Source organism: Micromonospora sp. NPDC050417, assembly GCF_044458865.1.
Classification (GTDB): domain Bacteria; phylum Actinomycetota; class Actinomycetes; order Mycobacteriales; family Micromonosporaceae; genus Micromonospora_G.
In genome coordinates this window covers 1-51,714 of record NZ_JBITIH010000035.1, presented here as the reverse complement: position 1 = coordinate 51,714, position 51,714 = coordinate 1, and the positions used below count along the sequence as shown (strand labels likewise).

General features: G+C 69.7%; 39 protein-coding genes and 11 tRNA genes. 27 read left to right on the top strand and 23 right to left on the bottom strand.

Features of this window, described 5'->3' with window-relative positions; genetic code table 11:
* The 16 genes from ACIBF5_RS30570 to ACIBF5_RS30495 all read left to right on the top strand — a co-directional run.
* Positions 1 to 3,165: S8 family serine peptidase (locus ACIBF5_RS30570; RefSeq protein WP_396816397.1), on the top strand; the 3,165-nt coding region annotated here is incomplete at its 5' end.
* Positions 3,166 to 3,347: 182 nt separating this feature from the next.
* Positions 3,348 to 3,653, top strand: a complete 306-nt coding sequence (locus tag ACIBF5_RS30565) for an aldo/keto reductase (protein ID WP_396816396.1) — start codon at positions 3,348 to 3,350, stop codon at positions 3,651 to 3,653.
* Between the two features lie 48 nt (positions 3,654 to 3,701).
* Positions 3,702 to 4,337, top strand: coding sequence for a hypothetical protein (locus ACIBF5_RS30560; RefSeq protein ID WP_396816395.1), 636 nt, complete (start codon positions 3,702 to 3,704; stop codon positions 4,335 to 4,337).
* A gap of 635 nt (positions 4,338 to 4,972) precedes the next feature.
* Positions 4,973 to 5,047 (top strand) — tRNA-Leu (locus ACIBF5_RS30555).
* 82 nt (positions 5,048 to 5,129) lie between these two features.
* A tRNA-Gly gene (locus tag ACIBF5_RS30550) sits at positions 5,130 to 5,202 on the top strand.
* 53 nt (positions 5,203 to 5,255) lie between these two features.
* Positions 5,256 to 5,329: transfer RNA gene (locus tag ACIBF5_RS30545), tRNA-Gln, on the top strand.
* 60 nt (positions 5,330 to 5,389) lie between these two features.
* A tRNA-Leu gene (locus tag ACIBF5_RS30540) sits at positions 5,390 to 5,463 on the top strand.
* A 104-nt stretch (positions 5,464 to 5,567) separates the two neighbouring features.
* Positions 5,568 to 5,640, top strand: a tRNA-Ala gene (locus ACIBF5_RS30535).
* Positions 5,641 to 5,690: 50 nt separating this feature from the next.
* A complete protein-coding gene (locus ACIBF5_RS30530) occupies positions 5,691 to 6,335 on the top strand; it encodes a class I SAM-dependent DNA methyltransferase (RefSeq protein ID WP_396816394.1) in 645 nt (214 codons plus the stop codon).
* 34 nt (positions 6,336 to 6,369) lie between these two features.
* A tRNA-Lys gene (locus tag ACIBF5_RS30525) sits at positions 6,370 to 6,441 on the top strand.
* A 2-nt stretch (positions 6,442 to 6,443) separates the two neighbouring features.
* A tRNA-Met gene (locus ACIBF5_RS30520) sits at positions 6,444 to 6,513 on the top strand.
* A gap of 5 nt (positions 6,514 to 6,518) precedes the next feature.
* Positions 6,519 to 6,590 (top strand) — tRNA-Val (locus ACIBF5_RS30515).
* Between the two features lie 2 nt (positions 6,591 to 6,592).
* Positions 6,593 to 6,666: transfer RNA gene (locus tag ACIBF5_RS30510), tRNA-His, on the top strand.
* 26 nt (positions 6,667 to 6,692) lie between these two features.
* Positions 6,693 to 6,776, top strand: a tRNA-Tyr gene (locus ACIBF5_RS30505).
* A gap of 9 nt (positions 6,777 to 6,785) precedes the next feature.
* A tRNA-Cys gene (locus tag ACIBF5_RS30500) sits at positions 6,786 to 6,856 on the top strand.
* 200 nt (positions 6,857 to 7,056) lie between these two features.
* On the top strand, positions 7,057 to 7,617 hold the full coding sequence (locus tag ACIBF5_RS30495; protein ID WP_396816393.1) for a DinB family protein: 561 nt from the start codon (positions 7,057 to 7,059) through the stop codon (positions 7,615 to 7,617).
* Positions 7,618 to 7,837: 220 nt separating this feature from the next.
* On the opposite strand, the gene ACIBF5_RS30490 is transcribed toward ACIBF5_RS30495, so the two are convergent.
* The 3 genes from ACIBF5_RS30490 to ACIBF5_RS30480 all read right to left on the bottom strand — a co-directional run bounded on the left by ACIBF5_RS30490 (position 7,838) and on the right by ACIBF5_RS30480 (position 10,470).
* On the bottom strand, positions 7,838 to 7,975 hold the full coding sequence (locus ACIBF5_RS30490) for a hypothetical protein (protein ID WP_396816392.1): 138 nt from the start codon (positions 7,973 to 7,975) through the stop codon (positions 7,838 to 7,840).
* 38 nt (positions 7,976 to 8,013) lie between these two features.
* The gene (locus ACIBF5_RS30485) at positions 8,014 to 9,141 is read right to left on the bottom strand and encodes a DUF1996 domain-containing protein (RefSeq protein ID WP_396816391.1); all 1,128 of its coding nucleotides are present in this window, start codon (positions 9,139 to 9,141) and stop codon (positions 8,014 to 8,016) included.
* A 678-nt stretch (positions 9,142 to 9,819) separates the two neighbouring features.
* Complete coding sequence (locus ACIBF5_RS30480) at positions 9,820 to 10,470, bottom strand: TetR/AcrR family transcriptional regulator (protein ID WP_396816390.1); 651 nt, start codon at positions 10,468 to 10,470, stop codon at positions 9,820 to 9,822.
* A 253-nt stretch (positions 10,471 to 10,723) separates the two neighbouring features.
* Between ACIBF5_RS30480 and ACIBF5_RS30475 the strand changes: the two genes are divergently transcribed.
* Positions 10,724 to 12,148 carry an MFS transporter gene (locus ACIBF5_RS30475; protein WP_396816389.1) on the top strand — a complete coding sequence of 475 codons (1,425 nt, stop codon included), beginning with the start codon at positions 10,724 to 10,726 and terminating at the stop codon, positions 12,146 to 12,148.
* Positions 12,149 to 12,386: 238 nt separating this feature from the next.
* On the top strand, positions 12,387 to 13,073 hold the full coding sequence (locus tag ACIBF5_RS30470) for a TetR/AcrR family transcriptional regulator (RefSeq protein WP_396816388.1): 687 nt from the start codon (positions 12,387 to 12,389) through the stop codon (positions 13,071 to 13,073).
* Positions 13,074 to 13,199: 126 nt separating this feature from the next.
* Here ACIBF5_RS30470 and asnB read toward each other — a convergent pair whose 3' ends face one another.
* The 11 genes from asnB to ACIBF5_RS30415 form a co-directional block, all read right to left on the bottom strand.
* Positions 13,200 to 15,041 (bottom strand): asparagine synthase (glutamine-hydrolyzing), encoded by a 1,842-nt coding sequence (gene asnB / locus ACIBF5_RS30465; protein ID WP_396816387.1) that lies wholly within the window; start codon positions 15,039 to 15,041, stop codon positions 13,200 to 13,202.
* Between the two features lie 45 nt (positions 15,042 to 15,086).
* The gene (locus tag ACIBF5_RS30460; protein ID WP_396816386.1) at positions 15,087 to 15,875 is read right to left on the bottom strand and encodes a thioesterase II family protein; all 789 of its coding nucleotides are present in this window, start codon (positions 15,873 to 15,875) and stop codon (positions 15,087 to 15,089) included.
* Between the two features lie 6 nt (positions 15,876 to 15,881).
* Positions 15,882 to 17,597 carry an ABC transporter ATP-binding protein gene (locus ACIBF5_RS30455; RefSeq protein ID WP_396816385.1) on the bottom strand — a complete coding sequence of 572 codons (1,716 nt, stop codon included), beginning with the start codon at positions 17,595 to 17,597 and terminating at the stop codon, positions 15,882 to 15,884.
* Positions 17,594 to 19,357: an ABC transporter ATP-binding protein gene (locus ACIBF5_RS30450; RefSeq protein WP_396816384.1), complete on the bottom strand. Its 1,764-nt coding sequence runs from the start codon at positions 19,355 to 19,357 to the stop codon at positions 17,594 to 17,596. Before ACIBF5_RS30450 ends, ACIBF5_RS30455 begins: the two co-directional genes overlap by 4 nt.
* A gap of 132 nt (positions 19,358 to 19,489) precedes the next feature.
* Positions 19,490 to 20,578 carry a Gfo/Idh/MocA family oxidoreductase gene (locus ACIBF5_RS30445; protein WP_396816383.1) on the bottom strand — a complete coding sequence of 363 codons (1,089 nt, stop codon included), beginning with the start codon at positions 20,576 to 20,578 and terminating at the stop codon, positions 19,490 to 19,492.
* Positions 20,575 to 24,570, bottom strand: coding sequence for an amino acid adenylation domain-containing protein (locus ACIBF5_RS30440; RefSeq protein WP_396816382.1), 3,996 nt, complete (start codon positions 24,568 to 24,570; stop codon positions 20,575 to 20,577). Before ACIBF5_RS30440 ends, ACIBF5_RS30445 begins: the two co-directional genes overlap by 4 nt.
* A complete protein-coding gene (locus ACIBF5_RS30435) occupies positions 24,567 to 29,099 on the bottom strand; it encodes an amino acid adenylation domain-containing protein (RefSeq protein ID WP_396816381.1) in 4,533 nt (1,510 codons plus the stop codon). The genes ACIBF5_RS30440 and ACIBF5_RS30435 overlap by 4 nt, the downstream gene beginning before the upstream one ends.
* Before the next feature lie 75 nt (positions 29,100 to 29,174).
* Positions 29,175 to 30,053, bottom strand: coding sequence for an alpha/beta hydrolase (locus tag ACIBF5_RS30430; protein WP_396816380.1), 879 nt, complete (start codon positions 30,051 to 30,053; stop codon positions 29,175 to 29,177).
* Between the two features lie 29 nt (positions 30,054 to 30,082).
* Positions 30,083 to 31,690: a tryptophan halogenase family protein gene (locus ACIBF5_RS30425; RefSeq protein WP_396816379.1), complete on the bottom strand. Its 1,608-nt coding sequence runs from the start codon at positions 31,688 to 31,690 to the stop codon at positions 30,083 to 30,085.
* A 47-nt stretch (positions 31,691 to 31,737) separates the two neighbouring features.
* On the bottom strand, positions 31,738 to 32,496 hold the full coding sequence (locus ACIBF5_RS30420; protein WP_396816378.1) for a tryptophan 2,3-dioxygenase family protein: 759 nt from the start codon (positions 32,494 to 32,496) through the stop codon (positions 31,738 to 31,740).
* Positions 32,497 to 32,539: 43 nt separating this feature from the next.
* Positions 32,540 to 34,165, bottom strand: a complete 1,626-nt coding sequence (locus ACIBF5_RS30415; protein WP_396816377.1) for a (2,3-dihydroxybenzoyl)adenylate synthase — start codon at positions 34,163 to 34,165, stop codon at positions 32,540 to 32,542.
* A gap of 156 nt (positions 34,166 to 34,321) precedes the next feature.
* Here ACIBF5_RS30415 and ACIBF5_RS30410 point away from each other — a divergent pair, with 156 nt between their 5' ends.
* The 5 genes from ACIBF5_RS30410 (at position 34,322) to ACIBF5_RS30390 (ending at position 38,402) form a co-directional block, all read left to right on the top strand.
* The gene (locus ACIBF5_RS30410; protein WP_396816376.1) at positions 34,322 to 35,056 is read left to right on the top strand and encodes a thioesterase II family protein; all 735 of its coding nucleotides are present in this window, start codon (positions 34,322 to 34,324) and stop codon (positions 35,054 to 35,056) included.
* Entirely contained in the window at positions 35,053 to 35,799 is a 747-nt protein-coding gene (locus ACIBF5_RS30405) for an SDR family NAD(P)-dependent oxidoreductase (protein ID WP_396816375.1), read from the top strand. The genes ACIBF5_RS30410 and ACIBF5_RS30405 overlap by 4 nt, the downstream gene beginning before the upstream one ends.
* Positions 35,800 to 35,846: 47 nt before the next feature.
* Positions 35,847 to 37,103, top strand: a complete 1,257-nt coding sequence (locus tag ACIBF5_RS30400; RefSeq protein ID WP_396816374.1) for a pyridoxal phosphate-dependent aminotransferase — start codon at positions 35,847 to 35,849, stop codon at positions 37,101 to 37,103.
* Between the two features lie 105 nt (positions 37,104 to 37,208).
* Entirely contained in the window at positions 37,209 to 37,766 is a 558-nt protein-coding gene (locus tag ACIBF5_RS30395; protein WP_396816373.1) for a flavin reductase family protein, read from the top strand.
* 93 nt (positions 37,767 to 37,859) lie between these two features.
* A complete protein-coding gene (locus tag ACIBF5_RS30390; protein WP_396816372.1) occupies positions 37,860 to 38,402 on the top strand; it encodes a winged helix-turn-helix transcriptional regulator in 543 nt (180 codons plus the stop codon).
* A gap of 8 nt (positions 38,403 to 38,410) precedes the next feature.
* Here the strand turns inward: ACIBF5_RS30390 and ACIBF5_RS30385 are convergent, their stop codons facing one another.
* Together ACIBF5_RS30385 and ACIBF5_RS30380 are read right to left on the bottom strand one after the other, a co-directional pair.
* Entirely contained in the window at positions 38,411 to 40,390 is a 1,980-nt protein-coding gene (locus ACIBF5_RS30385; protein ID WP_396816371.1) for a multicopper oxidase family protein, read from the bottom strand.
* The gene (locus ACIBF5_RS30380; protein ID WP_396816370.1) at positions 40,387 to 40,803 is read right to left on the bottom strand and encodes a DUF6220 domain-containing protein; all 417 of its coding nucleotides are present in this window, start codon (positions 40,801 to 40,803) and stop codon (positions 40,387 to 40,389) included. Before ACIBF5_RS30380 ends, ACIBF5_RS30385 begins: the two co-directional genes overlap by 4 nt.
* Before the next feature lie 162 nt (positions 40,804 to 40,965).
* Between ACIBF5_RS30380 and ACIBF5_RS30375 the strand changes: the two genes are divergently transcribed.
* The 4 genes from ACIBF5_RS30375 (at position 40,966) to ACIBF5_RS30360 (ending at position 45,868) form a co-directional block, all read left to right on the top strand.
* Complete coding sequence (locus tag ACIBF5_RS30375) at positions 40,966 to 42,201, top strand: sensor histidine kinase (protein WP_396816369.1); 1,236 nt, start codon at positions 40,966 to 40,968, stop codon at positions 42,199 to 42,201.
* Complete coding sequence (locus ACIBF5_RS30370) at positions 42,198 to 42,881, top strand: response regulator (RefSeq protein ID WP_396816368.1); 684 nt, start codon at positions 42,198 to 42,200, stop codon at positions 42,879 to 42,881. Before ACIBF5_RS30375 ends, ACIBF5_RS30370 begins: the two co-directional genes overlap by 4 nt.
* Before the next feature lie 76 nt (positions 42,882 to 42,957).
* The gene (locus ACIBF5_RS30365) at positions 42,958 to 44,169 is read left to right on the top strand and encodes a cytochrome P450 (RefSeq protein ID WP_396816367.1); all 1,212 of its coding nucleotides are present in this window, start codon (positions 42,958 to 42,960) and stop codon (positions 44,167 to 44,169) included.
* Positions 44,170 to 44,296: 127 nt separating this feature from the next.
* Positions 44,297 to 45,868: a flavin-containing monooxygenase gene (locus tag ACIBF5_RS30360; RefSeq protein ID WP_396816398.1), complete on the top strand. Its 1,572-nt coding sequence runs from the start codon at positions 44,297 to 44,299 to the stop codon at positions 45,866 to 45,868.
* Between the two features lie 145 nt (positions 45,869 to 46,013).
* On the opposite strand, the gene ACIBF5_RS30355 is transcribed toward ACIBF5_RS30360, so the two are convergent.
* The 7 genes from ACIBF5_RS30355 to ACIBF5_RS30325 form a co-directional block, all read right to left on the bottom strand.
* Complete coding sequence (locus ACIBF5_RS30355) at positions 46,014 to 47,855, bottom strand: amino acid adenylation domain-containing protein (RefSeq protein ID WP_396816366.1); 1,842 nt, start codon at positions 47,853 to 47,855, stop codon at positions 46,014 to 46,016.
* Positions 47,856 to 48,037: 182 nt separating this feature from the next.
* The gene (locus ACIBF5_RS30350) at positions 48,038 to 48,535 is read right to left on the bottom strand and encodes a helix-turn-helix domain-containing protein (protein WP_396816365.1); all 498 of its coding nucleotides are present in this window, start codon (positions 48,533 to 48,535) and stop codon (positions 48,038 to 48,040) included.
* Positions 48,536 to 48,589: 54 nt separating this feature from the next.
* Entirely contained in the window at positions 48,590 to 50,008 is a 1,419-nt protein-coding gene (locus ACIBF5_RS30345) for a cation:proton antiporter (RefSeq protein WP_396816364.1), read from the bottom strand.
* A complete protein-coding gene (locus tag ACIBF5_RS30340) occupies positions 50,005 to 50,166 on the bottom strand; it encodes a hypothetical protein (protein ID WP_396816363.1) in 162 nt (53 codons plus the stop codon). The genes ACIBF5_RS30345 and ACIBF5_RS30340 overlap by 4 nt, the downstream gene beginning before the upstream one ends.
* 323 nt (positions 50,167 to 50,489) lie before the next feature.
* A complete protein-coding gene (locus ACIBF5_RS30335) occupies positions 50,490 to 51,056 on the bottom strand; it encodes a 4'-phosphopantetheinyl transferase superfamily protein (RefSeq protein WP_396816362.1) in 567 nt (188 codons plus the stop codon).
* Between the two features lie 9 nt (positions 51,057 to 51,065).
* The gene (locus tag ACIBF5_RS30330; RefSeq protein ID WP_396816361.1) at positions 51,066 to 51,320 is read right to left on the bottom strand and encodes a phosphopantetheine-binding protein; all 255 of its coding nucleotides are present in this window, start codon (positions 51,318 to 51,320) and stop codon (positions 51,066 to 51,068) included.
* Positions 51,313 to 51,714 (bottom strand): alpha/beta fold hydrolase (locus tag ACIBF5_RS30325; protein ID WP_396816360.1); only part of this gene is annotated, 402 nt, incomplete at its 5' end. The genes ACIBF5_RS30330 and ACIBF5_RS30325, both read right to left, overlap by 8 nt.

Sequence of the window (51,714 nt, the reverse complement as noted above, 5' to 3'; positions counted from 1 at the left end):
CCGGGCCCGGCCGCGCCGACGACCCGTCGCGCCACGGGTGCCCCGTCGTTCACCAACGGCATCGCCAAGGTCTGGCTCGACGGCCGGGTCACGGCTGACCTGTCCGACTCGACCGCACAGATCGGCGCGCAGCGGGTCTGGGCCGAGGGGAACACCGCCACCGGCGTCCCGGTCGCGGTCCTCGACAGCGGCATCGACACCAGTCACCCGGACCTGGACGGGCAGGTCGCCAACAGCGCCAGCTTCGTGCCGTACGAGGACATCACCGACCGCAACGGACACGGTACGCACGTCGCCTCGACGATCGCCGGCACCGGCGCCGCCTCCGGTGGCCAGGAGAAGGGCGTCGCTCCCGGCGCCAGGCTGCACGTCGGCAAGGTCCTCGACCTTGAAGGCCGGGGTCAGCAGTCCTGGATCATCGAGGGCATGGAGTGGGCCGCCCGGCAGGAGAAGGCCCGCATCATCAGCATGAGCCTGGGCGCGGGCGGAACCGACAGCAGCGACCCGATGAGCCAGGCGCTCAACCAGCTCAGCGCCGAAACCGGTGCGCTGTTCGTCGTCGCCGCCGGCAACGGCGGCCCAGAGAGCATCGGCTCCCCCGGAACCGCGGACTCCGCGCTGACCGTCGGCGCCGTCGACTCCGCCGACCACCTCGCCGATTTCTCCAGCCAGGGTCCGGCCGCCGGTAACGGCGGGCTCAAGCCGGAGATCACCGCACCCGGCGTCGACATCCTGGCCGCCCGGTCGCACTTCGTACGGGGCGGGTCGGGTTACTACACCACGATGAGCGGGACCTCGATGGCGACTCCGCACGTCGCCGGTGCCGCCGCGCTGGTGCTCGCCGCCCACCCGGACTGGACCGGCCAGCAGGTCAAGCAGGCCCTGGTCAGCAGCGTCAAGGCCACCCCGGAGTACACGCCGTACCAGGCGGGCAGCGGGCGGGTCGACGTGGAGGCCGCGGTGCACGCCACCGTCTTCGCCACCGCCTCCGCCTCCTCCGGGTTCCACCCGTGGCCGCCGAAGCGAGGCGAGACCGACGTCAAGCAGGTGACGTACACCAACGTCGGTGACACCCCGGTCACCCTCGACCTGGCGGTCGACTCCGCCGCCCCGGCCGGGCTCTTCACCCTCTCGACCCGCCAGGTCACCGTGCCCGCGCACGGGACCGCCTCGGTCACCCTCACCGCGCACCTGGACCTGCTCCCGGCCGACAAGGCGATCAGCGGCATGATCAACGCCACCGACGGCACCGGAAAGGTCCGCGCGCACACGCTCATCGGCGGGGTGCGCGAAGGGCAGCGACAGAACCTGACCATCAAGGCCACGGACCGTTCCGGGAACCCGTTCCCTGGCAAGGTCATCATCACCGCGCAGAATCTCTTCACCGCGGTCGACCTCGACGCGTCCGGCACCGGCACCGCTCGGCTCCCGGTCGGCACCTACTCCGGCTGGCTCGGCGGTGACGTGCAGGGTGCCAACGGTCCGCACTCGCTCGGCACGGCTCTGCTCCCGTTCAACGACATCAAGCTGGACCGGGACCGGACTGTCACCCTGGACGGCACGAAGCTGCGCCGGGTGATGGCGTACGTGCCGAAGGAGTCGACCCCGGCCGCCGTCCGACTCGACATCCACCGCTCGTACGCCGACAGCCTGGTCGAGAGTTCAGGGCTGCCGGGCGCCGAGTACGACAGCGTCTGGGCGCTGCCGACCCCCAAGAAGGTGACCGACGGGGAGTTCGAGTTCGGCGCCCGGTTCCGGCTCGAACAGCCGGCGCTCACCCTCGGCACGAAGTCACGTACCTATGAGGATCTGCGGGTCAAGCGGGCGGCTACGCCGCTGCCGGCCGGCACCGAGCAACTGCCAGCCGTCTTCGCCAACGACGGCACCCCGGCCGACCTGGCCAAGCGGGACGTACGCGGGAAGGCCGTGGTGGTCCGCCGCAACGACACCATCTCCCTGGCCGAACAGGCCCAGAACGCGGCGACCGCCGGCGCGAAGCTGCTGGTGGTCGTCAACGACGGGGTGGGGCGACTCGATCCGTGGGACGAGAACCCGTGGACCCCGGAAAGCCCCGCGCCGATCACCGTGGCAACCCTCACCACCGACGAGGGCAACGAACTGATCGGCGAGTTGCGCCGAGGCAGCGTGCCACTCACGATCACCTCCAACCCCACCACCGACTACCTGTACGACGTCGTACACCACTGGAACGGATCAATCCCGACGAACCCGACCTGGCGCTCGGTCCCGAAGGACCTGGCCCGGGTCGACGTCTCGTTCCGCAACTTCCGCCAGGGCAAGGCAATGGAGTTCCGCTCCGACGTCTGGATGGGTTGGGTGGTCGGCAACCAGCTCACCGCACCCGCACAGGGTGACCGCACCGACTGGGTCACCGCCGACGTGAGCTGGCTGGAGGACGCCCAGATCCTCAGCGAGACCGGTCAGCACGCGATCAACGTCGCCCGCTACCCGGTCGGGCCGATCAGCAAGGTGAGCTGGTTCGGCCCGATCCAGCGCCCCCGGATGGGCCCGATCAACTACCAACCGGTCCGGTACCTCGACGCGGTCTACATCCCGGTGCCGGGCTGGGGTGCCTCGGGCTCCGGCTACGTCGGCGAGGCCCGTGGCAACTACGACGTACGGAACTGGGCCGCGCTCTACCAGGGCGACCAGCAACTCCAGTGGGGCAACGCCGAATACCTCCCGGTCAGCGGACTCGCCCCGGAGCGGCTGCCGTACCGGCTGGTGGTCGACAACGACCGGGCCGACTGGCCCGGCCCATACTCGACCCACACACTGACCGAATGGAACTTCACCTCGGCCGCCACCGGCGAGGAGTCAACCGAGACACTGCCACTGATCCAACTCGACTACGACGTGGCCACGGACACCGACGGCAAAGCCGGCCGGCACACCGAACTGTCGGTGGCCGCCTCGCACCTGCCCGGAGTGACCGCGACCATCCGGGAGGTCACCCTGGAACTCTCCTACGACGACGGGGCAACCTGGCAACGGGCCAAACTGACACAGAACGACTTCGGCTGGTCAACCAAGCTCAAGGCGACCAACACGGCGGCCCAGTTCGTGACCCTACGAACCAACGCCAAGGACAGCTCCGGCAACACCGTCTCGCAGACCCTCACCCGGGCCTTCGGCCTGCGCTGAGCCTCGCCTGACCCGTACCCCCACCGGGCGGGGCCGCATCCAGCGGTCCCGCCCGGTTCGCGTCACACCCCGGCCTCTCAGCCTGCACCCGTTCGAGGGCCGGAAAGTACCGGCCGGGGCAGCCGCCGCCGGCCGGTTCCCGTGCGGCCGGGACCGGGCGGGCGCCGACCTTCATCCGCCGGGTGCTCGGCGACGTCCTGCTCGAACGGGTGCAGCGGTTGCGGCCGATAGCCGACGAGGCCGGGGTGTCGATGGCGCAGCTCGCCGTCGCCTGGACCCTGCACCGACCCGGTGTCTCGGGCACGATCATCGGGGCGTCCCGCCCGGAACAGGTACGCGAGAACGCCGAAGCCGCCGAGGTACGGCTCGACGACGCGCTGATCGAGAGGATCGACGCGGTCCTGGGCGACCTGGTTGACCGCGATCCGACCAAGACCGCACGGATGATGGCGGTCGAACCTGCCTGGATGGGCTCGCCCGTCGACTGACGGCGGCACGGGTCAGCCCGCATCCACGTCGGTCGTTAGGCTGTCGACGTGGTGGAGGGTCGCCAAGAACAGCCGGAGCGGGTCCCGTGGTGGACCCCGACACGAACCGCAGGGGCGCTCTGCGCACTCTTCCTGCTGGTCAGCGTCGGTGCGTTGGTCGTACCGATGGTCCGGGCCGGTTGGGCACCGGAGCGTACGTTCCTGCGGGTGGACGCCTCCGCGATGGCCGTTCCGGCGGCACCGTCGTCGTCGGCGCCTGCGGCGATCGCGATCGCCTGCGTCCGGCTCCCCGACGACGACTACTGCAACCGGTACGTGGCCGACCTGGCCCGGCGACCGCCGCTCACCGGGGCACAGCGCGCCGAGGCGGAGGCCGCCCGCACGCGGCTGCTGGCCGCCCTGCCGCCCGGAGCGGCGGCACCGGCCTCCTGCATCACGCCGAACGGCCCCTGCGCGGTACGGGGAATCCCGCCAACCGTCGACGACGTACGGCGCGCCCTGGCCGCCGCCGGTCACCCGGACGCGGTGGTGCGCGCCGCCGGGGCGACGGACCCGGCACCGCTCGGCAGTGTGCTGCTGGCGGTTCCGGTCGGACCCGCCTGCGTCCTGGGGCACGTCGACGGCATCGGTGGGCAGAGCACGGCCGTCGGCCGGCTGCCGGACGGTCGATGCCTCGCCGACTGACGCCGGACGACGGCTTCGGTGACGGGGCTCCCGGGAATCGTGAATCCCCCACGGAAAAACGATTGCCGCCCGCACGCGCCGGCCCTACCTTGGAAAAGCAAGCCGAGCACGGAAACAAGCGAAACAACACCGGCGGGCGAACAGCAGACAGACAGACAGACGGCTAGAGCGTCGCGCACAAAGGGAAGGAGGAGCCGTGTCACCGAACAAGCACACCGGAGTCACGCGGACGACGCCGTGCGTCGGTGTCGTGCTGCTCCCCTATCGGCGAGCCCACGGCCACCTCGCGGGGTTGTGTCAGCAGGTTCTGGCCCAGCGGCGGATGTAGCGCTACGAACGCAGCGCACACACGCCGCCCTCCCCTGTCGGGACCGGGCGGTTTTTTGTCGTACGACCACGCGTTCCATTGACGCGCCGGCGTGAATCCGGTTCCCCGTACTTTCTCCCCCCACTCCGGTCGGCGGGATCGATAGTTGAGAACTCCACAGCGGATGGCATACACGTGTGCCCGGTCGGCGACGTACCCGCGACCGGCCGGGCGTTCCGGGGCGAGGGGGCCGGTCGACCCGCCTGCTCAACAGGAGAAGAACCGAGTTCGATTCTCGGGTTCCGGACGGATGGGCGGTCGACATCTCGCTCCGGTAGCCCAATTGGCAGGAGGCGGCGCCTTCAAAACGCGCGCAGTGTGCGTTCGAATCGCACCCGGAGCACCTGGCCCGGTGCCCGGACCGGCACCCCCTGCCGCCCTGGTACGATCATCGTGCGGGTTCGGGTCGTCTCGACGATCCCCCTGCGGACGTAGCGCAGTTGGTAGCGCATCACCTTGCCAAGGTGAGGGTCGCGGGTTCGAGTCCCGTCGTCCGCTCTCTCACTCGTCAGCGTTGCTGACATCTGCCGGTGGCATCACACCGGCCACCTTCCCGAATCGTCCAACTGGCAGGACGCGCCGCTCTGGACGGCGAAATCGTCAGGTTCGAATCCTCGTTCGGGAGCGCAATGCCCTCGCGGCCATAGTTGCGGTCTTCGAGACCCGTCTTCGGCACGCGGTACATGCCCGGGTGGCCCAATTGGGAGAGGCGCCTGCCTTAGGAGCAGGAAGTTGGGGGTTCGAATCCCTCCCCGGGTACGTCGTTCACGGGCTCGTAGCCCACCAGGTGAAACCCCGCTCGCGTACAGCGACGGTGACCGGTTCGACAATCTCGTCGTGGAAGGGTCCACGACGAGCGGCCAGGGGCTATAGCTCAGATGGTAGAGCGCCGCTCTTGCAAGGCGGATGTCCGGGGTTCGAGTCCCCGTGGCTCCACGCAGACAGATGTCACTGCCCTAACCGTCGGTGGACTACCGTGTCGGGCCGTGAACCCTCATGACTGGGTCGTCGATACCAGGACGTCCTACGACACGGTCGCGGTCAGCTACGCCGACCAGCTACGCGACGCCCTGACCGGCCTGCCGTACCTGCGAGCGGCTCTGGCATTGTTCGCCGACCTGGTTCGCGACGCCGGTGTCGGGCCGGTGGCGGACGTGGGTTGCGGACCAGGACATGTGACGGCACACCTGCACACGCTCGGCATCGACGCTTTCGGCATCGACCTCTCACCGGCGATGATCGAGGTGGCTCGACGTGAGCACGCCGGCCTGCGGTTCGAGGTCGGCTCGATGACGGACCTGGACCTCACTGACGCCTCGGTCGCCGGTCTGCTCGCTTTCTGGTCGTTGATTCACATCCCGGACGCGGCCGTTCCCCAGGTCCTCGGGCACTTTCGGCGGGTGTTGCGCGCCGGCGCACCGCTGCTGCTCGGCTTTCACGTCGGGGACGAGTCGCGGCTGAAGACGGAGGGATACGGCGGCCACCCGATGAATGTCCAGGTGCACCTTCGCCAGCCTGACAAGGTGGCAGCCTGGCTGCACGACGCCGGGTTCACGGTCAGGGCCAAGATGCTGCTCAAACTCGACGAGAGCCTGCCCGGGGCCATCATCTTCGCGACGTACGAGTCCTAGGTCGTTCGATTCCTGGGGCGAATCACCACATCAAGCGCCGCTAGCTCAACGGGAGAGCAGTGCACTTTTCATGCACGGGTTCAGGGTTCGAGCCCCTGGCGGCGTACTGCGGGCGTAGTGGAGTAGGAACCATGCCGGGCTCATAATCCGGAGACGCCGTTCGAGTCGGACGCCCGCCACCAAGCCCGTATAGCTCAGCGGAAGAGCATCGCTCTTACAAAGCGAGGGTCCCAGGTTCGAATCCTGGTGCGGGCACTGTGACAGTAGCTCAGTGGCGAGAGCACCGGACTGTGGCTCCGGAGGTCGCCGGGTTCGATTCCCGCCTGTCACCTCATGCGCGCGATACGGCGCGTACCGGCACGTCGTGGGCGACAGGACGCCCGCCGGTCTGTAAAACCGGTGCCGCTGGCATACCTGGTTCGAGTCCAGGGACGTGCACCACCACCGCATGACCGAGTGCCCGAGTGGTGAGGGAGCCGCCTGCAAAGCGGTCTACCCGGGTTCGATTCCCGGCTCGGTCTCGATGCCATCCGCTGTGGACCGACCGGCGCTGGAACAGGGCCGAGCAAACACTCGACAAGACGCTCCGGGCAACAGAAGCGCCGACCTTCGCCGAGCCCCGCCTGTCCGGCCTGCACGTCGGGCTCGCGCGCAAGCGGTAGTCACCGCCGCCGACCGAATCCGGATTGCCCCGTCCGGCGTCCTCGGCGAAGGTGTGACCATGACTAGTCAGCATGTGGTCGGCTACGACGGGATGTGGGCGCGACCCGAGGACGACACCCGGGTCGCGGCCAGCCCGGTCGGCGAATTGGCGACCGTACGCGAATACCTCACCAACTACCGGCTGACCCTCGCGATGAAGTGCGAGGACCTCTCCCCGGACCAGCTCGCCGCCCGGTCCGTGCCGCCATCCACGCTGAGCCTGCTCGGCCTGATCCGGCACATGGCCCGGGTGGAGCACAACTGGTTTCAGCGATCGCTGCGGGGCCATCCCGACACGCCGCCGCTGTTCTGGTCCCCGGAGGACCACGACCTGGACTTCAACGGTGTGGTCGCCGACCGGGCGTGCGTCGAGGAGGCGTTCACCGTTTGGAAGGCACAGGTCGCTGCCGCCGACGAGTGGTTGGACGGTCTGACCGATCTCGGTGCCATGGCTGTCCTGCCCCGGGGCGGGGAGGCGAGCGTCCGCGACATCCTTGTCCACATGGTCGAGGAGTACGCCCGGCACTGTGGGCACGCGGACCTGCTACGCGAATGCATCGACGGGCGTACGGGCCAGTAGGCGGGCCGGAAACCGCAGCATCAGGCAGGCGGAGCGGGTGACGCCCCGGCGTACCGCCTCCGCCGCCCCCGCCGGGCGGGCCGACCGCCACGTCCACCGACCAGGTCCCACCGTCGAGCATCGCGTTGTCCCGGTACTGCTGCCACACCCGGACGGGCCCCGGCGCCCAGTGGTCCGACATCGACCGGCAGTCCTACGCCAAGTGGCGGCAAAAGGTCGGTTACAGCGGCACCGACGCCGACGGCTGGCCGGGCGAGAGCACCTGGGACCAGCCATGGGTTCCGAAGAGCTGACCGTCGGACGGTCGGCGCACGACGTACGGCCCGAAGCGGAGCAGACCGCGGGTGGGGGCACCCACGGTCTGCTCCGTACGGTCGTCGTCGCCGGGTTCGTACCTCAGGCCAGGACGTAGTCCGAGTTCAGGACGTACGGCGCCGGCTGCTGGTCGTCCCGGCCGTCGTGGCCCTGAGCGTCGCACTGCCGTGCGGCGACGATGCACCCGGCGACCATCGCGGCGAGGGTCCGTTCCTCCCAACCGTTGAAGAAGTCGTAGTGGAACGTGGGCCCGGCCCCGCTGGCGAAGCGCACCTTGGACATGTCGCCATTCACCGGCCAGGCCATCTTGAACTCCAGCTTCGGCACCGCCACCGGGTGGCTGTCGGGGCAGACCCAGCCGGCGGCGCTGTGGGTGTCGATCGGGTAGCTCATGTGGCGCTGGTGGTCGGGCGAGTCCAGGTGCAGGCCGTCCCAGCAGCTCGGCGCCTGGTAGCGGATGTTGAGCTTGACGCTGCGTTCAGTGGGGCAGGTCAGCGGGATGTTCTTGTTCTTGTAGCTGTCCCCGCACTCGAAGCCCTCTTCGGTGGCGTCGAGGAATTTGTCCGCATCGGTGTTCTTGGCGTTCCCGACGACGAAACGTAGACCCTTCGGGAACGGACGGACGCTCTGGTAGTCGGTGACGCCGGCCTTGTAGTAAATGGTCTGCAGGCCCTCCGGGTTGACCGGGGTGTCGCCCTTGAGCAGCGTCGGCATCCAGTACGCGGAGAGGTCGCCCTTGGCCTTGCAGGTGGTCTGGCCCTTCTTCAGCGACTCGACGGTCGAGGCCGCGTTCGTGGTGGTGTTACCCATGAACGTGTGCAGGTGCGAGGCCCCGGGCAGATTCGGGAAGACGATCGGGTCGTCGCCGAGGTTGGTCCGACTGACCGAGCAATTCGCCTGGAACTCGTGGAAACCGCCCTTGTTCGGTGGAACCTTGTGGGACGGCTTGACGTTGGTCACCGGGTCGGCGGCCGCGATCCAGCCGGCCGGACCGGCCGAAGCCGAGGGCGCGGCGGTCGGCTGACCCGCCGGAGAGCTGGCCGGAGCGCCGGTCGGCGTAGTCGGTGGGACGGTCCCCTGCACCGGCGTCGAGGGCTGGCCCATCCCCGGGATGCCGGACTGCCCGGACGGGGTGGGCTGGGAGGTGACCGGCCCCTTCGGCCCGCAGCCGGCCACCAGTACGGCGACTGCTGTGACACCGACGGACACGGCAAGGCAACGCCATCGACGGGGTCGCGCGTGGAACATGGAGATGCCTCCTGGAAAGGGGTCGTACGACGACAGCCGTACTCTTCCGATTCCTCAAGCCTTGATCAATCGGCTGAGGCCAGCCCTAAGACGGACCTAAGGATCCTCAACCCGGTTGGCTGGTTCGCTCACCCCTTCGGGCGGGATCGGGAAGTTTCTGTTATCCGCCGGGCATCACATTCTCGTCCCAGGCGACCGTTCCCCACTCGTCCACGATCGTGGACGAGTGTCGCGACGGCAGCCTGGGACGAGCGGCCCGAGGACCCTGTGACGGCGCCCCTCCCGAACGTGATCATCGCAGTCGCACGGTGGCACCGGCCACCCCCGAATCGACACCGAGGCGCCTCCACCAGCGCATCCCAGTCGTCACAGCTCGCCGCGCGGACGTAGCCGACCGTTGATCTCGTGCAGCTTGTCGATCGTCCCGGCGCGGCGGGTCGGAACTGAACAACACGACATCCTCGCGGATCTGAAAGATCTCACCCAGCTGCGCCACGAACGTCGCCACACCCAATGGAACAGCGGCAACCGGTTCGGAACCGCCGATTATCCAATGACAGTAATGAATGGCTGGCACGAATGAAGAGTGGGGCAGGGCGCCGGCGGGCGCGCTATCTTGAAAGCCGGCTTCCCGCCCCCTCAGGGGACCTGTGGCGCTGCGCACCCACCTTGGGCGAGCAGCCCGTTGACGAGGGCGCGGAGCCCGTCGGAATAGGTGTCGCGTGCGGCGAGCGCCGCCCAGCGCTCGCCGAGGGAGGCCAGGTGTGGCAGCTTGGCCGGGTCGAGGCTGCCGAACAACGCGTCGCGGTAGACGGGCTGGTTCGACTCCCGCCTGCGGGCGGAGTGCGACCGGACGAGGATCTCACCGACGGTGTAGTACCAGATGCCACGGAAGACGTGGACGGCCTGGTCGGGGGTGCACCCTCGCTGGATGGCTGCGGCCACGATGACTTCGACCAGTCCCAGGGCCGAGTCGCCGAGCCGGGCGATGAACCCGTCGGTGGTGAGGACCTCGGCGGCCCACGGCCACGCCGCGAGAGCGTCGTGGATCGTCATGGCTGCCACGACGATGCGTTCGCCCGGCTCGTCGGGCAGGTCGGGGTGCGGGACCTGCTCGCCGGCCTCGTGGATCAGCAGGAACAGCAGGTCCTCTTTGTCCTGCACGTGGTGGTACAGGGTGGTCGCTCCGACACCGATCTCCGCGGCGAGCTTGCGGATGCTCAGCTGCTCCCAACCGTCGCGGTCGATGAGTCTGCGCGCGGCGGCCAGGATCTGGCCACGGGACGTCATCGGCGGCCTGCCTGCTTTTACGCGCGGTGTGTTGACTCCGGACACCGCCCCATCATGCTCCTCCGACAGCCACTTCAAAAGCTCGGATGCTCGACAACCAACCTGCATCGATGTTAATTTCAGAACGTGTTCGAAAATTCGACGGACACCCATCACAACGCCAGAGGAGTGGGGCGCGGTGACTAACAAAAGATCATCAAACGGACAATCGGTCGTCGACCGGGGCGCTCGGCCAGGGCTGACCCTGACCGCGGTGGCCGTCGTGCAGTTCATGGTGTCGCTGGACCTGTCGGTCGTGAACCTCGGTCTCCCGAAGATCGCCGAAAGCCTCGGCTTCAGCGAACTGGGCCTGACCTGGGTGATCCATGCCTACGCCCTCACCTTCGGCGGGCTGCTCCTGCTCGGCGGCAAGGTCGCCGACCGGTACGGCCACAAGCGGGTGCTACTCATCGGGCTCGGCGTGTTCGGCGTGGCCTCCCTCGCGGGCGGTTTCGCCCAGGAGCCCGGCCACTTGGTGGCCGCGCGGGCCGGCCAGGGCGTAGGGGCCGCCGTGCTGGCCCCGGCCGCGCTGGCACTGCTGACCGCGACCTTCCCCAGCGGCAGACCCCGGATCAAGGCGTTCGGCGTGTGGAGCGCGATGAACGCCGCGGGCGGCGCCCTCGGCGTCCTGATCGGCGGCGTGCTCACCCAGTACGCGGGCTGGGAGTGGGTGATGTTCGTCAGCGTCCCCATGGCCGCCGTCGCGCTGGCACTGGTCTGGCGCGGGGTCGCCGCGGACGCGCCCACCACGGCCCACGGCCGCCCGGACATACTGGGCGCCCTCCTGGCCACTGCGGGCATGACGCTGCTGGTGTTCGGCATCGTCCGCACGGACCGGTACTCGTGGGGCTCGGCCGTCACCCTGACCACCCTGGCGGTCGCGGTCGCGCTGCTGGGCGCGTTCGTCTACGTCGAGCGGACCACGGCCCGCGACCCGCTGGTCCGAGTCAGCCTGCTCACCAACCGCTCGGTCGTGGGCGCCAACCTCTACAACCTCATCTTCGGCGCGACCATGGCCTCGGCCTTCTACTTCGTCTCGCTCTACCTGCAGCGCGTGCTGGGGACCAGCCCGGCGGTGACCGGACTGGAGTTCCTGCCGCTGGCGATCGGCGTGGTGGTCGGCTCCGTCATCGCGATCAAGCTCGGCTACCGGGTTCCCGCCCGTACTCTCATGATCACGGGCGCACTGGTGACCGGGGTCGGATTCGCCTTCTTCGGCCTGATCGACGCCGAGGGTTCGTTCCTCGCCGACGTCCTCGGCCCGTCGATTGTGGCCAGTGTCGGGTTCGGGCTCTGCCTCGGGCCGGTCGTCTCCACCGCCACCCAGGGCGTCGCGCCGCACGAGACAGGCTCCGCGTCCAGCCTGCTCAACAGTTCCCGCCAGATCGGCGCCACACTCGGGCTCGCCGCACTGGGCACGGCCGCCCACGAGTACTCCGGTGAGGCGGGCACGCCTGACGCTCTCAGCGACGGGTACGCCTTCGGCATGACGCTGGGCGCCCTACTCTGGGTCGTCGCCGCCGTCATCGCCTTCACGGTCCTCCGCCGTGCCAGCACCCCGGCACAGGCCCAACAGGGCGACCCCGACCCGATCGGCGAACGGAAAGACCGACAAGACCACCAATCGGCTACCGCGTGATCGCAATCTGTGCGGGTAATTGCGGTGGCTGGTCGACGGCGGGTACCGCAATGAACGATTGACTCGCTGACGCCCACTCTCCGCACGCGGAGAGTGGGTTTGTCGTGTCGACCTTAATCGAATCATGCACAGTCGATGAAGTAGTGTACCCGCAGACCACAATCTTCTGATCTTGGAACACAACCCCGCGCGGCACCGCCCGACACCACCAACGAAACGCATTCTAGAGGATGGAGAGATGCGCGCAGAGGTACCTCGCACACGGGGCGTCGGCCGACCACCGCGCCTGTCCCTAGATGCGATCATCACCGCGGCAGCTCGGATTCTGCAGGACGAAGGTCTCGAGAAACTGTCGATGCGGCGCCTGGCGAACGAACTGGGCAGCACGCCAATGGCGATTTACCATCACGTGCGCGACAAAGACGAACTGCTCGTGCACGTATTGGAGTCGCAGGCCCGGACCATGCCCCGGCCGGAGTTCCCCGCCGATCCTCGTGAACGCCTCATCGCGGCCTCGGTCCTGCTCTACGAACTGCTCGCCGAGCGCCCGTGGATCATCGAGGTACTGACCGGCGACGACCTCATCGCCCCCTCCGCCCTGTGGATCGTGGAGGTGATGATAGAAGCCGCGGTCGACTACGGCCACACCGCCGACGAGGCGGTTTACATCTACCGCACGATCTGGTTCTACATCGTGGGGAACCTGATCATTCGCGTGACCAGCACCCGCCGTCGCGCCCGAATCGGCCCCATCCACCAGGACGAGGTCGTCGGCCGGCTGACGACCGCAACGCACCCGTGGCTGGCGGCCGTCGCCGGACGCTGGGCCGAGCTCAACGCCCGGGACACCCACCGGCAGGGCCTGGCCGCGATCGTCAACGGGCTGCTGCCCGAGCGCCGCCCGACAACACCCGAGGACCGGTAGGCAGCCCCCACCTCCGGGAACAACGGAAGACCCGAGTCGGCAGGGATGTGTTTTCCTGCCGACTCGGGTCTTCCATGTCGTTGGGCGGCCCGCCCTCAGAATGTCAGGCGGAATCCGGCCAGGAATTCAGAGCCGCAGCTCGGGCGAATGCAGTTCCAACCACGTGTGCAGGTCGAGCACCCGCTCCAAGCCTCCCCGCATCGCCACCGGCATCCGCGCCGGGTCCTGCTCCACGGCCTGCTGGGTCCAGTTCCTGTCGATCAACGCGAACACCTGCGCGTCCGGGTCGGCAATGAGTTCCTTCGCCTGCTGCTGCAACATTCCCGCGTACGCGGGGTTCTGCGTCGACGGGTACGGGCTCTTGACCCGCTCCACCACCGACCGTGGCAGCACGTGGGCGGCAGCTTGGCGCAGCAGGCTCTTCTCCCGGCCGTCCGACACCTTCATCGACCACGGCGTGTTGTACACGTACTCGACGAGACGGTGGTCGCAGAACGGCACCCGCACCTCGAGCCCGACCGCCATCGACAGCCGGTCCTTGCGGTCCAGGAGGGAGCGCACAAACCTCGTCAGGTGCAGGTGACAGGCGACCCGCATGCGCCGCTCGGATGCGGATTCCCCGTCCAGGTGTTCGACCTCGGCGAGCGCTGCGGCGTACTGGTCGGCGGTGTAGGCGCCGACGTCGAGCCGTTCTCGCAGGCCGGGTTCGATGTGGTCGGTACGTCCGGGCAGGGTCAGCGGCGGGATGACCGTCATCCACGGGAACGTGTCCGCGCGCAGTGCCGCCTCGTGGTGGAACCAGGGGTACCCGGCGAACACCTCGTCGGCCGACTCTCCGGACAGGGCGACCGTGGAGTGCTCCCGGATCGCCTTGAACAGCAGATACAGCGAGAGGTCGAGGTCGCCGAAGCCGTTGGGGATGTCACGGGCAGCGACCGCCGCGCGCCGGACCGCAGGGTCGGACAGGACGGCGGGATCGAGCACCACGTCCCGGTGCACGGACCCGACGTGGGCCACGACGTCCCGCACGAACGGCGAGTCGGGGGTGTCTCGCATCTCGTCCGGGACGAAGTTGTCCTCCTGGCCGACGAAGTCCACCGAAAAGCTTCGCACCTGCTCGCCGCGCATGCCGAGCCGCTGCGCGGCGATGCAGGTGATCGCGCTGGAGTCCAGACCGCCGGAGAGCAGGATGCCCTGTGGCACGTCAGAGATCAACTGGTGGTCGATCACGTCGGTGAGCAGGTCCCGCACCCGGGCTACGGTGTCGTCGAGGCTGTCGGTGTGCTCGACCGCGCGCAGGCGCCAGTAGACGCGGTGCTTGATCCCGCTGAGGTCCACCGTGACCAGTGTGCCGGGCAGCACCTCGTGCATGCCCCTCCACAGCGCCCAGCCGGGCGCCTTGGTTTGGGCGAACAGCTCCCGTAGCCCGTCGGTGTCGACCACCTTGGGGGCCAACGGGTTCGCCAGGATCGCCTTCGGCTCGGAACCGAACAGGACGCCGTCCCGCGTCGGGTAGTAGAAGAGCGGCTTGATCCCCATGCGATCGCGTACGAGGAGAAGCTTCTGGTCACGCTCGTCCCAGATCGCGAACGCGTACATGCCCTCCAGGTGGTCCACGACGCTCTCGGCCCACTGCAGGTATCCCCGGAGCACGACCTCGGTGTCGCTGTCGGTCCGGAAGTTGTGCCCGAGGGCCTTGAGCTGTTCGCGCAGCTCCTGGAAGTTGTATACCTCCCCGGAGTACACCAGGGCGACGTCGCCCGCGGGTGTGGTCACGCTCATCGGCTGCACGCCGCCCGGCAGGTCGATGACGGCGAGACGCCGGTGTCCCAGCGCGGCGTGCGTACGCACGAAAGTGCCGTGGCCGTCAGGCCCCCGGCAGGCCATCGTCTCGGTCATCGCGTGGAGCGCGTGACCCTGGCGCGTCAGATCGGCGTCGAACGACACCCACCCGGCGATACCGCACATCTCATCCCCATTTCTACTGGTTTCGAGTGTCGCTCGTCGATCTGGTCAGGGGGTCGACGGCCACGGAACCGCCGCCGTGGCGGACACCGCGCGGGCACGCGCCGTGAGCAGTTCCACCACCGCCTCACGGTGCTCGTCCAGGTAGAAGTGGCCGCCCGTGAAGACGCGGAGGTCGCACGCGCCGTCGGTCGCGTCGCACCAGCCCTCGGCTTCCCGTGCGGTGACTTCCGGGTCCCGGTCGCCGTACCACACGGTGACCGGGGTCCGCAGCCGCGCCCCGGGGAGCGGCCGGTAGGTCTCGCTCACGCGATAGTCGGATCGAATGACCGGCAGGAACGCCTGGATGAGCGCCGGGTCGTCGAGAATGTCCAGGTGCGTGGCCTCGGTGCGACGCAACTCCTCGACCAGCTCGTCGTCGCTGCCGAGGTGCACCCGGCCCGGTCGCGCCAGGTGCGGGGCGGGGTGCCCGGAAACGACCAGCGCCGCCGGCGGGTCGCCCGCCGCTGTGAGGCGGCGGGCGATCTCGTAGGCGACGACCGCGCCCATGCTGTGTCCGAACAGGATGCTGGGCAGCGGCGGCCCGCCCACTACCAGGCCCGCCGCCAGGACATCGACGAGACCCCGCATGTCCGGAGGCACCGGCTCGGCGAACCGATCCTCCCGGCCCGGATACTGAACGCTCAGGAACTCCACGTCCCAGGGCGCCGACGCGGCCCACGACCGGTAGTAGCTCGCACTACCCCCGCCGTGCGGGAACAGCACCACCCGGGCCCGGGCGTACGGCCGGGGTGCGGGCCTACGAAAGGCTCCCAGAGACAGGTCGTCGACCGACATCCCGACTCATTCGCTCGCGACGGGCGACATGGAGATGCTCCAGAAGTCGGCGTAGCGACCACCGCGGCGCAGCAGCTCATCGTGGCTGCCCTCCTCGACGACCCGCCCGCCGCTGACGAAGACGACGCGGTCGGCGCGTTGGACGGTCCGCATCCGGTGCGCGACCATCACCACCGTCCGGCCCGCCATCAGGCGTTCGATGCCGTCGTGGACGGCCGCCTCGTTCGACGGATCCAGCGCCGAGGTCACCTCGTCGAGGAGCACGACCTGCGCGTTCTTCAGCAGGGCCCGCGCGATCGACACCCGCTGGCGTTCGCCGCCGGAGAGCAGCGCACCGCCCTCGCCGACGTCAGCGGCCCACCCCCCGGGCAACCGCTCGACGACCTCGTCGAGCCGCGCGGCGGTCGCCGCCGCCCGGACCTCGGCCTCGCTGGCGTCGGGACGGCCGAGCCGCACGTTCTCCTCGATGGTGCCGTCGAAGAGGTAGACGTCCTGAAAGACGATGGCGGTCTGCGCCATCAGCACCTCGGGGTCGATGTCGCGCACGTCGACACCGCCCACCCGCACAGCGCCGGAGTCCACGTCGTAGAAGCGGGCAAGCAGTTGCAGCAAGGTGGTCTTGCCCGCCCCGGACGGCCCGACGACGGCCAGCCGCTGACCCTGCGGGACCGACAGCGACACGCCGTCGAGTACCACGCGGTCACCGTGACGGAAGGTGACCGAATCGAACTCCAGGTCGAACCGCTGCGGCTGGACCGGCGAGGTCGCCTCAGGAAGCGGCTCGGTGCGCAGCACCTTGTCGAGCCGGTCCAACTCGGCGCGTGCGCCCCGGAGCTTGCCGCCGATGTCCGACAGCGACAACAACGGGTCCGCGCTCCGTGCGGCCAGCACCAGGACCGTCAGGACCTCCGCCACGCCGATGTCGCCACCGAGCGCGAGGTAGGTCCCCAGGACCAGCAATGCGGTGAAGACCGCCTGCACGGTGAGCGTTATGCCCACCGCGCCGGGCAGCACCGACAGCGTCTGTCGGCGGGAAGCCCGCTCGACGCCCTGTAGTGCGTCGTCGAGCAGGGAGAACCGTTCGCTGCTGCGACCGCCCGCCCGCAGCACCGGCTGGGCCTGCAGGTACTCGATGACCCGGGCGCTGGCCTCGTTGCTGCGCTCGGCGTTCTCGGCGTCGTTGGCGGCCATCGACCGCGCGGTCCGGACCTGGACGGCCACCACGAGCGGCGCCGCGACCAGCGCGGCGAGCCCCAACTGCCAGTTGAACGCCGTCACCACCACGATGATCGTCAACGGGGTCACGCAGGCGGAGATGAACGGCCCCAGCAGGTGCGCCGACACGCCCATCGCCGCGAGCAGGCCACGGCTGGCCATGACGGACACCTCGCCGACCCGGGCGGCGTTGTACCAACCGATCGGCAGGCGGGCCAGGTGCTCGCCGAGGCGGTGGTACATGCCCCGCAGCATCGTCGTCCCGACGCGCATGCCAGACAGGTCGCTGGTGTAGCGCAGCACCGCGTAGACCGCGACGCACGCCGCAAAAGCGATCAACCATGGCCAGGCGTCCGACGGTGTGGCTCCGAACAGTGCCCGCAGCACGGGCACCAGCAGCGCGTAGAGCAGACCCTCCACCACGGCAGTCGTGGTCATCAGGGCGACGGTGCGGCGCATCGGCTTGGCGTACTCGTCGCCGAGCACGCGCAGCAGCATTCTGATCATCGGGGCTGGTCTCCTTGCAGTACGCCACCGCGGGCATCGCTGTCGTCGGCAACCGTCGACTGCTGGGTCCGCCAGAACGCGGCGAACTTTCCGTCCTGGGCGAGCAGGTCGGCCGGCCCGCCGCGTGCGACGACCACCCCGTCCTCCAGCATCACGACGGCGTCGGCGTCGGCGATGGTCTCCAGACGATGGGCGATGACTAGGACGGTCCGGTCGCGCAGCGTCGCCAGAGCCTGGCGCACCGCCCGGTCGGTCTGTGGGTCGGCGAAGGCGGTCGCCTCGTCGAGTACCAGGACGGGCGTGTCGGCCGCCAGGGCACGCGCGATCGCGATGCGCTGCGCCTCGCCGCCGGAGAGCTTGACCTCGTCGCCGATCACGGTCTCGTAGCCACGGGGCAGTTCGAGGATGCGGTCGTGAATGTGCGCCAGCCGGGCGGCACGCACCACGTCATCGAGGTCCGCGTGCGGTACCGCCAGGGCGATGTTGTCCGCGACGGACGCGCGCAGCAGGCGGACGTCCTGCAGGACGAAGGACACCCTGCGGTAGAGCTCCTTACTGCCGATGTCGCGCAGGTCGACGCCGCCGAGGTGAACCGAACCGCCGGTGGGGTCGAAGAATCGCGGCAACAACTGGACCAGCGTGGACTTTCCGCTGCCAGAGGGCCCGACGAGCGCGGTGACCGTACCCGGTTCGAGCGTCAGGTCGATTCCACGCAGCACCTCGTGGTCGTCGTCATAGCCGAAACGGACGTCACGCAGCTCGACCCGGTTGTCCTGCGGGGGGACAGGGCGTGCCGGCTCCGGTAGCGCTTCCGTGCCCAGAACCTCGCGGATCCGGCCGACCGCCCGCCCGGCGGCCTGCATGTCGTCGAAGCCGTGGCCGAGGGCGGCGACCGGGGCGGTGAGGCCCAGTCCGAGCAGCAGGAAGGGCAGCAGGTCGGCCGGGGCCATGTCACCGGACGTGATCCGCACGGTGCCGCCGACCAGCACGACCACCAACACGAAGGGGGGCGACAGCGCCAGCTGCATCCCGGCGGCGACCGCGGAGACACCGCGCACCCACCGGGTGAAGATGTCGACGAAGTCGTCGGCGGCGCTGAGGAACTTGCGGTGAGCCCGCGCCGAGCCGCCGAACGCCTTCACCACGGAGATGCCCTGCACGAACTCCACCACGGAGCTCGCGATCCGGCCCATCGCCGAGTCGAAGTCCTTCTGCTCGCGCGTGCGCGCCGGGGTCATCAGCAGTGGGACGTGCGCGATGGCCAGCACCACGGGAATCAGGGTGATCAGGGTGAGTCGCCAGTCGATGGTCAGCAGGTAGACCAGCGACACCAGCGGCACGACGAACGCGGAGACGAGTTCGCCGGGAGCGTGGGCGATGAACGGGTGCAGGGCGTTGACGTCCTCGCCGACCACCTTTGCCAGCTCGCCGCTGCGGCGGCGGGAGAACCAGCCGATGGGCGCGCGGCCAAGGCTGGCGGCCAGTTCCCGGCGCAGCGAGAGCTGCACCTTCCCGTCGAGGATGTGGCCGAGTCCCGACGACGCGCCGGTGAAGACCAGCCGGACGAACAGACCGACCGCGCCCAGGAGCACGACGGTCCAGACGTGGTCTCGGTCGACCGGGCCGGGCGCCAGAAGGGCGCGACCCAGCTCGACGACCGCGAGCAGTGGTGCCAGCCCTGCGACGGCGCCGACGACCTGCAGAGTCGCGACGACGGCGAAACTTCTGACGTGCGGACGCAGCACCTGTCCCGGGTTCACAGGCGGCGAGGCCGCAGAGGTGGCTTCCGATGACGGCGGGGAGTGCTCTCCTGCCACAGCGGAGTGGATCGCGCTCATCGCTCTCCCATCCCTTTTCGTACGCGTACGATATTACCTTACCCTAGACGACCTTCAGCGCACCAGATCGGCCACCGTCAGCGGGTCCCCCGGTTCCGGGTCGGCCACCTCGGGATAGCCGATGGCCTCGGTCAACTCCTTCCAGGCGTTGGCGACGGTCAGGTGGCGTTGGCTGCCCTGCAACGGGTCGACGCCCGCGTCGACGCGCTTGCGCAGGTCATCCAGGGCGGTCACCACCCCCTCCCCCCACAGGTCGTGCACGACGGTCGCCCAGGTGGGTGTCTCAGGAGCGCCCACATAGTCCGCGGTCGGGCCGAGGACGTCCGACCACCGCACGTCGGTGCCCGACGCCCCCGTCATGAACCGACCCACCGGGTCCGACGGCGCACGCAGCACCGGACTCCACAGCACCGGGCCGTGGGTGTTGGCCAGCATCAGATTGCCCGCGTCGGTGCCAACGGTGATCCGGTGCATCAACAGGCTCGTACTGTCGTCCCCCGCCTGCATCCGGTTCTCCACCCGCAGCGTCAGCGGTACGCCCGCAACCTGCCCGTCCACGCTGGTCAGCGGTCGACCCGGCCGGTCGCCTATGGCGTACAACGACCACGGCCGCAGTCCGTCGAAGATCTCGGCGAGGATGTCGAGCAGGTCGAAGCAGACCTGCACGGCGCACACCGCGTCGACGAACACCGGCTTGCGCGAGCGGACCAGCCTGCGGGCGGCCGAGGTGAACCGCCGAACCGGTTCCACATGCGGGTAGAACGTGTTCACGAGGTACTGGACCCCGGCGCGGCGCGCCTCCCGCAGACACTCGGCCAACTCCGCCGGGTGCACCGGATGTTCCTGGAGCACATGGATACCGCGGGCGAGCAGAGCCTTGGCCAGTTCCGCCCCCGACCCACCGCTGACCGCGGTCGACACCACGACGCAAGCGGCATCGATGTCGTCGGGCAACTGTGCGACCGAGGAGTACAGCGGGACGCCGTACTCCTGCGCGAGCGCCGCGGACCGGGCACTGCCCCGGGCGACGATGCCCGCGAGTTCGAACAACTCCGGAGCGCGGGCGATGGCCGCCAGGTAGACCTGGCCGAACCGCGTGCCGCAGACGACGACGCGCATCGGACTCGACAGCGCGCGAGTCATCGGCTCTCCACCGGCCCGGCCGTGATCGCGACCACCGGCCGCGCCGCGTCGGGCGGCTGCACGCAACTGACCTGGTCACCAGGGATGTCCACGACCGTCACCTCGCCCAGGCAGACCTCACGCCAGAAGCTGGCCACGTCCTCCTCCGGACCCGAGAGGAAGCGCCCGGACTCCACGGGCCGGAGAAGGGTGACGTCTCCGGCGTACGGTTGCGGCTCGTAGCGCGGGACGCGGTGTCCGGACACGACGGTCAGCCGCACCGTCGCGCCCGCCTCGCTCAGCGCCCTGGCCAGTTCCAGCGCGACCGGGGCTCCCAGGCAGTAACCGATCACCTCGACGTCGTCGAACCCAGCGGCTCGTACCTCGCCCGCGTAGTCGACAGCCAGGTCCTCGACCAGAGTCGCCGGGTCGAGCCCGAGGAGGCGGCCACTGTCGGGCACGGCGAGCCCGAACACCGGTCCGCCCGCAGCGAGCCCCTGGGTCAGCGCCCGCAGCGCCGCGAGCGTGCCCGTGCCGTCGTGCACGAGCAGCCGCACCGGTCCGGGGCCCGACCCGGCGAGCGGGACCAGCGGCGACCGCTGGGCCGTCCCGGAGGCGCCCGGCTCCTGCTCCGGCGCTGCGCCGGGCCCCAACCGCTGTGCCAGGCCGGCAACCGTCGGCGCGTCGAGCAGTGCCCGCAGCAACACGTCGAAGGGGACCCGTGCGGCCTCGGGCACGTGTTCGCGGACCTGTCCGACGAACCGCGCGGCCAGCAGCGAGTTGCCGCCCGCGTCGAAGAACCCCAACTCCCGGCTCGACGGCTGGCTGCCGAGCACCTCGCCCCACAGCTGGGCGATCCGCTGCTCGACGCCGGGCAGCGGCGGTTCGGCCGGCCCGCCGGGCGCCGTGGTCGCCACGGGTGCCGACTGCAGCAGCCGCTTGCGGTCGACCTTTCCGTTCGCGGTCAGGGGCAGCGTCTCGACGACGCGCACCCGCGCGGGGACCATGTGTGCGGGCAGCCGGTCGGCCACCCAGGTGACGAGTTCGGTGGGGTCTGCGGTCCCGGGCGAACCCTCGGGCACCACGAAGGCGACCAGTGCCCGTTGAAGCGCGTCACTGCCCGAGGCCAGCACCACGCAGGTGCCGACCCCGGGGTGCCCGCCGAGCACCGCCTCGATCTCACCGAGCTCGATCCGGTGGCCACGGATCTTGACCTGCTGGTCGGCGCGGCCGAGGAACTCGATCTCACCGTCGGGCAGGTAGCGGCCGAGGTCGCCGGTACGGTACAGCCGCTCCCCCGTCTCCGGGTGGTGGACGAACCGCTCAGCCGTACGCTCAGGGTCGTTGAGGTAGCCGTCGGCCAACCCGGTGCCCGCGATGAACAGCTCGCCCGCGACCAGGTCGGGCCGGTCGCGCAGCGCGGAGTCGAGCACGTGGAAACGCTGGTTCGCCAGCGGCAGTCCGTACGGGATGCTGCGCCAGTGCGGCTCGACGGCGCGGATGCGGTGGTAGTTCGACCAGATCGCCGCCTCCGTCGCCCCACCCAGGCTGACCAGTTCGGCGCCGGGCACGTGCCGTCCGGCATGGCCGGGCAACGACAGCGGGATCCAGTCCCCCGACAGCAGCGCCAGCCGCAGACTGGACAGGTCGGCGTGTTCGATGTCCAGGTAGTGCATCAGCATCTGCAACTGCGCGGGAACGGAGTTCCAGAGCGTGACGCCGTACGCGGCCACCATCGCCGCCCAGTGCGACGGGTCGCCACGGCGCGCAGGGTCGGGCAACACCAGGGCGGCACCGAGGGCCGGCGGGCCGAACAGGTCGTAGACGGACAGGTCAAAGCTCAACGCGGCGAGGCCGAGCACCCGGTCAGCACCGGTGACACCGAAACGCGTGTTGATGTCGTGCACGGTGTTGGCGGCGGCGCGGTGGCTGATCATCACGCCCTTGGGAACCCCGGTCGATCCCGAGGTGTGCATGACGTAGGCGAGCCCGGTCTGCGCCACCTGGATGTCGTCGGGGATCTCCGCCACGGGCACCGGCCGCGTGTCCGCCACGTCGACGGCGCGGACCTCCTCGGGCAGCGGACCGGCCGTGGCACCCGCGACGACGGCGAACCGGGCACCGCTGTCGGTGAGGATCCGGTCCCGACGAACCGTGGGTTGGCCCAGGTCGACGGGGACGTACACACCGCCCGCCAGGAGCACGCCGAGCACGCCCACGGCCTGGTCCAGAGATTTGTCGATCAGGACGCCGACGAAGTCCCCCGGGCGGCACCCCATGGCGCGCAACCGCTCGGCGACCCCGGCGGCGCGGCCCAGCCAGTCCCCGTAGGTCAACGAACCTGCGGTGTCGACCACGGCCACCCGGTCGGGGTTCTGACGGGCGTAGGCCACCAACGGCCCATGCAGCAGACCGTCCGGCACGGGCGTGTTCGTCGCGTTCGCCGCGGTCCGGCGGGCACGCTGCCCGCGCGGCAACGGCTGTGGTTCGACCTCGGCCCACGGCGCGTCACGCTCGGCCAACCGGTGCAGCAGTCCCAGGAACGCGGCGAACATCTCGTCCACCAGGCCGTCGGGGAAGACCTCCTCCCGCACGTCCCAGTTCATGTCCAGGCCGCCGAACTGGTCACCCACCTGGCAGTCGATCCACACCTGCGGCGTCTGGCTGATCCCGTACGCCGGTCTCGGCTTGCGGCCCGCAACCGACGGCAGGCCGCCCCCGACTCCGATACTGCCGGTGAACACCACCGGCAGCACAGCGGCGGCCTCCCGGCCACGGCGCCGGGCCAGCTCGCGCAGCACCTCCACGCCGCTGAACAGCCGGTGATCGAGGTCGTCGAACACCCGCTCACCGAGAGCGCGGGCCCGGTCGACGAAACTCGTCCGGCCCACAGGCTCCACGGCGAGCACGCTCAGCGAGGTGAAATCGCCGAGCAGCCGGTCGACGTGAGGGTGCAACGGCATTCGGTTGAGCACCGGCAGCCCGATACAGAACCGGTCGGCACCGCTCCAGCGGCCGACAGTCTCCGCGTACGCGGCCAGCACGGCGTTGGCCGGGGTGATGCCATGCTCGGTCGCGCGCGTCTTCAGCGACTGCCACACGCGGTCGTCCACCGTGGCGGTCAGGCGGCGGAACCGCGGGGCCGCCGTGGCCGGGTCGTGGTCGTCGCGCAGCGGGAGCGCCGGGGCACCGGGCAGCTCGTCGAGGCGCTCCAGCCAGTAGGCGCGGTCGCGCGCGTACTCGTCGGAGTCGCGCAGTCGGTGCTCGGCCAGGACGTAGTCGCGGAAGGTGGCGTCCACCGGGGGCAAGACGTCGTCCGGCTGTTGGTAGCGGCGGTCCAGTTCGGAGAGGACGATCTGCAGGCTGAGCCAGTCAAGGGCCATGAAGTCCACGGACACGTGCAGCACGCTGCGGTCACCGGACAAGGTGAGGCGCAGTTCGTACATCGGACGCTCGCCCGTGGGGTGCACCTTGTGCGACAGCTCGCCACGCACCGCAGCGATCGCTTTCTCCACGGTGTCGGCGGACGCCCCGCGCAGGTCGACGACCGCGATGCCGGTGCCCGGCGGCGCGGGCAGCACGCACTGGGAGCCGTCCTGCCGGATGACGGTCCGCAGGGTGTCGTGGCAGCGCACCAGGGCGTCCCACGCCTGTCGCATCCGATCCGGGTCGATGCCCGCGGGGTACTCGAACTCCTGGTAGAGGTGGCAGGAGACGCCGCCGTAGTCGAAGGCCGGGTTACGGCCGAACAGGTAGGCCGACTGGATGTCGGTCAGTGGGAAGGGCTCGTCCCGCGCCTCGGGCTGGTCCCGCCACACCGAACCGGTCGTCGACGCGGGGTTCGCGGCGGTGTCGGCCATGCTGGCCAGCAACTCGCTCTTGGTACGGCGCAGCAGGGCGAGGCGTTCGTCGGTCATGACGCCCTGGGGGGCGCGGAACCGTAGCTGCTGGCCCTCGCGCCATACCCGGATACCCGCGTTGGCGAACTCGTCGAGCAGGTCGCTGGCGTTCACACCGCACCTTCTTCGAAATCCTCGGCACTGTCCCAGCCCGCAGGCTGGGGCTGGCCCGCCGCGTCACGCAGCTCGTCGATGAGCGCGCCCAACCCGGCAACGCTCGGCGTACGCATCACATCGCGCATGGGCAGGTCGACGCCCCACATCCCGCGCACCTCGGCGACGAAACGAGTGGCGAGCAGGCTGTCGCCGCCGAGCCGGAAGAAGTTCTCGTCCCGGCCCACCGCGTCCAGGCCGAGCAGCTTCACCCACCGTTCGGCGACGAAAGCCTCGGTGCCGCCCCTCGGCGTGTCGCCCACGTCGCGGGGCCGGTCGACGGCCTGCTCCAGGACCACCTGGATCCGCCGCCGATCGACCTTGCCGTTGGCGCTGAGCGGCAGCGCCGGCAACACGGCGACGTGGGCGGGCACCATGTGCTCGGGCAGCCGGTCCTCGACCCACCGACGCAACCGGTCCACGTCGACGCCACCCGCTGTCGCGGGCCGATCAGCGGTCAGCAGGATCTCGCCGGTGGCCTCGGTACGCAGCACCCGTACGTCGCCCAGTCCGGCTGCCGTACACGCCCGCGTCCATCGCTCGGGGCCGTGGAGCCACCCGGCTGACCTGTCCTCGTCGAACCGGCCCGCCCGCGCCTCCAACGGCAGCGCCGTCGCCAGCGCGAGTGGTGTCGGGTGAGCGCGTTCGAGCAGGTACAGTCGCCCGCCCGGGGCGAGCAGCAGCGCCATGACGGCCACGGCCGTCTCCGGATCGGACATCCGGTGCAGGACGCTGTTCGCCACGATCGCGTCGAAGGCGTGGACGTGCCGCGCGACGATCGCGTCGGCACCCTGCACCGCGACGCGTACGCGGCGACCGCGCTCGCGCAGCAGCGTCTCGGCCTTGGCCAGCGCGGGCTTCGAGGCCCCGAGCAGGGTGTAGTCGACTGCGTCGTCGGGCAGTGCCGCCAGCAGCCGGGCGGCGCCGCGACCGCTGTCGGCCTGCCACTCCCCGACGGCCTGCGGCGACGTGCCCCCGCGCTCCCGCAGGTCCTGCGCGACCGCGGCGAGACACTCGGCTGTGGCGGGCATCAGGTCGTTGAGTGCCTCCGGGGCCAGCACCGGGTCGTCCAGCAACGCGGTGGCGTCGGCGTCGCCGGAGACGATGGCCGTGTAGAGCGGCGCGGCCCACTCCAGGGTCGTCGCGACCTGTTCCAGGCGGGTGCCCCGGGCGCATTCGCGGACTCGCTTGGCCCATGTCGGGTCGGTGACCTCGGCCCACCGCGGCCCGTGCGCGTACCCCCGGTGCGGGTGGGACAGGACGTCGCGGTTCGCCAGATATTCGAGCCAGATGTCGACGACCGGGCGTTGTCCGGCGCAGACGGACAGGGACGTGGTGCCGGGTGCGATCAGCGGCGCGACGACCTCTGTCAGCAGCACCTCCACCAGTTGGTGTTCGAGCAGGAGCGGGTCGGCGTCCGCCGCCGCCGCGCTGGTCGCGGGCGGCAGGAAATCGTTGGCCGTACGCACGGCGGCGCGCTCGACGTCCGAAAGTCCGGATTCGGACGTGGAGGACCGCTCGACCACGGCGGCGACCACTTCGCGCCGTCCTTCGGTGACGACGACGGCGACGGCCTGGGTGACCTCGGGGTGGGTTTGGAGGCAGGACTCGATCTCCCCCAGCTCGACCCGGAAACCGTTGATCTTCACCTGATGGTCGAGGCGGCCCAGGAACTCCAGGTTGCCGTCGGGCCAGTAACGGCCGAGGTCGCCGGTGCGGTACCAGCGCTCTCCGTCCACCACCGGGAAACGAGCCGCGCTCAACTCGTGGTCGCCCCGGTAGCCCAACGCCACACCGGCGCCGCCGATCCACAGCTCGCCGGGCACCCAGTCGGGGCAGTCCCGGCCACGGCTGTCGACCACACGGAACTTCTGGTTCCGCAGCGGGGTGCCGTACGGGATCGACCGCCAGCCTTCGGGTACCTCGGCGACCTCGTAGGAGTTCGACCAGATCGCCGCCTCGGTGGCGCCGCCGAGTGAAACGAACCGGCACCGCCCGTCCGTCGCGCCGGCCAGCCTGCCGGGCAGGTCGAGCCCGATCCAGTCACCAGAGAGCAGGGCCAGTCGCATCGTGCCGGGCAGCGGGGCCTCGCCTGCGGCGGTGAGCAGCATGTCGAGCAGGGCGGGAACGGTGTTCCAGACCGTCACCCCGTGCCGATGGCACAGCGTCAGCCACTCGGTGGCGTCACGCCTGCCCGTCTCGGGCACCAGGACCGCGGCGCCGCCCACGGCGAGGAACCCGAAGATGTCCCACACCGACAGGTCGAAGTCCAGCGCGGACACCGCCAGGACGCGGTCGTCGGCCCCGATGGCGAACCGTTCGTTGATGTCCTCGACGGTGTTGACCGCAGCGCGGTGGGTGAGCTCGACGCCCTTGGGTAGGCCGGTCGAACCCGACGTGAAGATCACGTACGCGGTGTCATCGGCGTCGGCCGGCACCGGACCGGCCAACGGCTCGGCCTGTTCGGCCGCGTCGATCGTCAGGGTGTCGACACCGGCCTCGGTCGGACCGAGCAGCCCGCTGCCGTCGAGGACCACCCGGGCGCCGCTCAGTTCGAGGATGCGAGCGCGCCGCTCGGCGGGCTGGTCCACGCCGACCGGGACGTACGCCGCACCCGCGGCGAGGACACCGAGCACGGCCACGATCTGCTGCGCACCCTTCGGGGCGACCACGGCCACGTACGAGCCGCGACCGGCACCACGCCGGGCCAGCGCGCCCGCGACCCGCAGGGCGCGTTCGGCAAGCTCGGCGTGGGCCAGCTCTTCCCGCTCGCCCCAGAGCAGCGCGGGCCGCCCACCCCGCTCGCCCGCCCGCTCGAAGAACCGCGTGTGCAGGAGGTTGACGGTGATCGCGCGGGTCGACGAGTTGACCGCCGCCCGTGTCTGTCGCGCCACGGCGGGCAGCGGAATCTCCGGCACCGCACCGCGCCACGTGCCCGTCAGCAGGTCGCGGACCAGCGCCTCGTAGGCGGACATCATCGCGTCCAGCATCCCGTCGGGGAAGAGCGCCTCGACGGCGTCCCACACCATGCGCACAGTGCCGTCGCTGGTGCGGTAGATCTGGTGGTCGAGCCAGACCTGCGGGGTCTGGGAGATCATCCACGTCGGCTCACCGAAGCGGCCGGCGAACTCCTCGGGTATCAACGGGGCGGACAGGTCGAGAGAGAAGACGACGGGCGCCGCGCGCGGCGAGTCCAGGTCGGCGCGGGTGAAGTCGCGCAGCACGTCGACGCCGGTGTAGGCGGCGTGCCCGATGTCCTCGTGCATCTGCTTCTGCAGGGTGCGTGCGCGGTCGACGAAGCTGTCGCCGGACAGGTCGACCTCGAGCAACACGAGCCCGGAGAAGTCGCCGACGAGTCGGGTCATGTCGGGGTGTGCGTCGAGGTCACGATCGAACAGCGGCAGGCTGAGCAGGAAGTGCTCGTCTCCGCTCCAGCGGCTCAGGACCGTGGCGTACGCGGTGGCCAGCACGGCCGCGGACGTCAGCCCCGCCGCACCCGCCCGCCGCTCCAGGTCCTGGCACTGATCCGCGGTGAGGTCGAAGGACCGGCGGACGAACCTCTGGACGGTGACCGCCTCGGGGTCGGCCGCCAGCGGCAGCTTCGGGCCGCCCGGTAACGACGGCAACCGCCGCCGCCAGTACGGTTCGGCCCGTTCGCGCTCGGCCGCGCGGGTGTCGGCCTGGTCCGCGAGGTACCCGCCGAAGGTGTAACCGATTTCGCCGAGAGCCTCCGGGGCGTCGTACAGAGCAACCAGGTCGGAGAGGACCACCCGGAAGCTTGCCAGGTCCACGGCCAGCAGGTCGATGTTGACGTGCAGCCGGTCCACTCCGCCGGGCAGCCGGGTGAGCAGCACATCGACGACCTCCCCGCGACCGACTTCCAGGATGCGGTGGGAGAGCCGGTCGCGGAGCGCCAGCGCTGCTGCGGTCGCGTCGGCTGCGGAGCGGTCGCGGAAATCGTGCACGGTCAGCCCCGGCCACGGGGTCTCCGGCAGGACCTGCTGGGTTGCGTCGTCGTCGAACCGCGCCCGGAGCATCGGGTGGCGCGCGATCAGCGCCCGGACGGCCTGTTCGAGCCGTCGGGGGTCCAGTTCGGATGCGTCGAACTCTAGGTAGTTGTGGCAGCCGACATCGCCGAGCGCGTGGTCGCCCGATCGACCGAACAGGTATGCCTGTTGGACGGGGGTGAGCGGGAAGGCTTGGTCCGGGTCGTGGTGGCGGGTCTCGGGCGTGCGCGGCGCGGGCGCCGCCGGGGCGGCGGGACCGAGCAGCCCGGCCCACGCCGACAGTCGCGGGTCGGAGGAGAGCTGCGCGAACGTGACCTCGGCGCCCGCGCCGTTGAATGCGGTGGTGAGCCGCATCAGGTGCAGTGACTGCAGGCCGAGTTCGAACAGGTTGCCGTCGTCGTCCGCCGCGGTCAACTCCATGCCCAGCATGTCGGACACCGCGGTGCGCAGGGCGTCCCGGTCCATCCCGGCGTCCCGTGTCATCGCGCCGCGGTCAGCATTCTCCGATAACATTTCCCAGCTCCCTTGCACGCTATCGACTCCGCGGCGACATCACACCTACCGGACCGGAAAACACCGGGTGCCGTCGATCAATTCGGTCAGGGAATCACCCAGCGCCGTCCCGGGAACGCCGAGATCGAAAGCCAGATCGAAATGATTCCGCGACGGTACGACGAGATCCGCCACCTGGCCGCCGCCGGCCCGGACGGCGGCCACGAACTCCGCCTGCTGTCTGCCGAACTCGTCCGTCTCGTTCCCGCCCCGCGCGACGACCAGTGGCGGCAGCGCCGACGGCAACCTGTGCAACGGGCTACAGGCGCGGGCCGTCTGGGCGTCCAGCCCCAGCGGCTTGTTCACGTAGGTCAGACGGACAGGCTCAAGGTCGTAGACGCCACTGAGCAGGACCGCGCCCGCCACCTCGTGGTCCGGCCGTTTTCCGTCTCGCCGCCAACCGGATTCGTCGAGCAGCGACATGACGGCCAGGTGCGCTCCCGCGGAGCACCCGCTCAGGTAGACCGCCCCAGGGCTCGCGGGCAGTTGGCTGACGTTCCCACAGATCCAGCGGACTCCCTCGGCGACCATGTCGACGATCTCCGGCAGCCGGTACGCGGGTGCGAGACCGTAGCCCAACGCCGCGACGGATATTCCGCGCGGCACCAGGTCCAACGCCATGAAGGCCGATTCGATCCTGCTCAGCTCTTGCCAGTAGCCGCCGTGGATGAACACCAGCAACGGGCCACCATCGCTGTCGGCGGGAAAGTAGTCAAACAACTGTTCGGGCCGTGGTCCGCAACGTACACCGGAACGCACATCCAGCTTCTCCCGTGCCACCGCACTACGATCGGCATATTCGCGCAGGAAGATATTGATGTCCGGAACGCACGAACTCGGCGAGTACTGGATGTCCAAGGACCGTTGGTCGTACGTGAGGTACACCGTCACTCCCCTCCGGTGCCGGGACCGCGCTACTGGTTGGCGCGCATGGCGGCGAAGTACTCGTTCTGTGTGGGGAGTTCCTGCACCAGCTTTCTCGCCTTCACGCGGATGCGCTCGAACTCGGCCATGGCCGCCTGCGGGTCGAGCAGGTCGATGGCAGGCGAGTGACGGACGTCGATCCCGCCCGCCCCCAGCAGGATGCAGTTGTACGAGTAGGGCGGCAGGCCGTGGTAGTACGGGTAGACCGACTCCGAGTCCGGGACCTTGTGCTGCCAGATCTCGATACGCTCGGCCAGACCGTCGGGGATCACCCGGGTCTTGGTGTCCTTCCAGTACTGGTTGTCAGCCCGCTGCGCGCCCCGGTAGTGCAGACAGAGGAACTCGCGCACACCGTCCATGACGTGCGCGATGGACCGGTTGTACTGCTCGCGCAACGTGTCGTTCTCGCGCCCGGACGGGAAGTACTTGACCATCTGCTCGATGGCGTGGTGGATGAAGAAGATGCCGGTCGACTCCAGCGGCTCGACGAACCCACTCGACAGGCCGACCGCGACGCAGTTCTTCACCCACGACCGGCGGCTGCGCCCGATACGCATCCGGATGTGGTTCGCGGGCACCTCGGCCGCCTCGGGGCCGACGAACTCGCGCAACACGCGCTCGGCCTCCTCCGGCGTGGTGTACTCGCTGGCGTAGACGTAGCCGGTGCCGATGCGGCTGATCAGCGGGATCGTCCAGATCCAGCCCGCCTCCTGGGCAGTCGCCGTCGTACACGGTCGCAGCGGCTTCCTGTCCATGTCCAAGGGCACCTGGAGGGCGACCGCGCTGTCGTTGGGGAGCGTGTCCTGGTAGGACAGGAACGGCTCACCAAGCGCCTTGTTCATCAGCAGGGCGCGGAAGCCGGTGCAGTCGACGAACAGGTCGGCGGCGAGGTCGCCGTGCTCGGCGGTGCGTACGTGCGAGACGAACCCTTGCTCGTCGAGCGCCACGTCCACGACGTTGTCGACGACGTGCTTGACGCCGCGCTGGGTGGAGTAGTCGGTCAGGAACTTCGCCAGCAGGTGCGCCTCGAAGTGGTAGGCGTAGGGGAACTGCGCGCCCTGGTACTCCGCGATGCTCGACCGGGCCGAGGTCTCGTCCTGGGCCTGCTCGACGAACCCCTGGTCGACCAGGCCCCCGTCGAGGTAGCGGGGTGAGCGCTCGGCGTCACACAGCGACGCCATGACGAAGCAGTCCTTGTCGAAGCGTGTCGTCGTCGGGTAGCGCAGCCACCAGTCGCTGAGCGGGAACCCGTCAACCGATCCCATCTGCTCGAACGGGTGGTAGAAGTGATGGCCCGGCTTGCGCCAGTTCTCGAACCGAACGGCCAGCTTGTAGGTGGCGTTGCAGGCGGGCATCCAGTCGGACTCGGCCAGCCGCAGGAACTCGAAGAAGTGACGGATGTCGCTGAAGGTGGCCTCGCCGACTCCGATGGTGCCGATGGCGGCCGACTCGACGACCGTCAGGTCGACCCGGTCACCGAACGCGGCGGCCAGGTACGACGCCGTCATCCAGCCCGCCGTGCCGCCACCGACGATCACCACTCGCTGTGTCTTGCCGGGGTCGCCCGGGTTCTTCGGGGTGGCACCACTGACAGTCATTGCGGCTTTCTCCTTTGCACCGGTGAGTCAGGGCTTGACGAGGTAACTCAGGGCTGGACGGAACTGGCGTACTCCAGGTCGGTCCCGTCGGCTACGCCGCACACCCGGGGCGGGAAGACCTCGGGGAACAACGTCCGCTCGGTCGACCGCCACAGGTAGGCGGCCCCGGACGATCCGGCCGTGCCGCGCGCCGCGCCGAGGAACTGTTCGGCGAGCGCGGCGTGCCGAGCCCGCCAGGACCGCACCGCCTCGTCGAAGGCCGCCAGTCCGGCGTGCACCCGCTCGGCTGCCGTGGGGTCACCGTCGGCTCGGGTGCGGTCGCGGTACTCGACGAAGGCGCGCGACAGCGACTTCTCCTCGAACCGGGCGACCAGCCTGGCCCGCTCACGCGCGGTGAACCCGACGGTGTTGAGGAACCGCTGGTCCCGCGTACCGCAGAGAAACTCGATCTCGCGGTACTGCGCGGACTGGAACCCGCTCGACGACCCGAGGGTCGCCCGGATCCTGTCGAACGACTCCGGCGTCAACAGGCCGAGGACGTCGAAGTGCTGGCTGAGCACTCGCATGGCGTGCGGCAGACGCTCGATGTGGTCGATGGCCACGTCCGCCTGCCCCCGCGTCAGGGCGTCGCGCGCGGACTCCAACTGGCACAGGATGACCGCGAACCAGATCTCGCACGACTGGTGGGCGGCGAAGAAGAGGGTACGGTCCGGCTCGTCGCGCACGCAGGCGATGTCGAGCAGTTCGTCCAGTCTGAGAATCTCCCCGTACGCGCGGTCCCGCCCGATGTCCGTCGGATTGGTCATCTTGTGAAGGCCCTCCTCGCCATGGGTGCCGGATCCGATGGACTCAGCGGTGCTGGAGTGCGCGCCTGCCCGTACGCAGAGCGTTTTTGTCGATCTTGCCCACGGGTGTACGGGGCAGGTCCGGCACGACAACCAGCTCGTCGGGCAGCTTGTAGGCCGCGACCCCGCAGTCGCGGATGTGCTCCCGGATCGTGCGCAGCGAGAATGTCGCCGCCGCCGCGTCCGCCTCGGCGGTGAGCACCACGAAAACGCAGATGCGCTCGTCGACAGCGTCGTCGGGGATGCCGACGACCGCAGCATCCCGGACCAGCGGGTGGGTGAGCACATGGCCTTCCACCTCCTCGGCGGAGACCTTTTCGCCGAAGTGGTGGATGATGTCCTTGAGCCTGCCCTCGATGACGACGCGCCCGTCCACGGTGAGCTTGGCCAGGTCGCCGGTGCGATAGAACCCGTCGGCGGTGAACGCCCGGCGGTTGTGCTCCGGCGCGGCGAAGTAGCCCCGGATCGTGTACGGGCCCCGGGTGAGCAACTCGCCGGTCACCCCGGGCGCGAGGTCGCGGTCCTCGGCGTCGACGATCCTGACCTCGTCGTCCGGACAGATGGGCGTGCCCTCGGTGGTGTAGACGACCTCCAGCGGATCGTCGAGCCGCGTATGGGTGATCAGCCCCTCGCCGATGCCGTAGACGTTCATGATGCGGCACTTCAATCCCGAGCTGACCCGCTGCGCAGCGGCGGGGCCGAACTTCGAGCTGCCCACCTGGACGGTCATGCCGCTCATGTCGACCGGCATGGTCTGCGCCGCCTCCGTCCAGAGCAGCGCGAGCGCGGGTACCAACGCGGTGTGGGTGACGCCTTCCCGACCGATCAGCGGAAACACGTGGTCGGGGCTGGGATTGGCGGCGAGCACGGCCTTCCCGCCGACGAGCAGCGCGCCCAGCGCGCCCGGACAGCCGAGCGCGGCGTTGTGCGGCACCGGGTTCGCGGCGAGGTAGACGCTGTCCTCGCCGAATCCGGTGACCTCGGCGCACGCGAAGATGTTGTAGGCGTAGTCGTCGTGGGTGCGGGGAATCAGCTTCGGCACACCGGTGGTCCCGCCGGAGAGCAGCAGCAGCGCGATCTCGGAGGCGTCGACCGGCGGAAGCTCGCGCACCTCGGATTCGGCCAGCTCGCGCAGCGGAGTGAACTCCCCGGCGTCGCCGGCGATCACGACGTGCCGCATGTTCGGCACGTCGGCGCGGACGTCGCGGGCCAGAGCGCGGTAGTCGAAACCCTGGAAGCGGTCCGGGCCGATGTAGGCCACCGCGTCCGATGCGCGGGCGAGGTGGGCGATCTCGTCGCGGCGGTGGCCGGGCAGGGCCAGCACCGGGATCGCGCCGATGCTGAACACCGCCAGCAGGACGGACAGGAACTCGGTCACGTTGGGCAGGTGCAGCACCAGGCGGTCGCGGCTGCCGACGCCGAGGTCGAGCAGGCCCGCGGCGATGCGGTCGGCCTCCTCCGCCAGCTCCGCGTAGGTGACGTGGCGGGACACGTCCACCGCGGCCACCTTGTCCGGGTGGCGTCTGACCCTGTCGTCGAAAAGCCGCCGGAGGGAGATACCCTGCCAATAGCCCGCACGGCGGTAACGGTTGGCAACGTCGGGCGGCCAGGGTACGAACCCGTCCAGCATGTGTCTGTCCTTTCGGTTGCGACACCTTCAGACTCGTTCAGGAGTCCCTGATCCCGTGTCGCACCCGACAGAGCTTTGACAGATTGTCCACCCAAGCCCGCGAACTCGATGACGCTCGATGCCGTGAACCGAGTTCGGACACGAGACCGAGGATGGGTGCGGGCCCTCACCAGCGTTGAGCGTCCCGCGCAGCGACTGGTCTGCTTTCCGCATTCCGGGGGCACGGCGGCGGTCTACCGCGCCTGGTCGTCCGCGATGCCCGCGGAGGTCGAGTTGCTCGCCGTGCAGTACCCGGGCCACGCCGACCGGATCGCCGAGGCACCCGCGACCAGCGCCGCCGAGATGGGGACACGCGTCGCGGCGGAACTGCTGCGGATGGCTCCCGCCCGCTGCGCGTTGTTCGGACACAGCCTCGGCGCACTGGTCGCCTACGAAACCGCGCGGGCGTTGCGGGACAGCGGCAGCCCCGCGCACCGCCTGTTCGTCTCGGGCGCCGCCGCGCCGTGGTTGGCGGGCGGCGGGACCACCCACCGACTCGGTGACGAAGAACTGTGGTCGACCGTCGCGGACCTCGGCGGAATCGGGCCGGAAATCGCAGACGAGCCCGAACTGCGGGACCTGTTACTGCCCGTTCTCCGGTCGGACATCGCCCTGCACGAGACGTACCGGCCCATGCCGGACGCGCAGCCGCTGCACTGCCCGGTCCGGGGCTACTACAACACCGAGGATCCCCTGGTGGACGCCGACCGGGTCGCCGCCTGGGCCACGGTCAGCGACGGGGAGTTCAGCACCCGGCCCTGGCCGGGCGGCCACTTCCGGCTGCTGTCGGAGCCGACCGAGCTGGTCACCGACATCGTGGCGGCCCTGGCCGGAAGCGACGTGCGACGGTGACGCTCGACGGCATGTCGGTGGTGGTCACCGGCGCTGCCACCGGCATCGGCCTCGGGATCACCGAGTGCCTGCTGAAGTCGGGCGCCAACGTGACGGTCGTCGGCCGCCGCGAGCAACCACTGCGGGAACTGGCGGACCGGCACGGGTCGGCGGTCGCGGTCGTGGTGGCGGACGTCTGCGCGCCCGGCGCCGCCGACCAGGCCGTCGTGGCGGCTGTGGACAGCTTCGGCGGGGTCGACGCGCTGGTCAACAACGCGGGACTGGCCCGGTTCGGCACGATCGACACGCTCGATCCCGCGCACTTCGACGCGATGTTCGCGGTGAACGTCCGCGCGCCCGCCGACCTGATCCGGTGCGCGCTGCCGCTGTTGCGGACGAGCAGGGGCAGCGTGGTCAACGTCTCCTCGGTCGGCGGGGTGCTGTCCATGCCCGGTCGGGCGTACTACGGCGCGACCAAGGCCGCCATCAACAGCCTCACCCGGTCCCTGGCACGGGAGCTCGCACCGGACGTACGAGTCAACGCCATTCTTCCCGGACCGGTGGACACGCCGATGTGGACCGGGACCGGACTGGATGCGGCGGGCATGGAGCAGCTGCGGACGGACCTGGTGGCGTCGACCCCGTTGGGGCGTTTCGGCGACGCCGCGGAGATCGGCCGATGGGTTTGCATGCTGCTCGACCCGGAACTGTCCGGCTGGATCACCGGCGCACTCATCCCCGTTGACGGTGGCCGTACGGCGTGAGGTTTCCCAGTCCGAACCAACGAACCACGGAACAGAGGTGTGAGAACATGAGCCCCGACATCCTGTCCGCCGCGAGCTCCATTCCCTCGTCGTGCCTGCACACCATCTTTCGAGCGGCCCAGGAAGCAGAGCAGCGGACCGACACCGAGGTGGTGAAGCTGCACGTCGGCGACCCGTACTTCCACCCGGCCGACAACGTCGCCGACGCGTTCGTCGACGCCGTACGTCGCGGCGACACCAAGTACACCGGCCCGGACGGTCTACCCGAGCTGCGCGAGGCGGCGGTGGAGAAGCTGCGTACGGACAACGGGGTGGAGAGCACGGTCGACCGGCTGCTTGTCTCGCCGGGCTCGTGTGAGGGCCTGGCCGCCCTGCTACAGACGCTCGCCGAGCCCGGGGCCGAGATCCTCCTGCCGGAACTGCACTGGCCGGTCCACCTGCAGCAGAGCCTGCTTGCCGGGTTCCGTCCAGTGCTGTACCCGCTCGGGACCGGGTTCCGGCCCGAGATCGAGCGGATCGCGGCTGCGGCCAGCCCGCGTACCAAGGTGCTGCTGATCAACTCGCCCGCCAACCCGACCGGCGTCGTCCTGGACCCCGACGAGATCGCCTCCCTTCTCGACTTGGCTCGTGCCCGGGGCTGGCACGTCATCAGCGACGAGGCTTACGAGCACTTCTGCTACGAACGCGCCCACATGTCGGTCGCCTCCCTGGAGCGCGACGTCCCGGTCGACGAGCGCATCGTGCACAGCGTCTTCAGTTTCTCCAAGAGCTTCGCGATGACCGGCTACCGACTGGGCTATATCGCGCTGGCCAACGACCGCGCCGCCGACGTCATGCGGGTCGTCCAGGAGGCGAACATCATCGGTACCTCGACCCCGGTGCAGTACGCCGGGATCGCCGCGCTGGCGAGCCGGTACGAGGCAGCCGCCACCAACCACAAGCTCGTACAGCGCAACCGGGACGTGGCACTGCCACCGCTGATCAAGGCCGGACTGCTGAGTGAACTGCCCGCCGGCGGGTGGTACGCGATGCTGGACGTGACCAGGACCGGGCTGGATGCCGAAACGTTCGCGCTGCGGCTACTCGACCGCAAGGGCATCGCGGTGGTCGCCGGCAACGGGTTCGCCATGCGTCCCCAGCTCGACGATCAGGGCCACATCCGCGCGCACGACTACGCGCCCTGGGCGCGGCACCTGATCCGGATCGCGTTCTGCGTCGACCCCATTGCGCTGGAGACCGGCGTACGCAAGATCCTGGAGTTCGTCGACGAGTGCGGCGACGAAGGTCTCGCATCCGCCGGATGAGCCGAACACGTCCCGTTGGGCACGGCGCGCGTGACAGGGACGTCCGAAGTCCCGGAACACCCCCTGTGCAAAGAGCGAGGAGGTGGATACACCATGCCGGAGCCCGTGACGGACACAGCCTCGCGGCCGCTGGTCGACCCGACGCAGTTCCGTTCCCTCATGGCCACGCACCCCTCCGGGGTCGCCATCGTGACGACCTCGGCGGCCGACGGCAAGCCGTGGGGGATGACCTGCTCGTCGGTCTGCAGCGTCGCGCTGCGGCCGCCGACCCTGCTGGTATGCCTGCGTGCGCAGAGTCCGACGCTGGCGGCGCTGCTTGAGGTGTCGGCGTTCGCGGTCAACCTGCTGTGCGATCACGCTGAACCGGTGGCCCAACTGTTCGCATCGGGCGCGCCCGACCGGTTCGAGAAGGTCGGGTGGGTCAGGGACCCCGAGTCGGGGATGCCGCACCTGGTCGAGGACGCCCACACGGTCGCGGACTGCCGGGTCAGCAGGACGCTGCCGGTCGGGGACCACGTCGTGGTCTTCGGCGAGGTGGTGCGGGTCGGCACCCACGCGGTCGAGCCGGTGAGGCCCCTGCTGTACGGGACACGGCGGTACTGGTCCCTGGCGGTCACCCCGGTCCCCCCGGACGGTGAAGGCGGAGCGGCCAGCCGACAGTGAGTTAGAGCCACCCCGGCCGGGACCATGGGCAGCCGCTTCGCCCTGTGCTCGTGTCCGGGGCTCCCCCCTTTCCTCCGCCCATTGGAGTTGACCATGAGCAGCGTCCTCGCCGGCGCCGAGGACGGCGCACGCCGCCTGCCCGGCCCGAACGCCCGGATCCCCGATTGCCCGCTGGCCCGCACCATCGAGGTCGTCGGCCACTGGTGGACGTTGGAGATCCTGCACGAGGTCTTCAACGGCCACACCCGGTTCGAGTCCATCCGCCGCAACCTTGAGACGCCCGCCGACGTGCTGGTGGACCGCATCGACGACCTGCTGGCCAAGGGTCTGCTCGAACACGCGGTCGGTGCCGTCGACTCCGAGGACCGGGGGTACCGGGAGTACCGGCTGACGGCCCTCGGCCGTTCGCTGCGCCCGCTCCTGCTGGTGATCGCGGCATGGGGAAACCACCGCCTGGCTCCGGAGGAGCGGAGCATCATCCTGGTCGACATCGAGACGGGCATGGAGGTGGACCCGGTCGTGGTGGACCGGCGGACCGGCGTGCGGATCGACACGGGGGACGTCGTCTTCGCCCGTGGCCCGAAGGCGAGTGCGATGGTCATCGCGCGGTATCCGGAGGTCGCCATGACCGAGTGAGGAGGTCGTCAATGGGAATGTCCCTTCGCCGCGGCATGCCCGCCATCGAACGGCGTGGTGACGCCGTCGTACCGCAGGCGCAGCATCATGCCCTGGTCGGCGTGGGGCAGGTTGTGGCAGTGGTTCATCCAGATGCCCGGGTTGGTCGCCCGGAACACGACCTCCCATACCTCGCCGGGGCGGACATCGAAGGTGTCCATCAGCAAGGGACTGCCTGACGACGGTTGCCCGTCCCGGGACAGGATCAGCACCGGATGGCCGTGCAGGTGCCAGGGGTGGGTTTCCAGGCTGCGGTTGACCACGGTGAACCGGACGACGTCACCCTCGGCGACGAGTTGGTCCGGGATCGATGGGTGACCACGCCCGTTGACGGTTTGCGCGAACGTGGGCGACCCGTCGACCATGGCCAACCCTCGGTCGAGGACGAGCGTGAAGTGCCGGTCGGCGCGCTCGGTGCGCAGCGGCACGGAGACCGAGGTCCCGTAGGTGAGCAGATCGAGTTCCGGCCACCCGGCGGTGTCCTGCGCGGCGGCCCTGCCGTCGGGCGCCCCCGCCCGGGGCCGCAGCCACACCGCGACGGCACCGTCGACGAAGAGCGCCACGGACGTGTCCGGCATGGCGAACACGAGATCACGGCGCCCGCCCGCAGGCACACGCAGCGCGGTTCCGCTGGTCTCGCCGGGTCCGTGGAGGTCCCGGCCGTCGACGGCGACGATCCGGAACGCGGCACCCGCCAGCGCGAACCGGCGCGGTTCGGAGTCGGTGTTGACCAGCCGCAGCCGGACCGTCGCGCCCACCGGTGCGATGTGCTCGACGCCCGCGACCGCCTCGGCGCCGTTGAAGGTGTGCACGGGCACGGCCAGGTCGAGATCCTCGGCGCCGTGTTCGTCCCGGCGGTGCACGACGAGAACGCCGTAGAGGCCGCGGCGCACGCCGACATGGGACGCGTAGTGGGTGTGGTACCAGTAGGTTCCCGTCTGGTTGGCGCGGAACCGATAGACGAATTCGGCCCCGGGCACGACGACGTCCTGGGTGAGGCCCGCCACGCCGTCTTCCCCGCACGGCACGTCGTAGCCATGCCAGTGCAGGGTCACGCCGTCGTCGATGTCGTGGTTGACCAGCTTCACCTCTACCAGGTCGCCCTCACGTGCGGTGATCTGCGGACCGGGCACCGTGCCGTCGAAGGTCCAGGCCTCGACGTCCTTTCCGGACCGTAGACGCGCGTCTGCTTTGCGTGCGGTCAGCACGTGCGTACGCCGGACGCCACCCGGTACGGGGGTGTCCGGGCCGCGTAGGTCGGCCACCGACCCGGTCGACCCCTGGATCGGGCCGGGACCGCCGCCCTCGATGTGGCCTCCTACGGCGGGCAGGACCGACAGACCCACGCCCGCGCCGGTCGCGCCGACCACGGCCACGCCGCCCGTGACGCCGAGGAAGCGGCGCCGCGACAGCTCCGGTCCGGCGTCCGGCGCAACTCCCACTGCGGTGTCCGCGTCACCCACGGTGTCTGTGTCCGGTGTGGCGAGCGACCGCGCGGTCAGCAGCACGCCCGTGACCACCAGCCCGACCGCGATCAGCGCCGTGCCGAGGGTCAGGGGGTACCCCACGAGATAGGTCACCACGAACCCGGCCAACGCGGCGTACCCGGCGGTGAGCAGCACGACGACCTCGGCGTTGCCGTCCGTTCGCCGGGGCGCTCCCCTGGCCTGCGCGAGCAGCCTCGGCCCGGCGACCACCGTGGCGACCAGCGCGGCCACGACGAGCATCGGCACCCCGAGCAGCACCTTCTCCTGGACGAACCACCAGCCCCGCCCGGCCAGCGCTGCCACCGACACCGCCCTGGCCGTCGTCAGTACCAGCGCTGCGGCGAGCAGCACGAGTGCGGTCCTGGCGCGCCGTAGCGCCGCGGTCACGCCTGCGGCCAACCACGCGACGGCGCCCAGAAGCGTGCAGGCGTGGTCCAGGACGGTCAACCCGGCTGTGGTCATGACGCCGTTCGGCTGAGTTCGGCGCTCCGCCACGCGATCTGGCGCGACTGCCGCGCAACCCAGATGGTCGCGCTGAGGATGGCCAGCGCGTTGATCGCGTGCACGCCGAAGACGAAGTGCCCCGCCTCGGAGCCCTCGCCGAAGGACTTGGCGACTTCCCGGATCAGCGACTGGACGAGCACCAGGCCGGCGATCAGGGCCGTCATACCGACGAGCCGTCCGGGCACCCGGGCGAGCGCGGCGACGACCACGGACACGATGGAGAACAGGAGAATCGTGTACCCGAGCACACGATGGGGCGCGAAGGCCTCCTCGACGGGCGCGTTGTCGAACGCGCCGCTGGCGGCTAGGTAGAACTGTGCGACCTCGGCGAGTAGCAGCAGCGACGCCAGGCCCGCGAAGAGTTTTCTCACGTCGCTGATCGTGCCGGGGGCGGTGCCCGGTCCGCGTCGGGTGAGAGTGGCGTCTGGTTACGCATATACGCGTACGAAAAACGACCCAGATACGTCACATGACGTAGTCGAACGCGCACTCAGGAGGCCATGGCGGGCTCGCGAGTGCCGTACGATCGCGGCATGAACCTGCGGGTAGTGCCGGGACGGCTGCACGCCTGGCTCGCCAAGCGACCCGCTTGGTTCACCGACGTCCTGCTGGCGTTCTTCGTCACCGTGATTCAGGTCCAGAGCGTCGCGGAGTATGCGGCCGTCCTTCCCGAGCCGGCCGCCCGACCCGCCTCCGACTTCGGGCACGCGGGCTACGCGCTGCTGGTACTCAGTGGCGTGGCCGTCGTCGCCCGCCGCCGGTGGCCGGTCGCGGTGTTCGCCGTCACGGCGGCGGCCAGCCTGGTCTACTTTGGTCTCGGCTTCCCCGACCGAATGGCCTGTCTCAGCCTGTTCGTCGCCTTGTACACCCTCGCCGCCTACGGCGAAAGGCGCCGCTCGCTGCTGGTCGCGGGAGCGGGCATCGCGGTCCTGACCGCCGGCTGGCTGGTCGCCGCGGCGGACGTCACACCGGACGTGGCCGTGGGATGGGTGTTCTTCCGCATCGGGGCATCGATCATCAGCACGACGCTGGGCGAGTCCGTCCGGTCCCGCCGGGTCATCGCCGCCGACGCGCAGCAGCGGGCCGAACTGGCCGAACGCGCTCGGGAGGAGGAGACCCGGGCGCGGGTCGACGCCGAACGGCTGCGCATCGCCCGCGAGGTCCACGACACCGTGGCCCACGCCATCGCCATCATCAACGTGCAGGCGGGCGTCACCGCGCACGTGCTCGACAAGCGACCGGAACAGGCCCGCGACGCACTACGCACCATCGAGCAGACCAGTTCGAGGGCGCTGCAGGAGATGCGCGCCGTCCTCGGCGTCCTGCGCAAGGACGACGAACGCGAACCCCACGCCGGCCTCGACCAGGTCGACGAGCTCGCCCGCAAGGCCGGCGAGGCCGGGCTCGACGTCACCGTCGAACAGACCCCGGCCACGGCGCCGATGCCGAGCGCGGTGAGCGGTGCGGCGTACCGCATCATCCAGGAATCGATCACCAACGTGATCCGTCATGTCGGCCCGACCCGGGTGACGGTGGCGATCGAAACCGGACCGGACGCCCTACGAATCCGGGTGACCGACGAGGGCAGTCGCCACCGCGTGCCCGTCCCGACGCGTGCGGCTGGCCCGCCGTCGACCGGCCGCGGCATCATCGGCATGCGCGAACGCTGCCAACTGCTTGGCGGCGATCTGCGCGCGAGGGCGCGTCCCGGTGGCGGGTTCGAGGTCGTCGCCCGTCTACCGCTCGCCCCGGCCGGCTCGCGCCTGTGAACCCCACGCCGCCGATCAAGGTGCTGCTCGCCGACGACGAGCGGCTGGTCCGCTCCGGTTTCCGGGTGCTGCTCGACCTGGAAGACGACATCGCCGTGGTCGGCGAGGCCACCAACGGCGCCGAGGCCGTCGAACTGGCCCGCGCCACCCGCCCCGATGTCGTCCTCATGGACATCCGCATGCCGCGACTGGACGGGATCCGCGCCACGGGCCACATCACCGAGGCCTCCGGAATGGAGCACGTCAAGATCCTCATTCTCACCACGTACGACACCGATGAGAACGTCTTCGAAGCCCTCCAGGCGGGTGCGAGCGGGTTCCTACTCAAGGACGCGGGCCCCGCGGAGCTCCTGCACGCCATCCGGGTCGTCGCCGCCGGGGACGCGCTGCTCGCCCCGCGGGTCACCCGCAGGCTCATCAGTCAGTTCACCGCGCATCGCAAGGCCGCGAAGGCGGGCGAGGACCGGCTCGCGGTACTGACCTACCGCGAGCGCGAAGTGCTCGCGCTGGTGGCGCAGGGCATGAGCAACGACGAGATCGGCGCCGCCCTGTTCCTCAGCCCGGCCACCGTGCGTACGCACGCCAGCCGGATCATGGGCAAACTCGGTGCGCGTGACCGCGCGCAGCTGGTGGCGATCGCCTACCAGACCGGGCTGAGCCAGTTCACCGAGCAGCGCTGACCCCGGCCGCGCCAGCAGTGGAAAGGAACTGGCAAGAGTCCGTGCGACGAGCAGGGGGGCCTGTCACCATCGGGCGATGAGCCAGCCCGTCCTCGGTGTTCAGTCCCTGGATCTCACCGACCCGGCCACCTTCGTCGTCAACGACGTCCATGCGTTCTGGCGGAAGGTGCGTACGGAGAGCCCGGTCTACTGGCATACGGCGACGGACCGCAACCCCGGGTTCTGGGTGGTGTCCCGGTACGCCGACGTCCAGGCGCTCTATCACGACGCGGCCTTGTCTTCCGAGCGGGGCAACGTCCTCGACGTCGTGCTGCGCGGTGATGACTCCGCGGGTGGGACCATGCTGGCAGTCACCGACGGCCCACGGCATCGACGGCTGCGCAACCTGCTGTTCAGCGCGTTCACGCCGCGGGTGCTCGGCGAGGTCGTGTCGAACGTGCAACGCCGCTCGATGGAGCTGGTGTCGGCGGTCGTCGGCCGGGGCCCGTTCGACTTCGCCACCGAAGTCGCCGAGCAGATCCCGATGACCACGATCTGCGACCTGCTGTCGGTGCCGGCCGCGGACCGCAAAGAGCTGCTGCGGTGGAACAAGATGGCGTTGTCGTCGGACCACGCCGACAGCAGCGAGCTCGACGCGCTGAGCGCCCGCAACGAGATCCTGCTCTACTTCGTCGACTTGGCCGAGGAAAGACGGACCGACCCGGGCGACGACGTCATCAGCATGCTCGCGAAAGCCGAGTTGGACGGCCGCCTGCTCACCGTCGAGGAGATCGCGGTCAACTGCTACAGCCTCGTCCTGGGTGGTGACGAGACCTCGCGGATCTCCGCGATCTGCGCGGTGCTGGCCCTCATCGAAAATCCCGACCAGTGGGGCGCCCTGCGGACCGGTGCGGTCGCCGTCGACTCTGCGGTGGAGGAGGTCATCCGCTGGGCGACACCGGGAATGCACATCGCGCGTACCGCACGAAACGACCTCGACGTCCACGGGCACAAGGTCGGCGCGGGCGACATCGTCACGCTGTGGAACGTGTCGGCGAACAACGACGAGTCGGTGTTCGACCAGCCGCGCCGGTTCAATCTGTCCCGGTCGCCCAACAAGCACCTGTCGTTCGGCCACGGCCCGCACTACTGCCTGGGCGCGTTCCTCGGCCGGGCGGAACTGCACGGGCTGCTCACCGCCTTGGTGGCCCGTGTGGGACGAATGGAGCTGTGCGGGAAACCGCGCCCCATCTACTCGAACTTTGTCTCCGGCTACGACAGCCTGCCAGTCCGTTTCGAAGGCCGCTGACGCGGCGGTACAAGACGGTTCGCCCCGTCCACTCCCCCGGGCGTGTTCGCACGCGGTCGGGCGACCTCCGCTACGCCGACAACCCCACCGCATCCGAGGCAGCACCAACCAGAATTCGGAGGTGACCATGAAAAAAGCCGTCTGTGTCATCGGCGCAGGCCCATCGGGTCTGATCGCGATGAAAGAACTGCTGGACGAAGGCCACACCGTGACCTGCTACGACCACAACGCCGAACTCGGCGGGGTGTTCCGCAAGGGCGCGGGCACAGACGAACCAGGTGCCTACGACTCGACGCTGTTGACCATTTCCAACTACATGATGGCGTTCTCGTGCTTCCCGCCGCCGGAGAAGCAGGAGCGGCGGTTCTGGACGGCGGTGGAGTATCGGCAGTACCTCAACGACTTCGCCGACGCCTTCGGTCTGCGTTCCCTCATCCAGCCGCGCACGGATGTGCTGAGCGTGGCGAAGAGCGACAGCGGCGACGGCTACGTCGTCGAGGTCGCGCCGGTTGACGACCCCACCGCGCGGGTCAGTCACCAGTTCGACGCGGTGGTCGTGTCCACCGGCACCCACCGGGTCCCGAAGGAGGTCGCCCTGCCGGGGCAGGAGGACTTCGCCGGCGTGGTCACACACTCGGCTTTCTACCGCAACGCCGAGCCGTTCCGCGGCAAACGGGTTCTCTGCCTGGGCATCGGCGAGACGGCGGCCGACGTCGTCAACGAGATCGCCCAGGTGGCGGCGAGTTGCACGCTGTCGGTACGCCGGTGGCAGTCGATCGTCGCCCGGTTCCCGGGCGGTCGGCCGCACCCGAACGACGCCTACACCACGCAGATGCTGAACGCGCTGCCGTTGCAGGCCGCCACCGTTGTCCAGCGCGTGGGTACGCGGCTGGCCAAGCGGTTCGGCAAGACCGCCGTCAGCCGGGCGGTCGCCGAGTGGAACTCGCACAACAAGAGGTTCTTCGACCATTTCCTGACCAAGAACGAGGCGTTCATCCATCAGATCGTCAACGGCAGGCTGACGGTCAACGCGTCCGGCATCGAGCGCATCGGCGCGGACTACGTCCTGTTCAAGGACGGTAGGCGGGAAGAGATCGACACGATCGTCCTGAACACCGGGTACACCGAGGAGTTCACCCTCATCAAGGACGTGCACGTCACCGACGTACGCCAGATGCTCAAGCACATGATCCACCCCGAACTCGGCACGGGCGTCGTCTTCATCGGTTGGGCACGGCCGGCGGCGGGAGGTGTTCCGGCCTGCTCGGAGATGCAGGCCCGCTACTTCGCACTGCTGTGCAGCGGCAAGCGGGTGCTGCCGCCGCCGGACAAGCTCAACGAGGTGATCCAGCGGCAGGCGGCGTACGAGAACGGTCTGTTCACCGGCAACCCGGAGTTGCGCACCCTGGTGCACTACAACCGCTACATGATCGACTTCGCCAAGATGATCGATTGCTCGCCCTGGCGTCGCGAGGTGTTCCTGAACCCCCGACTCGCCTACCACCTGTGGTGCGGTTCGCAGGTGCCTCTCGTCTTCCGGCTGTACGGACCGCACAGTGACCGCGAGATGGCGCGGCGGAGAGTCCTGGAGCTGCCGGTCGCGTTCAACGCTGCGGAGATCGTCATGGCCACCGGGCTCACCGTCGCCTTCCGCGCGTTGGCTGCGGTGGGCCTGGCCAAACGGGACGGGGTCTACTGAGGCAGACTGTCTGCCCCGCCGGCCCGGGCGCTGCCCGCAGCCGGCGGGGCAGACAGCACCGGGGCAGACAGCACCGGGGCAGACAGCACCGGGGCAGACAGCACCGGGGCAGACAGCACCGGGGCAGACAGCACCGGGGCAGGCCCTACTTGGCCTGCGCCATCATCTCGGCCAGTTCGGCCAGGCTCCCGGCCTCGAACACCGAACGCATCGGCACGGCCACGCCCAGCTCCTTGCGCATCCGGCTGGCGAGTTTCGCGGCAAGCACCGAATGGCCGCCCAGGTCGAAGAAATTGTCCTCCGGGGTCACGTCGCTGACCTGGAGTGTCTCAGCCACCAGGCCGCACAGCAGCTCTTCGAGGGACGGCGCGGAACCAGCACCGTCCGCACCAGACGCGGAGCGACCGGTGTCGTCCTCGATCACCAACGCAGGCAACGGGACGGTTCCATGCTCAGCCGGGGTCCGCGACGCACGCTCGGCGAGCGCCCTACGGTCGATCTTTCCGTTCAGCAGCGTGGGAAACCGGTCGAGCACGACGACGGCCGACGGGACCATGTGCTCCGGTAGCGCGGTCCGCATGTGTTCGCGCACCTCGGCCTCCACAACTGTCTGCCCTCCCGCTGGCGTCAGGTAGGCGACGATGTGCTGAACCGAGGCGTCCGCGCCGCCGAGTACCGCGACAGCCATCTCCACCGCCGGGTGGCTTTCCAGCCGCGTTTCGACCTCTCCGAGTTCGACACGGAATCCACGGACCTTCACCTGGTCGTCGACCCGTCCGGTGAAGTAGAGCTCGCCGTCGGCCGCGCGCCTGCCCCGGTCGCCCGACCGGTACATCCGACTTCCGGGCGGGCCGTAGGGGTTGGCGACGAACCGGGTCGCGGTGAGCCCCGGCCGGTTCAGGTAGCCGCGAGCCATTCCGCTCCCGGACAGGTACAGTTCGCCCTCGCTGCCCTCGCTGCCCTCGCTGCCCTCGCTGCCGTCGCGGAGATCGCGCAGGCGCCCGTCGAGCACGTGCACCGCGCTGCCGTCCCACGGTGACCCGATGCTCACCTCCTGCCGCACGCCCTCGACCGGGCCGCCGATCGACGTACCGACGGTCACCTCGGTCGGGCCGTAGCCGTTGAACAGCCGCCTGCCCTTGGACCACTCCTCCGCCAAGGATCTGGTGCAGACGTCGCCGGTGGAGGTGAGCGTGCCGCCGGGCAAGAGTCCCGCGCTGTCGGTGATGCCCAGCGCCACCGGCGGCAGGGTTGCGTGGTCCACCTCGTACTTCAGCATGGTGTCGCGCAGCGACTCGCCCGGCATCAACTGGTCCTGCTCGGCCGTCACGAGGGTCGCACCGTGCATGAGCGCCATGGTGAAATCCCAGAACCAGGCGTCGAAACTGAACGACGCCCATTGCAGCACCCGGTCGGCGGGACGGATGCCGTACACCCGGGTCTGGGTGGAGACCAGGTCCGCGACACCGGCGTGGGTGACCGCGACGCCCTTGGGGACGCCGGTCGAGCCGGAGGTGTAGATGACGTACATCAGGTTGTCGGCGGTCAGCGGCGCCGGCCGCTCCTCCGCGGTGACATCGTCGCCGCGCTCCCGCGCGCACTCGGCCTCGAACTCCGCGTCGTCGAGCACCGTCTCGGGCACGCCCAGACCGAGCCCCGCGACGCTGCCGGTTCGCAGCACCAGGACGGGTCGGGCGTCGGCGACCATGTGCGTCAGCCGCTCGGCCGGATAGGTCGGGTCGAGCGGCAGGTACGCGCCGCCCGCTTTCAGCACGGCGAGCACCGCCGTTATCAACTGATCCGAGCGCGGCACCGTGATCGCGACCAGCGATTCCGGTCCCACGCCCGCGGCGATGAGCCTGCGGGCCAGCCGGTTCGCGCGCACGTTCAGCTCCGGGTAGCCGACGACGGTCTCGCCGAAGATGACCGCCGGAACGTCACCCGACTTCGCCACGCTCGCTTCGAAGAACTCCGAAACAGTGTCCACTTCGCCTCCGACGAGTATTCCGGCCAGGGTGTCACCGAACATAACCCGAGGCGTACGGCGGTCCCGCCGTACACTTTCCCGGGTCTTTCACACCGGTCGCGGACCGGTTGGCCGTGACAGAACTCCTTCTGGCACGGGACGCGTCGGTTTGGCGACCGACAACACGTGGGCGACGGGGTCCGTCACCCAGGCTCGACGACGAAGCCACGCCCCCACACGTTGCGGATCGCGAGGCCGACAACCTGCAGACGTCGGCGTAGCCGCATCACGTGCAGGTCGAGTGCGTTGCTCGACGAGCTGGCCCCGGCATCCTCGAGGATTTCGCGCAGTTCGGTCCGGTAGACCAACTGGCCGTACCGGGTCACCAGCGGCGCCAGCATTTCGCACTGCGTCAGGGAGAGCGTGACGGACGCGTTGTTGAAGTGCAGTATCCCGGCCGGGTCCAGTACCGGCTTCTCGTTGAGCACGGCCCGGGCAGCCAACTGGCGGACCCGGACCTGGAGGTCTTCCCGACCGATGGGCGGACGTACCCAGTCCTCGTAGAGGCTCAACTGGTCCGGCGGCGACGCGCCGTGCTCGACGATCAGCAGGCAGAGGTGCTGCCGCTCATTGCATTCCTCGCGTTTCTCACTTTCCGCAGGCCAGCGGACAAACTTAACTCGATTCTTGACATCGACCATCGCGTGCTTCCCCCAAAGCGACCGTGTTTCGACGGAAATCGCGAATTGCCATCCCTACGGCACTCCTCCCAGGTCCGTCTTCGCCTCCTCACGCTCGGTCGAGGCACCGGGCACCAGCGGGTGGCCGCGTCCGCCCGCCTCCGGCGGCGTCCGCGGCGGTTCCACCTGGCCGGTGCGACGCAGCGACCAGCGCACCAACGGCCCGGTCGCCGCGGTCGTGAGGATGGCGACAAGCACGAGGACGGTGTACGCCAACTGATTGATCAAACCTGCCTGGTAGCCGATGATCAGCACGACCAGTTCGGTCACTCCTCGGCAGTTCATCAAGATCCCGAACCGCAGCGCCTCCGCACGGGGCATACCCGCCAACCGGGCCGCCCCGCCCGCGCCGACCAATTTGGTCACCACAGCCGCCACGAGCACCGCGGCGAACACCAGCCAGGCACCCGGTGCGGCGGCCAGCAGCCCGACCGAGGTCTTCAGACCGACCCCCGCGAAGAAGAGCGGCAGCAGGATGATGAGGGTGAAGCCCTCCAACTGCTGACAGATCCGTTCCACCACCAGTGAGTCACGCGGGACCGCGACGCCGAACAGGAAGGCTCCGACCACCGGGTGCAGTTGGATGGACTGGGTGAGTACGGAATAGCCGAGCGCCCCGATCACCAGTACCACCGTCAACGACTGGCCAGACCCGAGCCGCCGCACCAGGGTCGCCAGCAGTGGTCGCACGCACAAGGCCGTGACGAGCACCAGCGCGACCCCGAGCAGCAACACGCGCAGACCCTCGTTACCCGCGCCCTGCCCGGCCAGCAGGAAGGCCAGGACCAGCCACAGTAAGCCGTCGCCGATGGCCGCCGCGGAGATGCTCAGCGCGCCGACGCTGGTGTGCCGCAGTTTCAGGTCGTCGAGGATGCGCGCCAGCACGGGCAGCGCGGTCACCGCCATGGCCAGTCCGACGAACAGCATCGCGTCTCCGGACGTGGCGTCCGTGCCGACGAACAGGTCGCCGGTGACAGCCACGATGCCCACACCCGCCAACCACGGCAGGCCCATGCCCGCGACCACCGCCGCGCCGACCACACCCTTGCGCTCGATCCGGTCGGTACGCAACTCGCAGCCGAGCAGGAAAACGAAAATGATCAGACCCAGCTGCGCGACCTTGTCGAGCCCTTCGACCACGCCCGGTGAAAAAAGGAACCCGCCCGCCGAGGGCCAGACCACTCCGAGCAGGGACGGCCCCAGCACCAGGCCGCCGATCATCTCACCGAGCACCGGAGGCTGGTTGAACCGGCGGGCCAGCGCAGCGAGTGCCTGACAGGTCACCAGGATCACCACGACCGCGAGCAGGAAGTGGGTGAGCGAGTCCGCGGCGTGCGCCCCGGCCGCGTCCCACAGGGGCACCGTGCTCGCCAGCACGGCGAGCCCGACGGCCACACCGATTGCGGTGCGGGTCCGCGCGGGTACGGTGATCACGACTCCGCTCCGGCCCGCGCCGCCGGGCAACCGTCAGCGCCAACGCCTTCCACGCCGACCCCACTGACGGCCATCTCCCAGGGGCGGAGCGAGTACCGTTCCTCGTCGTCGCGCAGCGCCAGGACGTCCCGGCTGTCTTCGTCGAAGGGACTGGACACGCGGGCATCCCCTAACGAGCTCGAATGGTTCCCGGGCGACGGCGGGTTCGGACGGCGGACGACCCAGGTCCTCGCAGGCGAGCCCCCGCCGTTCAGGCCCGCGAGGCGACGGTCCCTCGGCGAACAACCCCCACGTTCCTGGCCACCCGAATTCGGGCCGTAGCTCGCGAGCGGTGTGTCCGGGTCCGGCTCGGGCACGCGCGGCCAAGCAGTCAACTCGTCGAAGACTTCCAGAGCATCGCGATCCATTGAGTTCCTCTCTCCCAGATGAACCGTTGTCTGCTCAGATCTCGCGGCTCACCGGACACGACGACTCGGGCACCTCACCGCCGCACCGCCACCGCGAACGAAAGACCCTCCTCGGAGCGGACCCACACCGGCACGGACGCCGCGCCGTAGGACGCCACCAGCCCGTCACCGATATGAGTCAACTCGATCCGCCAGAACAGCAGTCCGTCCTCGACGCCGGTCCCGTCCAGCGCCTTGAACGCCGCCTCCTTGGCGCAGAACAGCTCGCGCGGGCTGTACTGCCCGGCGGGCGGGAGCAGCGTGCGCCGCTCCCGCTCCCGCAGGACGAACCCGGCCACGCGCGGGGTGACGACCGCGACCTCGATGTCGACGCCGACCGCCGCCGCCCCGGGGACCACCACCGCGACCGCCAGGTGGTCGGTGTGGGCGATGGAGCCGGGGAACCCACGCGGAAAGCACGGCCTGCCGTCTGACGCACGGGGCACGGTCCGGTCCGCCGAACCGGCCGCGGCCAGTGCCGCCGAGGCGGCCTGGCGGCCGGCTGCGGACTGCTCGCGCGGCCCGTACGGCGGCGGCACCGGGTGCCACTCGACGTACGCACCCGGCACGAGGTCGGCGGTGACTCCCGGTCCGGCAGTCACCGCGTCACCTCACACGCCCAGTGCGGTGACATGGTCGGCCAGCGAGCTGATCGAGCGCAGCACCTCCGGCTGGACGTCGTCATCCCACTCGAAGCCGAACGCGTCCTCCATCGCGACCAGCAGGCTGACCAGCGCGGCAGAGGACAGCCCCTGCTCGCGCAGCGACCCAGTCTCCGACAGGGTCCTCACGAAACTGTCGGGGCCGTGCCTCTCGACCAGCAGCCCACGGATGCGCTGGCGGGCCTCGAACGCCTGGTCAGGCATGCGATTCGACCTCGTTGACGAACTTGGCCACCATTGCCTGGAAACCCGCCGAGTCATCAAGGAACGGCAGGTGACCCGCACGCGGCATGATCTCGTAACGGCCGTTCGGGAACCTCTCGGCCAACTCCTCAGCCCCGGTCAGACTCAACAAGATGTCGTCGTCACCGATCACGATCAACGTCGGCGCCTGGATCCGAGCCAACAACTCCGGGCTGGTCTCCCCCGTCAACGCCAACTTCAGACCGTTCGCCAGATCCTCCTTCGTGGACAAAGCCAGGAAACTCTCCCGCAGCCCCAGAAAACCCGGCGTACCCAACTCCTCGATCATGTCCGCACCGAACACCTCGGGATAAAGATGCGCGTAAAGCGCCGCCATACCATGGTGCTCCAACGT

Coding starts and splice junctions, on each gene's coding strand:
- ACIBF5_RS30360 (WP_396816398.1), top strand. CDS start 44,297: ATGAAAAAAGCCGTCTGTGTCATCGGCGCAGGCCCATCGGGTCTGATC.
- ACIBF5_RS30480 (WP_396816390.1), bottom strand. CDS start 10,470: ATGACGTCCCGTGGCCAGATCCTGGCCGCCGCGCGCAGACTCATCGAC.
- ACIBF5_RS30375 (WP_396816369.1), top strand. CDS start 40,966: ATGAACCTGCGGGTAGTGCCGGGACGGCTGCACGCCTGGCTCGCCAAG.
- ACIBF5_RS30455 (WP_396816385.1), bottom strand. CDS start 17,597: ATGATCAGAATGCTGCTGCGCGTGCTCGGCGACGAGTACGCCAAGCCG.
- ACIBF5_RS30425 (WP_396816379.1), bottom strand. CDS start 31,690: ATGACTGTCAGTGGTGCCACCCCGAAGAACCCGGGCGACCCCGGCAAG.
- ACIBF5_RS30330 (WP_396816361.1), bottom strand. CDS start 51,320: ATGCCTGACCAGGCGTTCGAGGCCCGCCAGCGCATCCGTGGGCTGCTG.
- ACIBF5_RS30470 (WP_396816388.1), top strand. CDS start 12,387: ATGCGCGCAGAGGTACCTCGCACACGGGGCGTCGGCCGACCACCGCGC.
- ACIBF5_RS30385 (WP_396816371.1), bottom strand. CDS start 40,390: ATGACCACAGCCGGGTTGACCGTCCTGGACCACGCCTGCACGCTTCTG.
- ACIBF5_RS30460 (WP_396816386.1), bottom strand. CDS start 15,875: ATGTCGGTCGACGACCTGTCTCTGGGAGCCTTTCGTAGGCCCGCACCC.
- ACIBF5_RS30435 (WP_396816381.1), bottom strand. CDS start 29,099: ATGACACGGGACGCCGGGATGGACCGGGACGCCCTGCGCACCGCGGTG.
- ACIBF5_RS30350 (WP_396816365.1), bottom strand. CDS start 48,535: ATGGTCGATGTCAAGAATCGAGTTAAGTTTGTCCGCTGGCCTGCGGAA.
- ACIBF5_RS30365 (WP_396816367.1), top strand. CDS start 42,958: ATGAGCCAGCCCGTCCTCGGTGTTCAGTCCCTGGATCTCACCGACCCG.
- ACIBF5_RS30415 (WP_396816377.1), bottom strand. CDS start 34,165: ATGCTGGACGGGTTCGTACCCTGGCCGCCCGACGTTGCCAACCGTTAC.
- asnB (WP_396816387.1), bottom strand. CDS start 15,041: ATGTGCGGTATCGCCGGGTGGGTGTCGTTCGACGCCGATCTGACGCGC.
- ACIBF5_RS30390 (WP_396816372.1), top strand. CDS start 37,860: ATGAGCAGCGTCCTCGCCGGCGCCGAGGACGGCGCACGCCGCCTGCCC.
- ACIBF5_RS30400 (WP_396816374.1), top strand. CDS start 35,847: ATGAGCCCCGACATCCTGTCCGCCGCGAGCTCCATTCCCTCGTCGTGC.
- ACIBF5_RS30445 (WP_396816383.1), bottom strand. CDS start 20,578: ATGACTCGCGCGCTGTCGAGTCCGATGCGCGTCGTCGTCTGCGGCACG.
- ACIBF5_RS30495 (WP_396816393.1), top strand. CDS start 7,057: ATGACTAGTCAGCATGTGGTCGGCTACGACGGGATGTGGGCGCGACCC.
- ACIBF5_RS30420 (WP_396816378.1), bottom strand. CDS start 32,496: ATGACCAATCCGACGGACATCGGGCGGGACCGCGCGTACGGGGAGATT.